At 69.8% G+C, this 57477-nt stretch carries 54 protein-coding genes and 4 pseudogenes (2 of these 58 running past the window's edge); 35 read left to right on the forward strand and 23 right to left on the reverse strand.

Going from position 1 to position 57477, the window contains the following annotated elements:
- The 18 genes from AQJ91_RS23125 to AQJ91_RS23210 form a co-directional block, all read left to right on the forward strand.
- Positions 1-115 carry the final stretch of a VOC family protein gene (locus tag AQJ91_RS23125; RefSeq protein ID WP_067025012.1) on the forward strand. Its footprint begins 311 nt before the window's first position, so 115 of the gene's 426 nt are visible here — the last part of the coding sequence; the start codon falls outside the window, past its left edge; the stop codon is at positions 113-115.
- The gene (locus AQJ91_RS23130) at positions 112-1170 is read left to right on the forward strand and encodes an FAD-dependent oxidoreductase (RefSeq protein ID WP_067025015.1); all 1059 of its coding nucleotides are present in this window, start codon (positions 112-114) and stop codon (positions 1168-1170) included. Before AQJ91_RS23125 ends, AQJ91_RS23130 begins: the two co-directional genes overlap by 4 nt.
- Positions 1171-1356: 186 nt before the next feature.
- Positions 1357-2622 carry a SidA/IucD/PvdA family monooxygenase gene (locus AQJ91_RS23135; RefSeq protein ID WP_324618021.1) on the forward strand — a complete coding sequence of 422 codons (1266 nt, stop codon included), beginning with the start codon at positions 1357-1359 and terminating at the stop codon, positions 2620-2622.
- Between the two features lie 66 nt (positions 2623-2688).
- Positions 2689-3084: a cupin domain-containing protein gene (locus AQJ91_RS23140; RefSeq protein ID WP_067025023.1), complete on the forward strand. Its 396-nt coding sequence runs from the start codon at positions 2689-2691 to the stop codon at positions 3082-3084.
- Positions 3081-4661, forward strand: a complete 1581-nt coding sequence (locus AQJ91_RS23145; RefSeq protein WP_067025026.1) for a class I tRNA ligase family protein — start codon at positions 3081-3083, stop codon at positions 4659-4661. Before AQJ91_RS23140 ends, AQJ91_RS23145 begins: the two co-directional genes overlap by 4 nt.
- Positions 4662-4729: 68 nt before the next feature.
- Complete coding sequence (locus AQJ91_RS23150; protein WP_067025353.1) at positions 4730-5977, forward strand: ATP-grasp domain-containing protein; 1248 nt, start codon at positions 4730-4732, stop codon at positions 5975-5977.
- On the forward strand, positions 5974-6372 hold the full coding sequence (locus tag AQJ91_RS23155; RefSeq protein ID WP_067025029.1) for an avidin-fold protein: 399 nt from the start codon (positions 5974-5976) through the stop codon (positions 6370-6372). Before AQJ91_RS23150 ends, AQJ91_RS23155 begins: the two co-directional genes overlap by 4 nt.
- Entirely contained in the window at positions 6372-8171 is a 1800-nt protein-coding gene (locus AQJ91_RS23160) for an ABC transporter substrate-binding protein (protein ID WP_067025032.1), read from the forward strand. The genes AQJ91_RS23155 and AQJ91_RS23160 overlap by 1 nt, the downstream gene beginning before the upstream one ends.
- Before the next feature lie 4 nt (positions 8172-8175).
- Complete coding sequence (locus AQJ91_RS23165; protein ID WP_067025035.1) at positions 8176-9528, forward strand: cation:proton antiporter; 1353 nt, start codon at positions 8176-8178, stop codon at positions 9526-9528.
- Positions 9525-10559 (forward strand): 3-oxoacyl-[acyl-carrier-protein] synthase III C-terminal domain-containing protein, encoded by a 1035-nt coding sequence (locus AQJ91_RS23170; protein ID WP_067025038.1) that lies wholly within the window; start codon positions 9525-9527, stop codon positions 10557-10559. Before AQJ91_RS23165 ends, AQJ91_RS23170 begins: the two co-directional genes overlap by 4 nt.
- Positions 10559-12424 carry an HAD-IIIC family phosphatase gene (locus tag AQJ91_RS23175; RefSeq protein ID WP_067025040.1) on the forward strand — a complete coding sequence of 622 codons (1866 nt, stop codon included), beginning with the start codon at positions 10559-10561 and terminating at the stop codon, positions 12422-12424. Before AQJ91_RS23170 ends, AQJ91_RS23175 begins: the two co-directional genes overlap by 1 nt.
- 1 nt (position 12425) lies before the next feature.
- The gene (locus AQJ91_RS23180; RefSeq protein WP_067025042.1) at positions 12426-12674 is read left to right on the forward strand and encodes an acyl carrier protein; all 249 of its coding nucleotides are present in this window, start codon (positions 12426-12428) and stop codon (positions 12672-12674) included.
- Between the two features lie 58 nt (positions 12675-12732).
- On the forward strand, positions 12733-13059 hold the full coding sequence (locus AQJ91_RS23185; protein ID WP_199848005.1) for an NIPSNAP family protein: 327 nt from the start codon (positions 12733-12735) through the stop codon (positions 13057-13059).
- 44 nt (positions 13060-13103) lie between these two features.
- The gene (ddaH, locus tag AQJ91_RS23190) at positions 13104-13967 is read left to right on the forward strand and encodes a dimethylargininase (protein WP_067025045.1); all 864 of its coding nucleotides are present in this window, start codon (positions 13104-13106) and stop codon (positions 13965-13967) included.
- A gap of 28 nt (positions 13968-13995) precedes the next feature.
- Positions 13996-14412 carry an MmcQ/YjbR family DNA-binding protein gene (locus tag AQJ91_RS23195; protein ID WP_067025049.1) on the forward strand — a complete coding sequence of 139 codons (417 nt, stop codon included), beginning with the start codon at positions 13996-13998 and terminating at the stop codon, positions 14410-14412.
- Positions 14405-14746, forward strand: coding sequence for a cupin domain-containing protein (locus AQJ91_RS23200; protein ID WP_067025052.1), 342 nt, complete (start codon positions 14405-14407; stop codon positions 14744-14746). The genes AQJ91_RS23195 and AQJ91_RS23200 overlap by 8 nt, the downstream gene beginning before the upstream one ends.
- 213 nt (positions 14747-14959) lie before the next feature.
- Positions 14960-15193, forward strand: coding sequence for a ferredoxin (locus AQJ91_RS23205; RefSeq protein ID WP_067025055.1), 234 nt, complete (start codon positions 14960-14962; stop codon positions 15191-15193).
- 12 nt (positions 15194-15205) lie between these two features.
- On the forward strand, positions 15206-16432 hold the full coding sequence (locus AQJ91_RS23210) for a cytochrome P450 family protein (protein WP_067025058.1): 1227 nt from the start codon (positions 15206-15208) through the stop codon (positions 16430-16432).
- A gap of 97 nt (positions 16433-16529) precedes the next feature.
- On the opposite strand, the gene AQJ91_RS23215 is transcribed toward AQJ91_RS23210, so the two are convergent.
- The 3 genes from AQJ91_RS23215 to AQJ91_RS23225 all read right to left on the reverse strand — a co-directional run bounded on the left by AQJ91_RS23215 (position 16530) and on the right by AQJ91_RS23225 (position 18800).
- On the reverse strand, positions 16530-17027 hold the full coding sequence (locus AQJ91_RS23215) for a hypothetical protein (protein WP_067025061.1): 498 nt from the start codon (positions 17025-17027) through the stop codon (positions 16530-16532).
- Entirely contained in the window at positions 17024-17650 is a 627-nt protein-coding gene (locus AQJ91_RS23220; RefSeq protein WP_159054629.1) for an HD domain-containing protein, read from the reverse strand. Before AQJ91_RS23220 ends, AQJ91_RS23215 begins: the two co-directional genes overlap by 4 nt.
- A gap of 142 nt (positions 17651-17792) precedes the next feature.
- Positions 17793-18800 carry a GlxA family transcriptional regulator gene (locus AQJ91_RS23225; RefSeq protein WP_067025066.1) on the reverse strand — a complete coding sequence of 336 codons (1008 nt, stop codon included), beginning with the start codon at positions 18798-18800 and terminating at the stop codon, positions 17793-17795.
- Between the two features lie 71 nt (positions 18801-18871).
- Here AQJ91_RS23225 and AQJ91_RS23230 point away from each other — a divergent pair, with 71 nt between their 5' ends.
- The 3 genes from AQJ91_RS23230 (at position 18872) to AQJ91_RS23240 (ending at position 21576) form a co-directional block, all read left to right on the forward strand.
- Positions 18872-20251 carry an APC family permease gene (locus AQJ91_RS23230; protein WP_067025360.1) on the forward strand — a complete coding sequence of 460 codons (1380 nt, stop codon included), beginning with the start codon at positions 18872-18874 and terminating at the stop codon, positions 20249-20251.
- Positions 20248-20928, forward strand: a complete 681-nt coding sequence (locus tag AQJ91_RS23235) for a hypothetical protein (protein WP_234382794.1) — start codon at positions 20248-20250, stop codon at positions 20926-20928. Before AQJ91_RS23230 ends, AQJ91_RS23235 begins: the two co-directional genes overlap by 4 nt.
- 111 nt (positions 20929-21039) lie before the next feature.
- The gene (locus AQJ91_RS23240) at positions 21040-21576 is read left to right on the forward strand and encodes a DinB family protein (RefSeq protein ID WP_199848014.1); all 537 of its coding nucleotides are present in this window, start codon (positions 21040-21042) and stop codon (positions 21574-21576) included.
- A 186-nt stretch (positions 21577-21762) separates the two neighbouring features.
- Here AQJ91_RS23240 and AQJ91_RS23245 read toward each other — a convergent pair whose 3' ends face one another.
- From AQJ91_RS23245 to AQJ91_RS55900, 12 genes are all read right to left on the reverse strand, one after another.
- Positions 21763-22224, reverse strand: coding sequence for a DUF7144 family membrane protein (locus AQJ91_RS23245; protein ID WP_067025069.1), 462 nt, complete (start codon positions 22222-22224; stop codon positions 21763-21765).
- A gap of 30 nt (positions 22225-22254) precedes the next feature.
- Positions 22255-22722, reverse strand: a complete 468-nt coding sequence (locus AQJ91_RS23250; RefSeq protein WP_067025072.1) for an SHOCT domain-containing protein — start codon at positions 22720-22722, stop codon at positions 22255-22257.
- A gap of 146 nt (positions 22723-22868) precedes the next feature.
- Entirely contained in the window at positions 22869-23732 is an 864-nt protein-coding gene (locus AQJ91_RS23255; RefSeq protein ID WP_067025075.1) for a YhjD/YihY/BrkB family envelope integrity protein, read from the reverse strand.
- Between the two features lie 476 nt (positions 23733-24208).
- A complete protein-coding gene (locus AQJ91_RS23260; protein WP_030039028.1) occupies positions 24209-24406 on the reverse strand; it encodes a hypothetical protein in 198 nt (65 codons plus the stop codon).
- Positions 24407-24543: 137 nt separating this feature from the next.
- Positions 24544-25071, reverse strand: a complete 528-nt coding sequence (locus AQJ91_RS23265; RefSeq protein WP_067025078.1) for a hypothetical protein — start codon at positions 25069-25071, stop codon at positions 24544-24546.
- Between the two features lie 30 nt (positions 25072-25101).
- Positions 25102-26718: an MFS transporter gene (locus AQJ91_RS23270; RefSeq protein ID WP_067025081.1), complete on the reverse strand. Its 1617-nt coding sequence runs from the start codon at positions 26716-26718 to the stop codon at positions 25102-25104.
- Between the two features lie 192 nt (positions 26719-26910).
- Positions 26911-29592 (reverse strand): winged helix-turn-helix domain-containing protein, encoded by a 2682-nt coding sequence (locus AQJ91_RS23275; RefSeq protein WP_067025370.1) that lies wholly within the window; start codon positions 29590-29592, stop codon positions 26911-26913.
- 267 nt (positions 29593-29859) lie between these two features.
- Positions 29860-31290, reverse strand: a complete 1431-nt coding sequence (locus AQJ91_RS23280) for a DUF2252 domain-containing protein (protein ID WP_067025084.1) — start codon at positions 31288-31290, stop codon at positions 29860-29862.
- Positions 31291-31544: 254 nt separating this feature from the next.
- Positions 31545-31961: an SHOCT domain-containing protein gene (locus AQJ91_RS23285; protein ID WP_067025087.1), complete on the reverse strand. Its 417-nt coding sequence runs from the start codon at positions 31959-31961 to the stop codon at positions 31545-31547.
- Between the two features lie 111 nt (positions 31962-32072).
- Positions 32073-32420 (reverse strand): carboxymuconolactone decarboxylase family protein, encoded by a 348-nt coding sequence (locus AQJ91_RS23290; protein WP_067025089.1) that lies wholly within the window; start codon positions 32418-32420, stop codon positions 32073-32075.
- A 75-nt stretch (positions 32421-32495) separates the two neighbouring features.
- Positions 32496-32744 (reverse strand): hypothetical protein, encoded by a 249-nt coding sequence (locus AQJ91_RS23295; RefSeq protein ID WP_067025092.1) that lies wholly within the window; start codon positions 32742-32744, stop codon positions 32496-32498.
- A 378-nt stretch (positions 32745-33122) separates the two neighbouring features.
- Positions 33123-33443 (reverse strand): hypothetical protein, encoded by a 321-nt coding sequence (locus AQJ91_RS55900; protein WP_234382797.1) that lies wholly within the window; start codon positions 33441-33443, stop codon positions 33123-33125.
- Between the two features lie 466 nt (positions 33444-33909).
- Between AQJ91_RS55900 and AQJ91_RS23305 the strand changes: the two genes are divergently transcribed.
- Both AQJ91_RS23305 and AQJ91_RS23310 read left to right on the forward strand, forming a co-directional pair.
- On the forward strand, positions 33910-36351 hold the full coding sequence (locus tag AQJ91_RS23305) for a SpoIIE family protein phosphatase (protein WP_234382807.1): 2442 nt from the start codon (positions 33910-33912) through the stop codon (positions 36349-36351).
- Positions 36352-37063: 712 nt separating this feature from the next.
- A pseudogene (locus AQJ91_RS23310) lies at positions 37064-37312 on the forward strand (oxidoreductase); the annotation flags it as partial.
- Positions 37313-37461: 149 nt separating this feature from the next.
- On the opposite strand, the gene AQJ91_RS23315 reads toward AQJ91_RS23310, so the two are convergent.
- The 4 genes from AQJ91_RS23315 to AQJ91_RS23330 are packed head-to-tail and all read right to left on the reverse strand — an operon-like array spanning position 37462 to position 41523.
- On the reverse strand, positions 37462-38076 hold the full coding sequence (locus AQJ91_RS23315) for a GTP-binding protein (protein ID WP_067025100.1): 615 nt from the start codon (positions 38074-38076) through the stop codon (positions 37462-37464).
- Positions 38024-38470 carry a DUF742 domain-containing protein gene (locus AQJ91_RS23320; protein WP_067025103.1) on the reverse strand — a complete coding sequence of 149 codons (447 nt, stop codon included), beginning with the start codon at positions 38468-38470 and terminating at the stop codon, positions 38024-38026. The genes AQJ91_RS23315 and AQJ91_RS23320 overlap by 53 nt, the downstream gene beginning before the upstream one ends.
- 49 nt (positions 38471-38519) lie before the next feature.
- Positions 38520-38996, reverse strand: a complete 477-nt coding sequence (locus AQJ91_RS23325; protein WP_067025105.1) for a roadblock/LC7 domain-containing protein — start codon at positions 38994-38996, stop codon at positions 38520-38522.
- Complete coding sequence (locus AQJ91_RS23330; protein ID WP_407696899.1) at positions 38977-41523, reverse strand: sensor histidine kinase; 2547 nt, start codon at positions 41521-41523, stop codon at positions 38977-38979. Before AQJ91_RS23330 ends, AQJ91_RS23325 begins: the two co-directional genes overlap by 20 nt.
- Positions 41524-42138: 615 nt before the next feature.
- Between AQJ91_RS23330 and AQJ91_RS23335 the strand changes: the two genes are divergently transcribed.
- Positions 42139-43284 carry a substrate-binding domain-containing protein gene (locus tag AQJ91_RS23335; RefSeq protein ID WP_067025108.1) on the forward strand — a complete coding sequence of 382 codons (1146 nt, stop codon included), beginning with the start codon at positions 42139-42141 and terminating at the stop codon, positions 43282-43284.
- Positions 43285-44017: 733 nt separating this feature from the next.
- Here AQJ91_RS23335 and AQJ91_RS23345 read toward each other — a convergent pair.
- Positions 44018-44584, reverse strand: a complete 567-nt coding sequence (locus AQJ91_RS23345; protein WP_067025114.1) for a Uma2 family endonuclease — start codon at positions 44582-44584, stop codon at positions 44018-44020.
- Positions 44585-44785: 201 nt separating this feature from the next.
- Here AQJ91_RS23345 and AQJ91_RS58335 point away from each other — a divergent pair.
- The 3 pseudogenes from AQJ91_RS58335 to AQJ91_RS55910 form a co-directional block, all read left to right on the forward strand.
- Positions 44786-44938: pseudogene (locus AQJ91_RS58335) on the forward strand (transposase); the annotation flags it as partial.
- A gap of 366 nt (positions 44939-45304) precedes the next feature.
- A pseudogene (locus tag AQJ91_RS55905) lies at positions 45305-45637 on the forward strand (IS3 family transposase); the annotation flags it as partial.
- Between the two features lie 3 nt (positions 45638-45640).
- Positions 45641-46003, forward strand: a pseudogene (locus AQJ91_RS55910) (DUF234 domain-containing protein); the annotation flags it as partial.
- 123 nt (positions 46004-46126) lie between these two features.
- Here the strand turns inward: AQJ91_RS55910 and AQJ91_RS23365 are convergent.
- Both AQJ91_RS23365 and AQJ91_RS23370 read right to left on the reverse strand, forming a co-directional pair.
- Positions 46127-46990: a lamin tail domain-containing protein gene (locus AQJ91_RS23365; protein ID WP_067025124.1), complete on the reverse strand. Its 864-nt coding sequence runs from the start codon at positions 46988-46990 to the stop codon at positions 46127-46129.
- Positions 46991-47010: 20 nt separating this feature from the next.
- A complete protein-coding gene (locus tag AQJ91_RS23370; RefSeq protein WP_067025127.1) occupies positions 47011-47625 on the reverse strand; it encodes a hypothetical protein in 615 nt (204 codons plus the stop codon).
- A 602-nt stretch (positions 47626-48227) separates the two neighbouring features.
- Between AQJ91_RS23370 and AQJ91_RS23375 the strand changes: the two genes are divergently transcribed.
- The 8 genes from AQJ91_RS23375 (at position 48228) to AQJ91_RS53715 (ending at position 56448) form a co-directional block, all read left to right on the forward strand.
- Positions 48228-49829: an NHL domain-containing protein gene (locus AQJ91_RS23375; RefSeq protein WP_234382812.1), complete on the forward strand. Its 1602-nt coding sequence runs from the start codon at positions 48228-48230 to the stop codon at positions 49827-49829.
- A 182-nt stretch (positions 49830-50011) separates the two neighbouring features.
- Positions 50012-51091, forward strand: a complete 1080-nt coding sequence (locus AQJ91_RS23380; RefSeq protein WP_107122513.1) for a hypothetical protein — start codon at positions 50012-50014, stop codon at positions 51089-51091.
- Complete coding sequence (locus AQJ91_RS23385; RefSeq protein ID WP_234382814.1) at positions 51084-52736, forward strand: polyprenyl synthetase family protein; 1653 nt, start codon at positions 51084-51086, stop codon at positions 52734-52736. Before AQJ91_RS23380 ends, AQJ91_RS23385 begins: the two co-directional genes overlap by 8 nt.
- The gene (locus AQJ91_RS23390) at positions 52733-53428 is read left to right on the forward strand and encodes a hypothetical protein (RefSeq protein ID WP_067025130.1); all 696 of its coding nucleotides are present in this window, start codon (positions 52733-52735) and stop codon (positions 53426-53428) included. The genes AQJ91_RS23385 and AQJ91_RS23390 overlap by 4 nt, the downstream gene beginning before the upstream one ends.
- Before the next feature lie 104 nt (positions 53429-53532).
- Positions 53533-54003: a hypothetical protein gene (locus tag AQJ91_RS23395; protein WP_067025133.1), complete on the forward strand. Its 471-nt coding sequence runs from the start codon at positions 53533-53535 to the stop codon at positions 54001-54003.
- Between the two features lie 203 nt (positions 54004-54206).
- A complete protein-coding gene (locus AQJ91_RS53710) occupies positions 54207-55379 on the forward strand; it encodes a thiopeptide-type bacteriocin biosynthesis protein (RefSeq protein WP_159054630.1) in 1173 nt (390 codons plus the stop codon).
- 44 nt (positions 55380-55423) lie between these two features.
- On the forward strand, positions 55424-55906 hold the full coding sequence (locus AQJ91_RS23405) for a helix-turn-helix domain-containing protein (protein WP_159054631.1): 483 nt from the start codon (positions 55424-55426) through the stop codon (positions 55904-55906).
- 182 nt (positions 55907-56088) lie between these two features.
- Complete coding sequence (locus AQJ91_RS53715; protein WP_159054632.1) at positions 56089-56448, forward strand: hypothetical protein; 360 nt, start codon at positions 56089-56091, stop codon at positions 56446-56448.
- A gap of 86 nt (positions 56449-56534) precedes the next feature.
- On the opposite strand, the gene AQJ91_RS49865 is transcribed toward AQJ91_RS53715, so the two are convergent.
- Positions 56535-57477 carry the 3' portion of a diadenylate cyclase gene (locus tag AQJ91_RS49865; protein ID WP_159054633.1) on the reverse strand. The gene runs 806 nt beyond the window's last position, so the window shows 943 of its 1749 coding nt (coding positions 807-1749); its start codon lies beyond the right edge, outside the window; its stop codon occupies positions 56535-56537.

Below are 57477 nucleotides of genomic sequence, written 5' to 3' on the forward strand. Positions count from 1 at the left end.
GGAACCCAGGGCAGGGGCCCGGTCGGGCATGCGCGTGGCCTTCCTGTACGCCCGGCGGCCCGCCGGGCTCCTGATCGAACTCGTTGAGTACCGGCGACCGGACGTTCCCTCATGAACGTGGCCATCGTCGGCGGCGGTCTCGCCGGCGCGGCCCTCGCGTGGCGGCTGTCCCGCCGCGGCGTGCGGGTGACGGTGTTCACGGGTGGGTCCAGCCGGTGGGCGGACGCCACGGGCGCCTCCGGTGGACTGGTCCGCGGGTTCGAGCCGGATCCGGCGGCGGCCGCGGCGGCCACCGAGAGCCTGGCCGAGTTCCGGCGTGATCCGGTTCTGCGCTCCTGGGCCGGGTACCAGGAGCTGACCTCCACCTACGTCCTGGCTCCGGACGACGACACGGACAGGACCGAAGCCGCGGTGCGTGTGGTGGACGGCCTCCTGCCCGGTTCGGCCCGCATCCGCCCGGCCGCCGGTCTGCCCTTCCGGGGACTCCCGGCCGGTGCCCTGGCGGTAGTGGAGCGGCACGCCGGATACATCTCGCCCGCGCGCCTGCGGAGTTCTCTGCTCACCGACGCGGTCGAGGCGGGATCCGAGCTGTGCCACGTGCCGGTGACCGGCGCCCGTCCCGACCCGGCCGTGGTGCTCGCGGGCGGTGAGGTGCGCCGCTGCGACGCACTGGTGCTGGCCGTGGGTCCGTGGACGCCCCGACTGCTGGACCAGTGGGGTCTGCCCGGGCAGCGGCTTCGCACCAAGCAGATCCAGTACACGCTGGGACGTGCCGCGCCGCCCGGGCTCGGTGCGTTCGTCGACGACACGTCGGGGCTGTACGGGCGCCCGGTGTCCGCCGGACTCTTCCTGCTTGGACTGCCGTCCGACCGCTGGCAGATCGACCCCGCGGACGTGGCGGCCGACCCGGCGCTGGCACGCCGGGTGACCATCCGTGCCGCGGAGCGGCTGGGCCTTGGCGCCTGGCCCGGTGCGGGGGCTCGGACGGTGGCGTCCCTGGACTGCTACCCCGCCGGCCGAGGCGGCCTCAGGCTGCGCGGTGCCATGCCCGGATGCCCCGTCTTCACCTTCACCGGGGGGAGCGGCGGCGCCGCGAAGACCGCGCTCTTCGCGGCCCGCCGGGCCGCGGCAGAACTCGTCGGGCAGAGCGCTGCCCGACGGGGCGCCTGAGACCTGGTGACGGTGCGGCCGCGTGCGACGGGAAATCCTGCCGTTCACGGAAAGCAGCACATTTGGCAGGCGGAACCTTCTGTTGCCGAAATCGAGCGCCGGGTAGCGTGAATTCCGTACTCGCTTCACCGATTCACTGCGGTGCTACCGCGATTGGGGATTGCATTGGTGCGAAACGAAGTAGAGGTGCTTGCCTTGGGGGCGGGCCCGGCAAATCTGGCCCTCGCTGTGGCAATGGAGGAGCTGGCCGCCGAGGAACTCGCCGCCGACACGTTCATCGCTGAGGCCCATGAAAACGTCGTCTGGCAGCGCGGAATGCTGCTTCCGTGGACGCAGAGTCAGGTCTCCTTCGTCAAGGACCTGGTGACGCTGCGAAACCCGCGCAGTAAATTCTCGTTCATCAATTTCCTGCACTCGGTGGGACGACTGGACGAGTTCGTGAACCTCGGCACCTTCACCCCGTACCGCCAGGAGATATCCAACTATCTCCAGTGGGTGGCGGACTCGATGAGCCGGGTGCGGATCGGCTATGGCAAGCGTGCGCTGTCCGTCGCCCCCATCTGGAACGCGGACGGGCAGGTCGATGGATGGCTGACCCGGTTCGCCGACGACACCGAGACACTCTCCCGGCACCTGGTGGTCGGCACAGGCCGCGACCCCCTCGTCCCGGAGCAGTTCGCCGGTCTGCCGGCCGACCGTGTCATCCACAGCAGCCAGTACGTCGAGCACATCGCCGACGTGGACGCCTCAGCCGTCCGCCGCATCGCGGTGATCGGCGGAGCGCAGAGCGCCGCCGAGCTGCTGTGGGCGGCTCATCAGGAGTTCCCCTCCGCCGAGACGACGATGGTGATGCGCTCGATCGGGCTGAAGAACTACGAGTCGAGCAAGTTCACCAACGAGATCTTCTACCCGTCCTTCATCGACGAGTTCCACGCTGCGGCCCCCGAGGCGCGGGATCAGCTGCTGCGGGAGATGCACCTGAGCAACTACGGCGGCCTGGCGCCGGGGATGCTCGAAACGCTGTACCGCCAGCGCTACCTCGAGCGGCTCAGCGGCGAGGAACGGCTCCGCGTGATCACCATGACCGACGTCGTCGGTACCCGCGTCGAGGATGACGAGGTTGTGCTGTCGCTGGTCGATCGCAGGACCGGACGGGCCGATGAGCTGCGCTGCGACCTGGTGCTGCTCGGCACGGGCTTCCGCGGCACGATGCCCGCTCTGGTGCGGGACCTCGCGGCCGAGTTGGGCATCGCCGAGATCACCGTGGACCGCGGTTACCGCCTGCAGCTTCCCGCCACCGACGGCGCCTCCTGCTACCTGCAGGGCGTCAACGAGGCCACCCACGGAATCGCGGACTCGCTGCTCAGCGTGCTGGCCAGCCGGTCCGGAGACATTGTCAAGGGCCTGCTGACCGGACGACGCACGGTGCCCGCACTCGCCGAGATCGGCTGACCGCCGGGATCGGCCGACCGCCGGCCGTCACCGCTCCGAACTTTCGAACGGAGGACCATCGTGCCCATGGATATCCGCCCGCTGCGGCGGCACGAGCTCCAGCTCGACAACCAACTGCGCGCGCAGCGTCTGATGCCGTGGCCGCTTCTCAACGCGCCTTTCGAAGGGTCCTGGTGCGTCGCCGCGCCCGGGGTGTCCTCGGGGGCGCACGGGCACCACGAGTACGAGATCTGGATCGCGCTGCGTGGAACCGCCGAGATCCTCACGGAGGGACGGCGCGTGCCGTTCACGGCGGGTGACGTCATCCACTTCACCCCACAGACGGTTCATCAGCTGGTGAACACCTCGGAGGAGGATTTCGAGATGTACGCCATCTGGTGGGACGCCGACCTCGTGGCGGGCTTCGCCGACCGGCACGCCACCGCCCACGCGGCCGTCGAGGCGGGGAGCGAGGGGACATGACCGCACACTCGCGCGGACCGCGCATCATCATCCCGGCAACCCCGACACCCAACGGCGACCTGCACGTCGGCCACATCGCCGGGCCGTACCTCGCCGCCGACATCTACGCACGGCGGCTGCGGGCCGAGGGCGAGCAGGTGACCCTCACCACCGTGACGGACGACAGCCAGAGCTACGTCGTCACCACAGCGGCCCGACAGGGCGTCAGCCCCGAGCGGCTGTGCGCGGAGTCGACCGGCGCGATCGAGCGGTCTCTCGCCGCACTCGGCATCGAGTTGACTTCACCCGATGACCGGGCGCTGCCGCCGGTCGACGACCACTATCGGGCCGCGGTCACCGACTTCGTGACGGCGCTGCGCGCATCGGGTCGACTGCGCCTGCGCACGGTCCGGCTGCCCTACGCCGAGGAGAGCGGGCTGTATCTGTACGACGGCCTGCTCAGTGGCCGCTGTCCCAGCTGCGAGGCCGCCAGCGCGGGCGGCGTATGCGAGGACTGTGGCCATCCGAACAACTTCGACCAGCTACTCGAACCGCGTTACGCGTTGCGGCCGCAGGAGCCGGTGTCCTTGCGCGAGCAGCGCATTCTCGTGCTGCCCCTGGAGGAGTACCGCGCCGAGTTGGAGGAGCGGTTCGAGGCCACGGCCGCACGCTGGCGGCCACACCCCCTGCGGCTCGTGCGTGAGCTGCTGGCCCGTCCGTTGCCGGAGATCCCGGTGACGTTCCCCGGCACCTGGGGGGTGCCCGCGCCGTTCGAGGACCTCGCCGGGCAGATCGTGTATCCGTGGGCCGAGGCCATGCCGGCCTCGATGTACGCGACATGGTGGGCCAACGGTTCCCCGGCGGACGTGCCGTACGACGTGTTCTGGCGGTCCGGGCACGGCACGGAGCTGGTGTACTTCCACGGCTTCGACAACGTGTATCACTGGGCTGTCATGGACCTGGCATTACTGTTGGCGCACGAAGACCGTTACGTGCGCCCGAGTGCCAGTGTCTGCAACGAGTTCTACGAGCTGGAGCACGCCAAGTTCTCCACCAGCCGCAACCATCTGATCAGGGCCGGTGACCTGGTCGCCGGCTGCTCCCGGGACGTCGCCCGCTTCCATCTGGCGCTGACCTGCCCGGAGCGGGAACGGACCAACTTCGACCCGGCCGAGCTGGCTGCGGGCCGGCTCACCGGCCCCTGGAACGCACTGGCCGGGGTGCTCGACACCGTCCTGGCCGGACGGGACCCGCAGGAGCCGGTGCCGGTCACGGAGGCGGGCCGCCGCGACAGCGAGGCGTTCGCCGACGGGATGCGCGAGTGCTTCGAGTTGGAGACCTTCAGTCTGGCCCGGGCCGCCGCGCTACTGCTGGCCCGCACCGAGCAACTGCGGGACGACACCACCGCTGTGGCCCGGCCCGGCGACTTCATGCTCGGTGTGCGCACCCTTCTGGCCTGGGCCGCGCCGATCATGGTGGACGCCGCCGCCCGGGCCGCCGCGGACGGGGTCGACCTCAGCCTGTCGGGGGCGAGGTTCGAGAAGATCACCCCCTTCCGCCTGCCAAGGCTCACCGAGGCGGTCCTGCCCGCCGTCTGACGTCCCGGCGCGGCCGGGGGCCGCGTCCGGCGACATTCACGTGTTCGACCACGAGGATGGAGAACTTCGTGAAGCTGCTGACCATCGAGACGGTCCAGTACCTCTCCTACTACATCTCGCGTTACCAGCAGGTCGAGGCCCATGGCGTCGACCTCTACGTCCTCAACGGCGAGGGCACTACCGATTTCTGGCCCGAAGACCGGTACCGGCTGGCCGGCAGCCGCGACATCGGCCGGATCCTCGAAGTGGCCCGTGACTGGCACAAGACGGAGCAGTTCGACGGTGTCATCACCTTCTCGGAGTCCGCGGTCATCACCGCCGCCGCGGTCGCCGAGGAACTGGGGCTGCCCGGCATCGGGGTGGAGGCCGCCAAGGCGAGCCGGAACAAGTACCTGATGCGGCTGGCTCACCAGCGTGCCGGGGCACCGCATCCTTCCTTCCGCTACGTGAAAACGCTGGAGCAGGCGCAGGCGGCCGGACAGGAGTTCGGCTACCCCGTGATCCTGAAACCGACCATGGGCGCCGGCAGCCACTATGTGTTCCGGATCGACGGCCCGGAGGAGATGGCGGAGCGCTTCGGCCAGGCTTCCGAGGGGATCCGCTCGCTGTTCTGGGCCCACTCCGAGGTCACCGGGCTCGACCTGGGCCCGCAGGGCCTGCTGGTGGAGTCCTTCCTGGACGGTGCCGAATATCTCATGGAGGCCCTGGCCTGGGACGACGAGGTCTACCTCGGCTCGGTGGTGGACCGGATCACAGAGGAGGGCGCGACCTTCGACGACGACATGCACCACGCTCCGACAGCGTTGAGCGAGGCCGACCTGAAAGCCGTGCACGACGTCGTGCGGGCGGGCATGTGGGCGCAGGGGCTGCGGCGCAGCGTCGCCCACGCCGAGGTCCGCTTCCACCAGGGCAAGCCGTACCTGCTGGAGATCGCGGCCCGGGTGGGCGGCGGCGGACTCGACGAGATCGCCCGGCTGACCGCCGACCACGATCCGATCCGGGCGGTCGCGGACATCGGCCTCGGCATCGAACCCAGGGTCCGGCACTACCGGCCCACCGGCCTGCACATCACCGCGATGTGCCTGATCTGCGACGCCGGCGTGGTCCGCCGGATCGACGTGCCGGAGGACGTCAGCGCCTCGGAACGGACCTTCCTGCTGAAGATCACCGCCCGACCGGGAGACCTGATCCGGCGTCCACCCGACGGCAACACCATCTTCGGCTTCCTCGGCACGACGGGCAGCTCGCTGACGGACGCCCGCCGGACGATGAACGACTACGCCGAGCGCATCACCGTCGAACTGGAGCCGAAATGATCGACTACGACGGCAGGAGGTTCCGGCCGGTCGGAGCGGATGACGGCGAGTCCGGCCGGGTGGCTGTCTACCACCAGAGCGGTGACCTGCTCTGGGGCGAGTTCTCCGGAGGGGACGCACGGCGAGGAACCCTGGCCGGCGTCCGCGCCGAGAGCGGCGAGATCGAGTTCGCGTACTGCGTCGTCCTCGTCGACGGCTCCGTGGTCTCCGGCCACTGCCGCTCGGTCCCGCAGGTGCTTGACGACGGCCGGATCCGGCTCGCCGAGACCTGGGAGCGCTTCGGCCGGCACGCGGCCCGCGGCACCGGGGCGCTGGAGGAGATCCCGGCCGCGCCGCACAACGCCGGCGGGCCCGGGCGAAACGGCACGAATCAGACCGAAGGCGGGGAAGGGTGATGACGCGGACGACCACCGAGTCCACCAGGCAGGATGGCCGTCGGCCCAAGCGCGGTGGCACAGTCACCTGGGCGTGTGCGCCCGGGTTCCCCCCGGCCGTCATCTTCCCGTTCACTCCGGCCGAACGCATGGGCACCCGGAACATCCTGGAGTTCCAGGCGCTCATGTACAGCACGCTGTACTACTTCGGCAGCAGCGGACAGCCCGAGGTGGACTACGCCCGCAGCATCGCCGAGCCGCCGGAGTGGAGCGAGGACGGCCTGACCGTCACCGTCCGCGTCAAGCCCTGGAAGTGGTCCAACGGCGAGACGATATGCGCGGACAACGTGCTGTTCTGGGTCAACCTGATGAAGGTCAAGGGTGATCGGTACGGCGAGTACGTCCCCGGATACTTCCCCGACAACCTCACCGACTACGGCAAGTTGTCGCAGGACACGGTCTACTTCACCTTCGACCGGGTGTACTCCCAGCGCTGGGTGCTGATGAACCAGCTCAGCACCATCACACCGCTGCCCAAGGCGTGGGACCGCACCGCCGAGGGCCCGGCCAACGCCTCCGGCGACCTGGCCGATGTCGAGGCCGTCTACGCGTACCTGATGGCGGAGCAGGGCGACATCCTCGACGAGAAGAACAGGGCGCGCACTCGCTGGCCCGACAGCCCCATCTGGTCGGTCGTCAGCGGGCCGTGGCGGCTGAAGAGTTACACGCTGGAAGGGGTCGTCACCTTCGTCCCCAACGAGCACCACTCGGGGCCGAACAAGCCCTACCTCGACGAGTTCCGCCAGGTGCCGACCTTCTCCGACGAAGAGCAGTACGAGATGCTCCAGCGGGGCCCGCGCGGCGAGGGCGCCATCCAGGTGGGCTACCTTCCGCTCAGTTTCGCCACGGAGCCGGCCGAGAGCCCGGACAAGGGCGGTCCCAACCCGCTGGACCACTACCGGCTCGTACCGCAGACCGCGTACTGCATCCGGTACATCTCGCTCAACTACAACAACCCCACGGTCCGGGGGAAGCTCTTCGCCCAGCCCTATGTCCGGCAGGCCGTCCAGATGTGCCTGGACCAGGACTCGGCGGTACGCGACATCTACCAGGGCTACGCCTACCGGCAGAACGGGCCCGTCCCCATGTTCCCCAAGACGGACCTGGTCTCCCCCGGGCAGCGTGCGGGCGCCTGGCCGCTGCCCTTCGACCCGGACCGCGCGCGGCGGCTTCTGGAGGACAACGGCTGGGACACCAGCGTCACCCCGGCCGTCTGTGTCCGCCCCGGCAGCGGTCCCGGCGAGGCGGGCGAAGGCATCCCGGCGGGCACCGCCCTCAGCTTCCTGCTCCGTTACGTCGAGGGACGGCCCGCGCTGACCCGGCTGATGCGGCAACTCCGCGCGGACGCCGCCAAGGCGGGTATCGACGTCCGGCTGGAGGAGGTCTACGGATCGGTGCTGGTGGCCGAGGACGCGCCCTGCGAGGCGGGCCCCGACTGCCTGTGGGAGGCGTGCTGCTGGAACGGCGGCTGGGTCTTCCACCAGCCCACCGGGGAGATCCTCTTCAGCACCGGCGCCGGCGGGAACTTCGGCCACTGGTCGGACCCGCGCGCCGACGAGCTCATCGACAAGACGGTGACCACTGACGACGTCAAGGTCCTGTACGAGTACCAGGACTACATCGCGGAGCAGGTTCCCGTGATCTTCACGCCCAACTTCCCGATCCGGCTCTTCGAGGTCTCCGAAGACCTGCACGGCTTCGACCCGATCAACCCCTTCGGCATGATCGCTCCCGAGAACTGGTACTACGTTGAGGACTGAGGTTGTGGCGGCGGTCACCCCCGTCCCACCCCTGGATCACACCGCGTTGCTGGTCCTGCTCGTGCAGCTCGGCGTTCTGCTGGCGCTGGCGCTGCTGCTCGGCCGGCTGGCGACGCGGCTGGGCTGGCCGGCCGTGGTGGGAGAGCTGTGCGCCGGACTGCTCCTCGGCCCGTCTGTACTCACCCCGCTGGCGCCCTCGCTGGCCGACTGGCTCTTTCCGCACCAGGCCGAGCAGACGCATCTGCTCGACGCGGTGGGGCAGTTCGGCGTGCTGCTGCTGGTCGGGATCAGCGGACTCCACCTCGACCTCAGGATGATCCGCAGGCAGGGGGCGGCAGCCGCCCGGATCAGTTTGTTCGGGCTCGTCGTACCGCTGGGTCTCGGCCTGGCCCTCGGCCTGGTGCTGCCCGGCTCGCTGCTGGCCCGGTCCGGTGACCGCATGGACTTCGCGTTCTTCCTGGGCGTGGCGATGTGTGTCAGCGCAATCCCGGTGATCGCCAAGACGCTCATGGACATGAACCTGCTGCATCGGAACATCGGGCAGTTGACGCTGGCGGCGGGCATGATCGACGACGCGGTGGGCTGGCTGCTGGTGTCCGTGGTGACGGCCATGGCGACGACCGGGGTGACCGCCGGGACCGTGCTCATGTCGGTTGCCGCGCTGGTGGGTGTCCTGCTGCTGGCGGCACTGTTCGCCCGCTGGCCGGTGCCCGCGCTCTACCGGCGCGTCGGGGAGGCGGACGGCGCGGGGCCGGCCATCACCCTCACGGTGGTACTGGTCCTGCTCTCCGCGGCGGGCACCCTGGCCCTCGGGCTGGAGCCGCTCTTCGGCGCCTTCCTCTGCGGCGTGGCCATATCGGCGGCGGGCGGGACCGGTGTGGTGCTGCTCGCGCCGCTGCGGGCAGTCGTGCTCGGGGTGCTCGCACCGATCTTCCTCGCGTCGGCGGGCCTGCGGATGGATCTGACCACTCTGGTCCGCCCCGAGGTGGCGGCACTCGGCGCCTCGGCACTGGCCGTGGCGATCCTGGGCAAGTTCGCCGGTGCCTATCTCGGCGCCCGCACCAGCAGGCTCGGCGGGTGGGAGGCGCTCGCCCTGGGGGCCGGCATGAACGCCCGCGGGGTGATCGAGGTGGTGCTCGCCATGGTCGGGCTCCGGCTGGGAGTGCTCACCACGGCCACCTACACCGTCGTCGTACTGGTTGCGGTGGTGACGTCGGTGATGGCCCCACCCGTCATCAAGTTCGCCATGAGCCGGATCGAACAAACCCCTGAAGAAGAACACAGACGGCGGTCGCATCTCGGCGATGGCCCACGGCGGGACGCAGTCGACCTGACGAGTGAAGGCAGGATTCAGTGAACAGCCAACCCACCGACTTCGGCATCGTGTCCTTCGGGTACGCCTTCGGAGACGACTGTGATGTCGTCGCCGAGACCGTCGAGGAGTTCGTCGACGACCCGGAGCGGATCTACCGCTGGGGTTACAAGCGCTTCCACCGCGCCCCGGAGGGTGTGACTGGCACCCAACTCGCGGCACGGGCCGCCCGGACCGCCCTCGACCGGGCGGGCCTGACCCCCGACGACGTGGACCAGGTGATCCTCGCGGTCTCCGATGTGCCCGACTACCTCAACTGGGACGCGAGCGCCGCGCTGGCGCGGGAGCTGATGATCCGTCTCAGGCCCACCCTGCTGCTCAGCGAGGGCTGCGTCAGCGGGGTGACCGGCTTCGGTAACGCGGCGGGCCTGTTCGCCATCCAGCCGGAGCTGACGAACGTCCTGTTCGTCGCGGTGAACCGGGTGAGCGAATACCACCGCAACCGTATGAAGGTGAACAACTCCATCCACAGCGACGGCGCCTCCGCCGTCGTCCTGCGCCGCGGCCACGGCGCAGGACGGTGGCTCGCCACCGAGCAGTTCACCGACCCGGAGGTGGCTGACTGGTTCCGCACCGACTACGGCGGCTCGGTGGCCCCCGTCGCGCCCGAGGGCTGGACGGTCCGCACCGACGCCAACGGCCTGGAACGGGTGCAGGACCACTTCCGGGACAACCCGGCGGGGCTGCGCGACTTCGTGCAGGCACTCAACCGCCGGCTCGTCGAGGTCGTCGACCGGGCATGTGCCCGGGCCGGGATGAAACGCGAAGACATCGCACGGGTGGTGCACCTCAACGACAACCAGGGCTCCTTCGAGGAGATCGCTGAGGAGTTCGGCATTTCCGTCGACCGCACCAACGCCACGATGGCCGCCTTGCACGGCCACATGGGGGCGGCCGACCACATCGCCACGATCGCGATGATGACCGAGACCGGCGAACTGGTCCCGGGCGACGTGGTGGCCATGATCGGCATCTCGATCGGTATGCGCTGGTACTGCACCCTGGTGAGGATCTGATGACCGAGCTGATCGACGCTCTGCGCACGGCCGTCTCCACCGGACACGCCCCCGCTGCCGACATACGCCTGGCACTGGCCGGGACCGACGACCCGGCCCTGCTGCGCAAGGCCGGACGGGCCCTGGCCCCTCTGACCGACCCGGCCGGAGAGTTGCGGCCGGTGCGCGTGTCCGTGGTGGCCGGCTGCACCGTCGGGCCGTACGAGGCGCTGCTTCGGGCCCGACTGGTGGGAGCCGGAGCGCTTCCGAAGATCACGGCCGCCCCGTACGGGGCCTTCGAGCTCACCCTGGCCACCGGCGGTTTCGACGCCGCGTCCGATCTGATCGCCTGCGTACTGGATGAGTCCTGGTTCCTGCCGCCCGAACTGGACTTCGCCGAACCGCAGTCGGCGGCCGACCACCTGGAGGACCGGCTGCGGCAGCTGCGGGAGCTGGTGACGGCGGCGCTGTCGACCACCAACGCCATGCTCGTGCTGCACACCGTGCCGCTGCCCGGGCACGTCCGGGACACCATGGTCAGCCTGCGGGCCCGCACCGCACTGACCCGGCTGTGGTACCGGCTCAACACCGGTCTGCTGGAACTGGCGGAGGAGTTCGACCAGGTCCAGGTGGTCGACCTGGTGGGCCTGTTGGGCGATGCGGGGGTGCGGGCCCGTGACGAGCGCCTGCACGCCTACGCCGACCTGCCCTACACCGACGGGGCGCTGCTCCTCCTCGCCGACGGGGTCCGCCGGGTGGCCCAGGCCCGGCTGGGACTCTCCCGCAAGGTGCTCGCCATCGACCTGGACAACACCCTGTGGGGTGGAGTCCTGGGCGAGGTCGGCGCGGAGGGGGTGGCCCTGGGCGGTCTGTATCCCGGCAAGAGCTACCAGCGGCTCCAGCGGACCGTCCGCGCCCTGCGGGACCAGGGCGTCATCCTCGTCCTCTCCAGCAAGAACGACCCCGAGCCGGTGGAACAGGCGCTGTCCGACCACCCCGAGGTGCTGCTGCGGCCGGAGGTGTTCTCGGCCAGCATGGTCAACTGGGACTCCAAGGCGGGCAATCTGCGACGGGCCGCCGACACGCTGGGGCTGAGCGCCCAGTCGATGGTCTTCATGGACGACTCGGCGTTCGAGCGGGGCGAGGTCGCGGCGCAGCTGCCCGAGGTCGCACTGGTCGACGCGAGCGGGGAGCCGGCGCAGCTGGTGACGTCGCTCGTGCGGGGCGGCTGGTTCGACGTCATGGAGCTGACAGGCACCGACCGCAGGCGTCCGGAGCTGTACCGGGCGCGAGGGCTGCGCAAGGACTTCTCGGGCGGCTTCGGCTCGACCGAGGAGTACCTGTCGGCGCTCGACCTGAAGGTCGTGATCGAGCTCGCCACCCCGTTCGGCGTCGCGCGAGCGGCCCAACTCGCCGCCCGCACGAACCAGTTCAACCTGACGGGGGTCCGGTTCGACGAAGTGTCCACGCGCGCCATGCTGGCCGACCCCACCCGCCTCGTCGCGGTTGTCTCGGTCGCCGACCGGTTCGGGGACGAGGGGATCGTCGGAGCGGCGTGGGTGGAACGGTCGGCAGACACGTGGCATGTGCTCAACCTGGTGCTCAGCTGCCGGGTCCTGGGCCGTGGCGTCGAATTCGCCGTCGCCGGCTGGCTGGCCAGGCAGGCCGAGCGGGCCGGTGCCACCAGGCTCACCGGCGCGTTCGTGCCGTCGCCGAAGAACAGCGTGGCGGCGGGTTTCTGGGAGAAGGCCGGTTTCGAGGCCCTCGGGGACGGGCTGTTCGCCTTCGCTCCGGGCCGGGACCCCGACCCCACGCCGTCGTGGATCCCCGCCGACGACGGCCCGGCAGACCAGGCAACCACCCACGAGCTGCCCGCAGGGGGCTGACATGAGCGAAATCGTCGAGGAGATCGGGCAGACCGTGTTGACGGTCATCGGGGACGTACTGGGGTGCAGTCCGCAGGACCTGAGGGAGCAGCCCGTCCTGGCCGCCCATGACTGGGACAGCATCACCTCGCTGGAAGCGCTGGCCCAACTGGAGAGCGGATTCGGGGTCAAGCTCCAGCTGCGTGACTTTCACGCGGCCCGGACAGCGGACGAGATGGCCGCGTTGATAGCCAAGGCCCTGAACCGCTGAGCCGGGCTTCGGGCCGGACACAGTCGGAGGGACGAGAACAGAAGTGGAGAGACGGAACGTGAGTCTGCTCGAGGTCCGGATGTTCACCGTACAACCCGGTCGGCGGGAGGAGTTCGACCGGATCAGCCGCGAGAGCACGATCCCGATGATGCGCCGCTGGGGCATCGACGTGCTCTCCTACGGCCCCGCGCTCAACGACGAGGACGGCTACGTCCTGCTGCGGGCGTTCGCCTCCGAGGAGGAGCGCGTCAGCGTGCAGGAGCGGTTCTACGCCAGCGAGGAGTGGACCGAGAACTACGAGAAGCCCGTCACGGAGCTGATCGCCGACTACCGCACGGCGGTGCTCCCGCTCGACGCGGCCCCGCGCGAACGCCTCAGCCGGTGACCCCGCACAACCGGTCGGACCCACCACGAGGAGGAAGCAGCCCCATGCCGACTGACACCAATCTGTCAGCCAGCTCCGCGAAGCCGACGACGATCCGGGCGGCGATCCCGCGCCGGCTCCTGATGTGCCCGCCCCGCTTCTTCGACGTCACGTACTCCATCAATCCGTGGATGAACCCCCGCAAGCCGTCCGACGGGGCCCTGGCCCTGCTCCAGTGGGAGCGGCTGCGCGACGTGTACCTCGCGCTGGGCCACGCGGTGGAACTGATCGAGCCGCTGTCCGGCCTGCCCGACATGGTGTTCGCGGCGAACGGGGCGACGGTGGTCGACGGCAAGGTGCTCGGCGCCCGCTTCCGCCACATGGAACGGACCGCCGAGGGGCCCGCCTACCTGGAGTGGTTCCTGCGCAACGGCTTCGACGAGGTGCTGTGGCCCGAGGCCGTCAACGAGGGCGAGGGCGACTTCCTGCTGGCGGGCCGCCGCATCCTGGCCGGGACGGGCTTCCGCTCCGACCCCCGGTCGCACGCCGAGGCGCAGGAGTTCTTCGGTCTGCCGGTGACCAGCCTGACCCTGGTGAACCCGAACTTCTACCACCTGGACACCGCCCTGGCCGTCCTGTCGCCGGACGAGATCATGTACTACCCTGACGCCTTCTCGCCCGGCAGCCTGGCGGTCTTGCGTGAGATGTTCCCGGGGGCCATCGAGGTGGCGAAGGCGGACGCGGACGTGTTCGGGCTGAACGCGTTCTCCGACGGCTACAACGTCGTGCTGCCACAGGCGGCGGTGGGTCTCGTCGAGACGCTGAAGGACCGGGGCTTCAACCCCGTCGGGGTGGACGTCGCCGAGCTGCTCAAGGCGGGCGGCAGCGTCAAGTGCTGCACGCTGGAGCTGCGTCAGGGGCGTGGCTGAACGGGAATGGGGCGAAAGGACGCAGACGATGGCGACGGCCCAGGACGTCCGCAGACTGGCGCTCTCCCTGCCTCGCACGGAGGAGGCGCTGGTACGGGACCGGGTCAAGTTCCGGGTCGGCCGGCTGGTCTACGTGGCGCTGTCCCCGGACGAGCGGTCCATGGGGTTCGCGTTCCCGCGGGAGGAACGGGCCGCGCTGATCGCCTCGGAGCCGGAGAAGTTCTCCATGCCGGTGCCCTCCGACGAGCGGTTCAACTGGGTGCGGGTACGGCTGGCACCGCTGGACGGGGACGAACTGACCGAACTCGTGGTCGGCGCCTGGGCGATGGTCGTACCCAAGCGCCTCTCGGCGGACCGCTTGGCCCAGTTGGAAGCGAAGGCGGCGCGGCGGTGCGGCGAGTCCGCCGCCAGGCCCGAGGAGAAGGATGGTGCGGGCGATGACTGACAGCGGTGCGGAAGTGCACGACCTGTCGGCTCTCGACGCCCGCCAGGCCGCCGAGGGACGCCGGTACCTGGAGTTCCTGCGGGTGCCCGCGATGAGCGCCGGGCTGTACGCGCTGTCCGCGGGGGCCGCCGATCCCCAGCGGCCACACGCGGAGGACGAGCTTTATCACGTCGTCGCCGGTCGCGCCGTGCTGCGGATCGGCGAGGAGGACCATCCCGTGGCAGCCGGCTCGGTCTGCTTCGTGCCGGCGCGGGTCCCGCACCGCTTCCACTCCATCACCGAGGATCTGCGCGTGCTCGTCGTCTTCGCGCCGAGCGAGACCCCCGAGCCGTGATGCGCGGCGACGGCCGGTGAACCGCGTTCAAGCGGCGACCGGCCGCGCTTGAACGCCTTCCTCACCCGTGAACATTGCCGAGGGACGGCACGGCTGATTCGCTGTCCCACGGCTTCCCCTTTTCGCTGACTCGCGACGTCTCCATTCTGCGGAAAACACGTCGTACCGATTTTCTCTGCTGCTGTCCGAAGACGAGAGCTGGGAGTGGTGTGAATGTCTGCTGAGAGCCGCTGGCGCATTTCCGTCGATCGCGGTGCATGCATCGGTTCCGGAGTGTGTATGGGCGACCGGCCCGACCGCTTCATGTTGCGGAACGGCCAGTCGGAACCGATCGACGCGGAAATCAACGCGGACGACGAAGTGCTGGCCGTCGCGGATTCCTGCCCGCGGGAGGCGATCCGCATCGTTGAGGTGTCCAGCGGCAACGTCCTGGCCCCCGTGGACTGAGAGGATTTTCAGATGCAGAATTCCCAGGCAGAGGTCATCGAAAAGATACCCGCCGATTTCGTGCAGGATTCCTACGCGCTCTACGCCCGGCTGCGGGAGGAGGGGCCGCCGCGCAAGGTCCTGATGCCGCACGGCGTCAAGGTCTGGATGGTGACGCGCTACGACGATGTCCGGACGCTGCTGGCCGACAGCCGGGTGAGCAAGGACGGCCGGCGCATCAACGAGATGTTCGCCCGGCATTCCGAGACGCCCACCGAGGCACCGGCCCCGGTGGACAACGACCTGGCCGCGCACATGCTCAACAGCGACCCTCCGAACCACGCCCGACTACGCCGACTGGTGGGCAAGGCGTTCACCGAGCGCCGGGCGAAGGCACTGCGCCCCAGGATCGAGGAGATCACCGACGCGCTGCTGGACCGGTTGGCCGAGAACCCGGAGGCCGATCTCATCGAGCAGTTCGCCGCACCGCTCACGATCACCGTGCTCGCGGAGCTGCTCGGCGTGCCGCCCGAGGACCGGGCCGTGTTCCGCTCCTGGACCAACACCCTGGTCGGTGCCAACCACACCGAGGAGGAGGTGGCTTCGGCTTCGGCCGCGGTCACCGAGTTCACCGAGGCACTGATCGACGTCAAGACCGCCAACCCGGGCGAGGACATGTTCAGCGCCCTCGTGCAGGCCAGCGAGGACGGCGACCGGCTCACCAAGTCCGAACTGGTCGCGATGGTCTTCCTCCTGGTGGTCGCGGGCCACGACACCACGCTGAGCATGATCGGCAACGCGGTCAACGTGCTGCTCCGCAACCCGGACCAGCTGGCTCTGCTGAAGTCCGACCCGTCGCTGCTGCCGAACGCGGTGGACGAACTGCTGCGCTACGAGGGGCCGGTGGGCCTGGCCACCTTCCGGTTCACCACGGACGACATCCCGCTGGACGGGGTGACGATACCGGGCGGTGAGATCGTGGTGGTCGCGTTGGGCTCGGCCAACCGGGACGCCGAGAAGTTCGAGAACCCCGACGCGCTGGACATCACCCGCAGGATCAGCGGAAACCTGGCCTTCGGCCACGGCATCCACTACTGCGCGGGCGCGCCCCTGGGACGGCTCCAGGTGGAGATCGGTGTGGGCCGGCTGCTGCGGCGCTTCCCGGACCTGAGGTTCGCCTCCGATCCCGACAGGTTCCGCTGGAAGGCCAGCACCATCATGCACGGCCTGGTCGAGCTGCCGGTCCACCTGGTCGCCTGAGGCCGGGGCCGGGGCCGGGGCCGGGGCCGGTAGCGGGGAGGGGGGTACCGGCAGATGGCACGCCGGTACCCCCCTGAAGGGCCGTCAGCCACGGCCGTCAGTGAGTACGCCTGAAGTCCATGATCCAGTTTGTCTCCCAGTCGCCGTCCCCCGTCACGGAGAACGCCTGCTCCCAACGCGCCGAGTCGGCGGTGATCCCGGACCAGATGAAACGGCACCGCACGGAGGAGCCCTTGTGGCTCTCCTCCCCGTGGAACTCGCCGACGCCGTCCGGCCCGAACCGGCCGACGACCGGCGGGGACATCCGGCCGGTGAGGCTGTTGACCCAGTTCAGCGACCACTCGTCACGTTCCGTGTCGTACAGGCGCAGCGTGAGGCCGGAGAAGTCCTTGGTGGGAAAGACGATTTCGTCGACGTTGGCACCGCCGTCGAACAGCGTGCCGTGGCAGGTGGCCGTCGCCGGGAACTCCTCCCAGTCACTGCCGCCGGACAGCGGCTCGCGCAGCCGACGGTTGGTCACCTCCCAGGTGCCGATCAGGAAGTCGAAGGCGCCCGGCCCGGTGGGGTGGGTGAAGGAGGCGGCGGAGTCCGTCACGCTTCTGTCCTTTCGTGCCGGGGGGCGGGGTGGGAGACGGCGGAGTCGAGGTGTGCGCGGAGGAGGCTGCCGGGCCATGAGTGGAGGGGGGCCTTCTCGGGCCGGCGCAGGGCCTGCGCGACCACGGCGCCGGTCAGCTCCCGTTCGATGGCCAGCCGGGGATGGAGCCGTTCCATCTCCTCCCGTACGGCGGGATCGTCGATCGCCCCCTCGCCGAAGTCCGTGAGGACGCCCAGCCGGGTCAACAGGGTGAGGGGGCCGCGCCTTTCGGCGATATGAGGTGAGGTGTGCAGGGCGATGGCCTCCCAGACCTCGTCGACCCGGTCGGCGCCGAGCCCCTCGGCGGTGAGCAGTTCGGCGGCCGCGTCGGCGCCCTCGACCTCGAACCGCCGGGGGCCGTCGTGCGCGTCCGAGGTGCCGAGGTCGTGCAGCGAGCAGGCGTAGAACAGCAGATCGTCGTCGTAGTCGCGACCGGCGGCCATGCCACGTCGTTCGCCCGCGAGCACGGCCCACATATAGGTGCGGATGCTGTGGTTCACGATAGCCGGGTGCACGAGCCGGGTCAGGACGTCCCGGGCCGTCGCCGCGCCTGGATGGATGGGTAGGGAAGGTAATTCGATCACGCGCCCACGATAGTGCTCGATTGAAATATCGCCAGGGGGGCGTGGTGAATCGCGGAATTAACGACAGCGTTCGCAGAATTCCAGGCACTTCGCCGAACGGATGGGCGGCGCGGGTACCTCAGGCGCGTCCTTTTCGTCCGGCTCATCCGGCGCGCGGCCCGGACGCCGACGCCCCGCGTCGCTGCTGCGCCGCGCGGTGGCGGAAGACATGGCGGTAGGTCTGCGGAGAGACACCGGTGAGCCGGCCGAAGTGGTACCGGAGGTTGGTGGCGCTGCCGAAGCCGGTGCGTTGCGCGACACTCTCCACCGGGTCGTCGGTCGTCTCCAGCAGCTCCTGGGCGAGCCGGACCCGTTCCTGCAGGATCCACTGCAACGGTGTCGTGCCGAGTGCCTCGCGGAACCGACGGGCGAAGGTGCGCTCGCTGAGCCCCGCCTCCCGGGCGAGCTGTGGCACCGTCAGCTGCTCGTGCAGCCGGCGACGGGCCCATTCCAGGACGGGCGCGAGCGTGTCGCTCGTCCTGCGTACCCGGACGGGCGGCCGCGCGTACTGGGCCTGTCCGCCCTCGCGGTGCGGCGGTACGACCATGCGTCGGGCCACCTCGTTGGCGACCGCGGAGCCGAAGTCCTGGCGGACCAGATGCAGGCAGAGGTCGATGGCGGACCCCGTGCCGGCCGAGGTGAGGATGGTGCCGTCCTCGATGTAGAGGGAGGTGGGGTCGAACTCGACGTCGGGGAAGCGATGGCTGAAGTCCATCGCGTTCATCCAGTGCGCCGTGGCCCGCCGGCCGTCGAGCAGCCCCGCGGCGGCCAGCACATAGGCGCCGGAGCATATGGAGACGATGCGTTGGCCCATCTCATAGGCCTTGCGCACGGCTTGGAGCAGTCCTGCGGGGGGATTGATCTGCACGTCCCGTGAGCATGCCGCCACCACCACCGTATCGGCGCCGGCCAGCTCGTCCAGGCTGTGCGAGGTGGGCACGATGAGCCCGGTCGCCGTGGTCAGCGGGCCGGGCTGTGCGGCGCACAGCCGCAGCTCGTACCAGGGATCGACGAGATCACTGCGGTCGATGCCGAACACCTCGCACGGAACGGCCAGTTCGAACGTGGGGGCGCCGTCGGTCACGGCCACGGCCACAACATGTCGCTGCATGGCAGGAATTTAGCGCACCCTGTCGTTTCCGCCGCTTGCGCATACTGATCATGCTTCGGAACCCTCTTTCCATGAGCTCCGAGTCGGGCGAAACGAAGAAGAGCCGGCCGTCAGGTCGGCTCACAGCGGTCCAGGGCACGGCGATGTATGTAGGTGCGGTCCTGGGCACCGGGGTCATCGCCCTGCCCGCACTCGCCGCCGACGCCGCCGGGCCCGCCTCCCTGCTCGCGTGGCTCGCGCTCGTGCTGCTGTCGGCTCCGCTGGCGGCGACCTTCGCGGCGCTGGGCGCACGTCATCCGGACGCGGGCGGGGTATCGACCTACGCGCGCCTGGCGTTCGGTGACCGTACGGCAGCGGTGGTCGGCTGGTGCTTCTACCTCGCGGTGCCACCGGGGGCGAGCGCCGCGGCCCTCTTCGGCGGCGCCTACGTGTCGTCGGCGCTCGGTGGCGGGCGGACCACCAGCACGGTGACGGCGGTCGCGCTGATGGCCGTCGTCACCGCCTCCAACGCGGTGGGTGTGCAGGTGACCGGGCGATTCCAGTTCGCCCTGGCCGGACTGCTCGTCGCCCTGCTGCTGGCGGCGGTGGCCCTGTCGCTGCCACACGCGAGCACCGAAAACCTGCGGCCCTTCGCCCCCCACGGCTGGACGGCGATCGCTCCGGCGGCGGCCCTGCTGGTGTGGAGCTTCGCCGGCTGGGAGGCGATCACCCACCTGGCGGGGGAGTTCCGGTCCCCGGCCCGCGACCTGCCGCGGGCGACGACAGCCGCCGTGGTCGTCGTCGGCGTGCTGTACCTGGCGGTGGCCTTTGCCGTCATCGCGGTACTGGGGCCGGGTGCCGCACGCTCCGAAGCACCACTCGGCGACCTGATGGCCGTGGGGCTGGGCGGCAACGCCCGGCTACTGGCCGCGATGGCAGCCCTGCTGCTTACGCTCGGAGCGATGAACGCCTACTTCGCGGGCGCCGCCAAACTCGGCGCCGCCCTCGGCCGGGACGGGGCGCTGCCGGCCTGGCTCACTCGAGGCAGCACGGCCGGCGAGGTGCCGCGCCGCAGCCTCGGCGTCGTCTCATCGCTCGCCTTGGTGTCGCTGGTCACCGTGGCCCTGACCGGCCTGGGAGCCCGCCCGCTGGTGCTGCTGACCACGGGGTCGTTCGTCACGGTGTACGCGGTCGGCGTGGCCGCCGCGTTGCGGCTGCTGCCGAAGCGGGGCAAGTCCCGTGCGGCGGCGCTCGTCGCGCTCGTCGCGGTGCTGATCATGCTGCTCATGTCGGGCCGGTACCTGCTGTGGCCGCTCGCGGTCACCGGCGCCGCCCTGGTCTACCTCAGGCTCGGCGGCCGACGAGCCGGCCGAGCAACATCCGTCGGGGCGGCACCGGATGGCGCGGCTTCGGCCGTGGCCGCCGCTCCACCAGTTGACGTGTCTTCGGACCCCACAGAGAGAAGCTCGTGACCGACAGACCTTTGATCAGCATGCCCGCCGGCCCGCAGGCCCCCGATCTGGAACAGCTCCGGGCCGCGGTGATCCGGTTCTCACAACTGCCGGGAGTCGACAAGGCGGCTGCGCCCGAGACCGCCGCGCCGGCACTGGACCTCGCGATCCGGGACCACCGCACGGCGCTGCTGCGCTGGCTCAACTCCTGGGGATGCCGCATCCGCTACCCCCGAGCCGGGGAGACCGATCTGTTCGACGCCGGAATTCGTGACTGGGCGGCCCGCTGGGCAGGCGCGATCGTCCCGGCGAAGGTGCCCCTCGCTCAGCTGACCGACGAGGACATCACACTGCTGGGCGAGTACTACGCGGATCTGGCGAACCTGACCGTCGGGACGCCCGGGCGCCCCCGGTCGCTGGGCCCCACGGCGGCGGCCAAGACGCTGTACCGGCTGCGTCCGCGCACCTTCATGCCCTGGGACGATGCCATCGCGAACAGCCTGCACGGTGCCCGGGACGCGGCGGCGTTCAAGGCCCACCAGAGCCTCGGACGGAGCTGGGCACGCCGATTGCTCGACGAGAGCGGGCTGGACGAGCGGGCTCTGGCCTCGGCCCTCGACAGCGAGGGCAGGTCACTGCCGAAGCTGCTGGACGACTACTGCTATATGCGATTCACCCGGGGAGACTTCGCCTCGTGACGCCGATGAAATCGAATTGATTTCTCGGTCATTTTCCTTGAATTCCAATGCGGAGCTACGGAGTTCACGCGCTGTTGCTGCGAGTGAATGGCGACTAGGATTCCGGTCATGATGGAATTGGACGAGCAGGGGCGCCCGATACCCCCGCTATCGGGCGATGAGGCCGTCACATTATTGGGATTCCTGGATCACCAGCGCGCGACACTGGCGTGGAAATGCTCGGGTCTGGACGCAGCCGGCCTACGGTCGACCGTGGGTGCCTCCACCATGACGCTGGGCGGGCTGCTGAAGCACCTGGCCTTCGCCGAGGACTGGTGGTTCTCCCGGCGGCTCCACGGGCATGCTCCGGCACCCCCGTGGAACGCGGTCGACTGGGGCGCCGACGTCGACTGGGACTGGAACTCGGCCGCCGGTGACACTCCGGAGCAGCTCCTGGCCCTCTGGCAGGATTCCGTGGCACGCTCCCGTTCCTTGACTGCGGAGGCGCTGGCGGACGGCGGTCTCGAGCACCCGGCCCGGCGCCCGCAGTCCGACGGGCAGGTCCCCAGTCTCCGGTGGATCCTGTGCCACGTCATCGAGGAGTACGCACGTCACAACGGCCACGCCGACCTCCTCCGGGAGTCGGTGGACGGGCTCACCGGCTCATGACGCCACCAGGGCGGGGCCCGAGGGTTGGTCCACCTCAGCGATGACCGCGTAGCGAGACTCCTCGCCCCGCCAGGGCAGTACATCGTCGGCCGCCGAGCGGGCCCGGCAGCCATCGCAGGTGTTGAGGCGCGTCGCCTCGCCCGCACAGCCTCCGCCGAGGCGGAGCCGGGCCCTTCTCTTTCCGCCTCACACCCTGTGAGGCGGGCGCTCCTCGGACAGCTCCCCGGACAGATCGGAGAGGTTGCCGCGCGGAACCACGCACAGGGCCCAGATGATGAAGCCCGAGAGCGCGATCATCACGACCGACCACACCGGGTAGTACGGCAGGGAGAGGAAGTTGGCGATGATGACGAGTCCGGCGATGGCCACGCCGGCGACGCGCGCCCACACCGCGGTCTGGAGCAGCCCGATGCTGACGATCACGGCGACCGCGCCCAGAGCGAGGTGGATCCAGCCCCAGCCGGTCAGGTCGAACTCGAACACGTAGTTGCGCGTCGTGACGAAGATGTCGTCCTCGGCGATGGCCATGATGCCCCGGAAGATGTCGAGCAGGCCGGCGAGGAAGAGCATCACTGCCGCGAAGGCCGTCAGGCCGGTTGCCCATTCCTGCTTCGCCGTGTGTGCCGGCCGGGTGTGTGTCGCGGTCATCTTGCGCCTCGATTCATGGTGTGCGGATGCTCAGCGACTGGGGGTGCGGGCGGTGGAACCGGCGTGCTCCGCCGAGCCGTGGCCGGTCAGGACCAGTTCCTTCGCCCTGCGGAACTCCTCGTCCGTGATGTCGCCGCGGGCGCGGATCTCGGACAGCTTGCTGAGTTCGTCGGCGCTGCTGGGTCGGCCCATGCCGCCTGCGGCTTCCCTGATGTGGGCGTTGAAGGCTTCCTGCTGTGCTCGGGCCTGCGCTATTTCCCGGCGGCCCATGTTCTTGCCGCGGGCGATCACGTAGACGAAGACGCCCAGGAAGGGCAGCAGGATGGTGAGCACCAGCCAGCCGGCTTTCGCCCACCCGCTCAGCACGTCATCGCGGAAGATGTCGACGACGACGCGGAAGAGCAGGACGAACCACATGATCCACAGGAAGAACAAGAGCATGCTCCAGAAGACACTCAGCAAGGGATAGTCGTACGCCAGGTACGTCTGCGCGCTCATGTCTCTTTCTCCGTCCCGGGCGCTCGCCCGGCCGCCGTTGCGTGCTGTCTTCAGCATGGGCACGGCCAGGGCCGGATGGCCTCACCCGACGCGGGTGAGCCTGCGGGCGGCCCGGCCCTCGATGGATGCGCTCCTGCGCGGCAGGATCAGGGTTCGGCCCGCGTACGGCGGGGGACGGCGGCTGTCCGGTACCAGTCGGAGGAGGCGACGTACTGGCCGAGGGCGAGGCCCGAGACGGCCACCAGGAACACGGCGATCAACCAGGAGAGGAACGTGAAGACGGGCCCCAGCGGACCGAACTCCTGCAGGCTTCGCTCCATGCCCGTGGGCACGAACAGACCGGCGGCCCAGCTCAGCACGACCGTGCCCGTGCCCGCCAGCAGCGCTCCCGGCAGCAGGTTCCGCCAGCCGATCCTGCCGCCCAGCAGCAGATGCTGGGACCACCACCACAGCAGCGTCGCCGACAGCACGGACAGCACCCATCCGATCACCGCGCCGCCGCCGAACCCGCTGCGCAGCGGTGCCTGGACCAGGAGGACGCCCAGCCAGACGAGCAGCCAGAGCAGCCAGCGCCAGACCGCGGCCCGCACCGGTGTCCGGGGCAGGTGCCAGCACCGCTCACAGACCGCCTGAAGCGCCCGGCTGAAGGCCGTGGCGGACACGAGAGTCACCAGCACGCCCACAGCTCCGGCGGCGTCCCGTGGTGTGCCGGTGGCGGTGAAGGCACGGCGTACCTCGTCGAGCGTGTCGCCGCGCACCCCCAGAACCGCACGGAGGGAGTCGGTCAGCAGGTCCTGCACCCCTCGGGGGGCGAACGCCGCGACGGTCATCAGCAGCGGGAGCGCGGTGATGAAGGCCTGCGCGGCCAGCCTCACGGAGCCCTCCACGACGTTGAGCGCCGACAGGCGGAGAAGCAGCCCGGCCACCGGACCGGACCGCAGGCTCGCCAGGACCCGCTCCACCGCCGCGCGCCTGCGGGACGCCGGGGCGGGGCCGGGTTTCCTTGCCATGGCTCACGGTGCCGCCCCGCCGGGCTCGTGTTCCTGTCCGGTGCGCGATGCCGAACCACGCGACGTGGTCATGGCTCCTCCTCGCGTGATCGAGCGCTCGTTTCCGGACCGCCGACGGGGTGGTGTGTGAGGGGCGGTGTGCGAGGACCTGACCGCTCCAGGGTCACGTCTGTCACCCGGTGCCGGGGTCACCCACCACGGGTGATCCGGCGACGCCGCCGTGGCGGTGAGGTGGGAATCTCCGGCCGCCTGCCCATCGGCTTTCCGGCCGGACGGAACGAGGAGACACGAGATGAGCGATCCGCGCACTGCCCGGACGGACCGCACCCGGTCGGGCCGTACGCGCACCGGCGCAGACGGCTCCGCCCCCGCCGGTGAGCGGTGGCCGTCCCCGTCGCCCGCGCCGTGCGAGCGGCGCTGAGGCTCCCGCCTGTCTCCACGCGAGGCCGCCCGGCACCGAACACCGCCCGGTCCCGTCACTCCGGCAGCTGCCGCATCTCCACGACACGCAGTCCCAGTGACTGGCAGCGTGCCAGCAGCCCGTACAGGTGTGCTTCGTCCACGACGGGGCCGAACAGGACGGTCTGGCCGGACATCACCACGTGGCCCAGCTCCGGGAAAGCTTTGGCCAGCGTTTCCGACAGGTGTCCCTCGACTCGGATCTCGTAGCGCACGAGCTGTCCTCCCGTGGACTGCCTGGGACAGGCGGACGGCACTCCTCCCTACGATCGTGCGCTTTCGCGCTCCTTCGGGCCTCACCCGGTACAGGTGACCCGTGGCCCGGCGACGGACCCCACGGACCAACGCCTTCTCAATGCTTCAGAACGATCTCGAAGGAAATGATCAGCAGGCCGAGCAGCAGATTGACCGACGCGGTGGCGGCCATCAGCCGCCGGGAAGCACCCGCGCGGCGTGCCGCGGCCACGGACCAGCCGACCTGCCCGGCCACGGCGACGGAGAGGGCCAGCCAGAGGGCACCCCGCACGTCCAGGCCCAGGAGCGGGCTGACGGCCACCGCGACGGCCGGCGGGACGGCGGCCTTGACGATCGGCCACTCATCGCGGCACACGCGCAGCACGACCCGGCGGTTCGGAGCCCGCTGCGCCAGACGCGCCCCGAACAGCTGGGCATGCACGTGCGCGATCCAGAACGCCACGCCGGTGAGCAACAGCAGCAGCACCAGCTCGGTGCGGGGGAACGAGCCCAAAGAGCCCGCGCCGATCACCACGGAGGCCGCGAGCATGGATCCGTAGACGCCGCCCGTGTAGTCCGCGCGGACCCGCCGCTCGGCACGGCACTCCCCGCGGGCCGTGGTCGGGCCGGTCCTGGTCCTGGACATCGGTGACTCCCTCCGGACTCAGCGCTTCGATCAGGTCACTCCGGCCGGAGCATCGGCGTCCGGCTGCCGCGGACGGCTGTCCCGGCCGGTCGGCAGATGTGGTGTGACCAGGAAACTGGCGAGGGCGATGCCGCCGGTGGCCAGGATCGCCGCCTTCAGGCCGTCCAGCTGCGCGGAGGCGTAGGAGTCCGCGACGGCGTCGACCTCGGACGGCGGCAACCCGGCACGCTCGGCCGCCGAGCGCACCTGATCGGTGGAGACGAAGGTGATCCCGGCCTCGAGAGCGACACCGACCTGCTCACGGGTCTGTTCGGACAGCTGCGGATTGTCGTCCACCTGCGTGGTGACGGCGTGGGCCAGCCCACCGATGAGGATCGACCCGATGAGCGCGGTGCCCAGCGCGGAGCCCAGATTCTGTGCCGTGAACTGGAGCCCTCCGGCCTCACTGCGTTCCTCCTCGCCGACGCCGGACTGGACGACGTTGCCCAGCTGCGAGGCGAGCAGGCCGACACCCACGCCCAGCAGGGCCATGGCTCCGGCGAACTGCGCGTCGTCGATGACCGGGTCGATGGTGGCCAGCAGCCACACGATGGCCGCCGCCAGGGTCACCAGGGCCAGCCGGACCACCCGGCGCGGCCCCATCACCCGACCCAGCAAGGACCCGCACAGGGAGGTCACGAGCATGCTGGCGGACACCGGGAGCAGGCGCAGCCCCGTCTCGAAGGCGTCGAACCCCTGAACCACCTGCAAGTACAGCGGGATGGTGAAGAACAGCCCCAGCAGAATGAGGTTCTGGCTCAGCAGCGTCATCAGGCCGGACCGCAGCACCGGCCTGCCCAGCAGGGACAGGTGTACCAGTGGGTCGGTCCCCCGGTGCTCCCGCCGCCGCTCCCACCACCGGAAGACGGCCAGGACGGCCACCCCCAGGCCGACGACGAACAGCGTCGGGGCGAAGCCGAAGACGGTGAAGGGAGGGTTGCGGGGCTGCACCCATCCCCAGGTGCTGCTCTGCAGCACCCCGAGCACGCCCAGTCCCAGTCCGGCCGCCGAGAGCACGGCACCGACGCCGTCCAGCCGGGGGCGCGGGCCGGTCCGGGGGGACTCCGCGATCACCCGGCGGCACAGCAGGACGGCCACGACGACCACGACCTCGCCGGCGAAGACCAGCCGCCAGGTGAGGTACGTCGTCACCCAGCCGCCCAGCAGCGGGCCGACCGCGATCCCGGCGCCGGCGAGCCCGCCGATGACCGCGTAGGCGATGGCCCGGTCCTTCCCGCGGTACGACTCCGCGACGAGGGCGGCCATGGCCGGCAGCACCATGGCGGCGCCCAGTCCCTCGATGACGGACCAGCCCAGCGTGAGGACCCCCAGCGTGGGTGCCGCGGCGGTCAGGGCCGACCCCACGCCGTAGACGACCAACCCCAGAAGGAACATACGGCGACGCCCCAGGATGTCCCCGAACCTGCCGCCGATGATCATGAACGCCGCCATGACCAGCGCGTACAGCGTGATGACGGCCTGGATGGCGGTGACCTCCGTGTCGAAGTCCTCGACCAGCTGACTGATGGACACGTTCATGACCGAGGTGTCCAGGACCATGAGGAACTGGGCCGTACCGAGGACGATCAGAGCCCGCCAGTGCTTCACGCTGTCCACCTCGCCGAGTCGGCCGGTACGCCGGCGGAGTCGGCCGGGCAGTGGCCTGCAACGCCCCGCCGCTCCTGCCCATCGCATCCGAAGTACGCGCCTCGTGCCTCACCCGCCACGGGGGATGGGCAGCACCCCTGCGATGTCCGGCCGGTGGGGAGAGCGGGCCCGAACCCTCTCACCGACGCGCGTTCACAGCAGCCGGAGGTCGCGCGCGCGGCGCACCGCGTCGCCTCGCCGGTTCACCGCCAGCTTCCGGTAGACGCTCTTGAGGTGGGTCTTCACCGTGTTCACCGACACGTAGAGGTCGGCGGCGACCTCCTCCGTCGACATCATCCGGGCCAGCCGCTCCAGGACGTCGCGCTCGCGTCCGCTCAGCTCCACCGCGACGAGCGGCGGGGACAGCGACGACTCCGGCCGAGGTTGCTCACCGTGTCGCGGCAGGCCGCGCGTGAGCCAGCCCGCTGCCAGCTCGTGGAGCGGAGGCGTGGCCAGGAGGGGCCGGATCCACGCTCCCGCATCGAGGAACGGACGTCGCAGCCGCTCCCGCCGAGCGTCGAGGAGCGCATGCGCCACGAGCCTGCGGGCGGCGGCGGTGTCTCCCGCCCCCTCCGCGGCCTGAGCCCTCACCAGCGCTGCCCTCACGGTCACCGCCGGCCCGGCCCGGCCCCCGGTGCGGATGCTGTCGAGCAGGTCGATGGCCGCCCCGGCACGGCCTGCGGCAACCTGGATCGCCGCGGCCTCCACGGCACACGTCGGCTGGTCGCCGGACACGCCCTGGAGCATCTCGGCGGCTTCGGCCGGCCGTCCTTCGGCCAGGTGGGCGGCGGCGGCGAAGAGCGCTTCATAGCCTGCCGCCCAGGGTGAGGCCATGGCGGCGGCGACGGCCGGGGCTGCCGCCTCGACGGCGGCTCGTGCCTTGCCCCTGACCGACAGGAGACGAGCTGTGGCGAGGGCTCGTCCCGCCGCCATCACCGGATCCCGCGTTCCCGATGGGAGCCGGGCCGTCTCGTCGAGGAGGGCTTGGGCCCGGCCCAGCTCATGGCGGTCGACGGCCACGGCGGCCAGGACCAGCTGCCCGATGCCGGAGCCGGACGGCTGGGGCAGGCCGACCCGCTCCACCTCGGGCACCGCCGCCAGGGCCTTGCGCTCCGCCCGGCCGAGCCAGCCGTTCAGATAGTCGAGCAGGGCCAGGTGCTCCGTCGAGTCCTCCCGGGGCAGCACGGTGGAGGCCCCGCCGGGAGCGCCGGCCGCCGCGGTCAGGGCGGCGCGCGCGTCCTCGAAACGCCCGGCCCACAGGCGGGCCGAGCCCAGATGGGTCAGCAGGAGAGCAGTGAGTTCGGGATGCTTGTCCAGGAGGTGTGCCGGGACCTCCTGCCGCAGTTCATCGGCCCTTTCGGCGGCCTTTTCGGCCTGTGGGGGACATCCGGTCAGCCGGGCGGCCAGTGCCTCGAGCAGCGCACAGCTCAGCTGGGCGGCCGCCGGCTCGGGCGCGTCGTCGGCCAGATGCTCCTCGGCGTGGCGCAGGCGGGTCAGCCCGCGGTCGAGGTCGTACCGGGACAGGTCGCGGGCCGCGCGCACGAGGTCCGCCGCGGCACTCCTGGCCTCGGGCCCCATGGGGGAGAAGAACTCGGTCAGGTCACCCGAGCGCAGGCCGGTGAAGAGCTGTCCGATCGCCAGGTCGTCGACGAGGGCGCCGGCGGCGAAATCCCAGTCGCCCGCGGCGGCGCCGTGGGCGAGTGTCTCCGGCAGGAATCCGGAACGACGCAGCCACCGCGCGGCCCGCCGGTGGAGTTCCGGCTCCAGGCCGGGCAGGCGCTCGCGCAGATGAGCCCGGAGTATCTCCCCGAACAGCGGGTGGAGCTGGTACCACGCGTGCCCGAGGTGCTCGACGAACGCGTTGTCGCGGTGCAGCCCGGCGAGAATGGGCTCGGCATCGGTCCGGAGGGTCAGCGCGTTGGCCAGATCGGGACAGAAACGCTCCAGGACGCTGACACGCAGCAGGAGGCCCTGTGTCTCCTCCGGCTGTCCCTTGAGGACCTCGGCCAGCAGGAAGTCAGCGACCGTACTGCGGTCCGCCTCGAACTCCTTCAGGTAGAGCTCCGGGTCGGCGCTCTCCAGAGCGGCCAGGGCGGACAGGCGCAAGCCGGCGGCCCAGCCCCGGGTACGGTCCACCAGGGCGCGCGCGGCAGAGACCGGAAGGCTCAGACCGTGCAGCTCCAGCAGTGCGACGGTCTCCTCGGGGGTGAACGCCAGCTCGGCGGCGCGGATCTCCGTCAACTCGCCGGCCGCCCGGTAACGGTGCAGCGGCAGCAGCGGTTCGGTGCGGGTGACGAGGACGAGGTGCAGGCCCCGCCCGGCGTGGTGCAGGACGAACTCCAGCTGGTCCGTGACCTCCAGATCGGTCACGCGGTCGTACTCGTCGAGCACGAGGATCACGGGCCGGTCGCGATCGTTCAGCTCGGCGGCGAGCGTTGCCAGCAGCCTTTGGTCCACCCCGGTCGCGTCCGCGGGGACCCCGACCGCGTCGGATGCCGGTGCACCGCAGGCGCGCAGTGCCTGAAGGACGTATGCCCAGAACACCCCGGGACGCCGGTCCCCGACTTCGACGGTGAGCCAGGCGACCGGTGGCGGCAGTCCGGCGGCCCAGTCGGCGGCGAGCAGGGTTTTGCCGGCCCCGGCCGCCCCGTTGACCAGTGTCAACGGCGTCCCGCGAAACTGGTCGAGGTGGTCGACGAGCCGCTGCCGCCGCAGGAACGTGGCAGGCCTCGCCGGGAGGGCGAACCGGGTGCGCAGGAACGGGTCTCCCTGGGGATCGGCGCACGGAACGGCCGGAACGGTCGGTCCTTGGGCGTTCTCGTAGGTCTCGGCCACGGCGTTCACCACCCCTGTCCGCCAGGGTCACGTCACGGGCGGCGCTCCCTCCCCCAGCATCCCAGTCTCCCCGCCCCGGCGCGCGGCACATCGGGCCACTGAGCCGTTCACCAGCCCTTATGCTCCTGCCGCCGGGGCCCACGGCGGTGTTCGTCACCCACAGCACCCCGTTGCTCTCCGGCACCTCGTTCCAGGCGCCGGGGAGGGCGCCCAGCGGTTCGGACACGACGAGGCGCGTTCGGGGCGAGCCGGGTGTCCTCTCCCGGGTCAGGCCGTCGGCAGCTCCTCCGCGGGCAGCCGGCCTGCGCGTACCGCGTCGACCAGGGCTTGGTGGTCACGCTCGTTCTGGTCGGCGTATGCCTCGGCGAAGGTGGCGAGTGCGCGGTCGAACGAGTCGCCGCTGCCCAGGTATGCGGCGATCGCGATGCGGTCGCCGGACCGCGCGTGCGCACGAGCCAGGGTGACCCCGCACACTTCGCCGAACGCCCGCATGTCGTTCGGCCGCATCCTCTCCGGCATGGCGATGCCCTTCCAGTCGCGCAGCTGGCGGACGTAGAAGTCGCGCTGCTTGCCGTCGATCCCGTCCACCCGTTCCCAGCCGAGGAAGATGTCGCTCGTCGCCTGCATCAACCGCTGGCCCGAGACCACCCGCTCGCCCTGGTTGGAGTAGCGGCTGGTGCCGACGCGTGCGGCGAGCACGGAGGCGTCGGCTTCCTTGGCCTGGAGGAAGAGCGGGTCCTGGCCGTCCCGGCCGAGAAGGAGAAAGATCCAGCACCGGGTGCCGACGCTGCCGACGCCGACCACCTTGCGGGCGACGTCGGCCAGTCGGTAGTCCGCCAGGAGCGTGCGCCGGTCGGAGGCGAGAGTGCGGCCGTACCGCTCGATCAGACCGCGGAACTGGCGCTCCAGCGCGCTGCGCTCGACGTCCGGCAGCAGGTCGCCGGCCGGGACGAGCAGGGGTGGATCCGCCGCGATCCTGGGCCGGCCGTCGACCGTCTCGGTGAGCTTGTCGAAAGCCTGGAGGCTGTCGCGGGTACGGGCCTTGGCCAGGGCGCGGGACAGGTTCTTCTGACCGCGCTTGTGGAGCCGGCCTGCGGCCAGGGACTCGAGGAGGTCCGCGTCGATCTTCGCGTACCAGACGTCGAGGTTACCCGTGCCCGCGAAGCGGATCATCGCCTGGCGGTACGAACGGACCGTGGAGCTCACGATGCGGGCGCGTTCGGCGTCGTCGAAGCCGTTTGCCCGCCCAGCGATGACGAGACTCGCCGAGAGCCGCTTGACGTCCCACTCCCAGGGGCCCGGCAGCGTCTCGTCGAAGTCGTTGATGTCGAACACCAACTGCCGCTCCGGCGAGGCGAGCAGACGGAAGTTCAGCAGGTGTGCGTCCCCGCACAGTTGGGCCGTGAGTCCCGAGCGGGGGCTGTCGGCCAGGTCGGACGCCATGATCGCGGCGGCGCCCCGGTAGAAGCGGAACGGGGACTCCATCATCCGGCCGTAGCGGATCGGGACGAGTTCGGGCACCCGCGCCGCGGACTGTGCCTCCAGGATCGCCACCGGGTCAGGCCGGTCAGGAGACGGCCTGTACACGGCGTGGCCCGACCGCGGGGTGCGGCGCCGCGCCGCCTTGCCGAGAGCCGTGCGTTCCTGGGGCGTGGTGTGGGGTACCGCGCGCATGGCCGTGGTCGCGTTCTGGGACATCGAAGACCCTCCTGCCTGGTCCGGCGGCCGTCGGGACACCCGGCACACGGCGCGGGGCACGTCGGGCAGAAGGGCAGCTCCGTGGCCTTCTGCCCGATGTAGGCCGCGCGGACTGCCGACGCCGGGTGGGCGCCTGTTCTCAGCTCCGGTTTTGCGAGCGGGGTCGATATGCGCCACGTAGGAGATGGGCGGGGCATCCGAGGCGGCGAGCGCCGGGATACGCGTGACGCCCGTCCCGTTGCGCGCTCATGGGGTCAGTGGAGGACCTTCTCCTTGGCCCGGCGGAACTCCTCGTCCGAGATGTCGCCCCGGGCCCGGACCTCCGAGAGCTTGGCGAGTTGATCCGCCTCGCTGACCGGGCCGGTGGCGCCGACGGTCTCGCGGATGTAGCGGTCCGTCTCCTCCAGTCGGGCCCTGGTGTGTTCCTGCTCGCGCCTGCCCATGCCCTTGCCACGGGCGATGACGTAGACGAAGACGCCCAGGAACGGGAGGACGATCGTGAAGACCAGCCATCCCGTCTTGGCCCAGCCGTTCATGGAGTCGTCGCGGAAGATGTCGACGATCACGCGGAAGAGCAGGAAGATCCACATGACCCACAGGAAGATCCACATGATCGTCCAGAAGGCGCCCAGGACCGGGTAGTCGTAGGCCAGGTTCAGATAGCTGTCCATTGCTTCTCCTGTTGGTGTCGTCCGTGTTCAGGTCGCAGTGCGTGCGAGGACGGGGCCGGGGCTCGTGCGGAGCCCGGCCGGGGCTCCGCACGAGCCCCGGCCGGGCGGTCGTCACTGCTCCTCTTCGCCGGGAAGTTCCAGCCCGAAGGCGTCGCCGATGGCGCGGGCGGCGGACACGACGCGGGCGCTGCCCACCACGGGGGCGATCGCCACGAGCGTTCCCTGGATCTTCTCCAGTGGCACGCCGAGTTCCGCGGCGGTGCCGATGTTGAGGAGGTACGAGGGGGCAGAGGCATCCATGGCCACCAGAGCCGCGATGCGTGCCAGCAGGTACGTCTCCTCATCCAGCCCGGAGCGCTCGTAGGTGTCGAGCGTCATCTGGACGATCGTCTCGAACACGGGCGCGTTCGCTTCGGCGAGGGCGGCGACGCCGCCCGCCCCTGTCTCTTCTGCAGCCATCTCGGGCTCCTTTCCTTGGGGGTTGGTGTGACGGACGTCTTCAGGACTTCAGGTTCCGGCGCGCGCCGGGCGGCGTCACCCTCGGACTACCGGCTGGTCGCCGCCGGCCGGGTGTTCGGCTGTGCCGGAGGCTGCGGCGAGAGTTCCGAGGAGAGCCAGCACGAGGACGACGATGCCGAGGACAAGCGCCACGGCCCCGGGGGTGGGGTAGTTCCACAGCACCAGGGCGAGCGCGCCGCCGGCGATGGCGATGCCGGTGATCCACTTTCTGTGTGCGCCCAGCCGGCGGCCGGTGGCGCCGGTGCGCAGACCGTGGCGCGCCACGGCCCGGCCGGTGGCCCCGGATCCGCCCGACGCCGCCCGCCTGACCCACCGGGCACCGCGACCGGGCCCGCTGCCGTACAGCGCAGACGCCGGTGATGAACGGAGGCCACCTTGCGCAGCCGTTCGTACTCGTCCCGTTCCGTGGCGCTCAACGGAGGTTCGGCGACCGGACGGTCGCGACCTTCCGAAGCGGATGACGAACCCCCGGAGGACTCCATAGGTCTCCCTTGGCACACGGTACTCAGCTGAATGCAGGGACAGGGCACAGTGGTATGGGCAGTGGCACGGGGCATCCGCCGACGTCGCTGCCTCGGGGGATACCCGGACGGTGCCGCTCCGCGTCGTCCGCGGCCGCGTGGGTGATGGAGTCGGTCGGTCTCAGGCTTCTTCCAGGGCCTCACCGAACTCGCGCAGCACCCGGCCGTGATGGCTGTGGGCGAGCTGGTGTCCGACCCCCAGGACCACCGCCACCGGCCATTCGAGGATCTCGAACGCGGCCAGTACGCCAACGCCCACGAGAAAAGCGAGCTGTTCGGGAGGTAGCAGTTCAACACGCGCGCCGAACACGTCGAGCGTCACGCTGTGGTGGGCAACAGCGCGTTCAGCTGCCCCACTTGGAGACTTCGCGTCCGCACCCGAGCCGCCCTGGGGGGAGCGGGCCTCCTGTGGGGTGACAGTTGCTGCGGTCATGGCTGCCATCCGTTCCATCGTCGACAACGGACCCGTCGGCGATGCGTTTTGGCATGTTTTGCCTACTTGTCAACCATAGCCAGGGTGAGCGGACGGCGCAGCGCGAAGTGGTGCCCACCTCGTGTGGCGCCTGCCCTCGCCGCACCGGGAGGCGGCCCGGATCAAGTTCCCGCTCGCTCATCCCTCGTTCGATCTCGACCCGGGCAGGGGGCATGGCAGGCAATGTACGGGCGTTTTCCGAGGTCAGCGGGTTCTCGGAGCTGATCGGAGTCATGCAGGGAACGGTCGGACATCCGTGGAGCGGGAAGCAGCGGCGTCCCCTTCGGTGCCGCCTGCCGACCTGCGCGTGCGCGCGAGGAGAGATACAAGTGGGAGAGGAGCCGACGCGACGGATACGAGGTTTCCGCCGCCCTGCGGTCTCTGCTGAGTCTCCCCAGCCCTCGAGAGTCGAGGGCAGGACGGGTGATGAGTGGACATGGAGAATGCCGACCCCCTCGGAAACGGCCTCGATCAGTTTCCGGATCAGGTCACCTCGGCTACAGCGGTCGTAGACGCGGGGGGGATCGTGACGGGGTGGAGTTCCGCCGCCCAGCGGTTGCTCGGGTATCCGTACGAGGACGTGGTAGGGCGTCCCGCGGCACGGCTGCTCGGCGGGAACGCCGACGCCGTGGTGCGTTTCTCCGCGGTTCTCGAGGGACGCGGCGGCCCGACCCCGCTGCGGCACCAGGACGGCCACCACATGGACGCCGAGTTGCGGGCGTACGCGTCACTCGACCGCGAGGGCAACGCGCAGTGGCTCATCGTGGCCACGTCGCCGCAGCAGCCGCGTCCGCATCGGGAGCCACGTCCACACGAGGACAAGGCGACGACAGAGGAAGCCTTCGCACAGTCCGACCTGCCTGTGATGATCTACGACGCCGAGTTGCGGGCCTTGCGCGGGAGCGCCGGCGCGACCCGCGCACTGGGTCTCACGGAGGAGCAGATACGCGGTCGGCGCGTCACCGACATCCTGCCTCCCCATATCTGCACCACGGTCGAAGAGGGCATGCGCCGGGTGTTCGAGACGGGAGAACCGGAGCGGTTCGACGTCCATGGCCGGCCGCGGCGCGGAGCCCACGACAGATACTGGGCCGTATCCGTGTCCCCCCTGAGGAACCCGGCAGGACAGGTGCGGCATGTGCAGCTCATCGCGCTCGACGTCACCCAACAGCACCAGGCCCGGGAGCGGCTCGTCCTGCTGAACGACGTCAGCGCACAGGTGGGCAGCACCCTCGACGTGATGCGCACGGCTCAGGAGATGGCCGACGTGGCGGTGGGGCGGCTCGCCGACTTCATCAGCATCGACCTGCTGGACGGGCTGTTCCGGGGCGTCGAGCCCAGGCCGTCCGCCACGGGCTCCGTCGCGCTGCGCCGCGCCGCGCAGCGGTCCGTCCTCCCCGGCACCCCCGAGGCGGTGATCCGGCCGGGCGAGGTGGACTACTACCCGGAATCCACGCCCCCTGCCCGTTGCCTGGACACGGGCCGGTCGTCGCTGCACCGCACCCTGGACGAAGCCATCGAGAGCTGGCAGGTCGCCGACCCCGCGCGCGCGGCGAAGGTCCGCGACTTCGGGATGCATTCGATCATGGTCATCCCGCTGCGCGCCCGCGGCATCACGCTCGGCGTGGCCGTACTCGTCCGCCACCGCCGCCGGGACTCCTTCGACGAGGACGATCTGCTCCTCGCCGAGGAGATCGCCGCACGCACTGCCGTGGCCGTGGACAACGCCCGGCGCTTCACTCGCGAGCGGACCACCGCCCTCGCCCTGCAACGAAGCCTGCTGCCGCAGCGGCTCGCCGCCCAGGAGGCCGCGGAGGTGGCCTACCGCTACCTCCCGGCCCGGTCCCGGGCAGGGCTGGGTGGCGACTGGTTCGATGTGATCCCGCTGTCGGGCGCCCGGGTCGCCCTGGTCGTCGGAGACGTGGTGGGCCATGGCCTGCGCGCTTCCGCCACCATGGGGCGGCTGCGTACCGCCGTACGCACGCTGGCGGACGTCGACCTGCCCCCCGAGGAGCTCCTCGTCCATCTCGACGACCTGATCACCCACCTCAGGGCGGAGGAGGAGGTGGCAACGGGCCCCGAGCTCGAGATCGTCACCGATCTCATCGCCACCTGTCTGTATCTGGTCTACGACCCGGTCTCGCGCCGCTGCGCCGCCGCCGGCGCGGGCCACCCCCCGCCCGCCGTGGTCACGCCCGACGGCAAGGCCGAGTTCATCGATCTTCCTGTCGGCCCGCCGCTGGGAGTGGGCGGGCTGCCTTTCGAGGCGGTCGAATGGGAAGTGCCCCGAGGCAGCCTCCTCGTGCTGTACACGGACGGCCTCGTCGAGGTCCCCGAACACGACGTGGGCAGGGGCATGGCGCTGCTGCGCCGGCGCCTGGAGCACCCCGCTCACTCGCTGGAGGCCACCTGCGACGACCTGGTCCAGAGCCTGCTCCCCGCACAGCCGTCGGATGATGTCGCCCTGCTCATCGCCCGAACCCGGGCCCTCGGCGCGGGCCAGGTGGCCACCTGGGATGTGCCTTCCGACCCCGCCGCCGTGGCCGACGCCCGCGACAAGGTCGCCCGTCGCCTCGCGGACTGGGGACTGCACGAGGTGGTCTTCACCACCGAGCTGGTGGTGAGTGAACTGGTCACCAACGCGATCCGGTACGGCACCCCTCCCGTTCAGCTGCGCCTGATCCGCGACACCGCGCTCATCTGCGAGGTTTCCGACGGCAGCAGCACCGCCCCGCACATGAGGCGAGCACGGATGTTCGACGAAGGCGGGCGCGGCCTGCTGCTCGTCGCTCAGTTCGCCGAACGTTGGGGCACACGCCACCGGACCGGAGGGAAGTCGATCTGGGCGGAGATCGGCCTTCAGGACGAGTGGTCATGACGGTGCCCGGCCGCCTGCGGCCGCCGCCGTCCATCCCTCCGAGCCACCCCGCCCGCAGCGGTCCTGGCAGCCCGGCCGGACACCTGCTCGCCGCGCACCGCGTGCGCGCGCCACCCGCGAGAACGCCGCGCCCGAGCCCGACGAGGCCCAAGGGTCTGGCGCGGAGCCTGTGGTGCCGCTGCAATCCGGAGAAGCGCCGGGGCCGGGGCGACCTGTGCCTCATCACGCAAACGGATCCGGACGAGGAGGTCCGAGGCCGACCAGAGACGAGTCGACTCACGGTCGGCGAGTGGCTGGACATGTGGCTGGCGGGCAAGAAGGGGCGGCAGAGCGCCATCAGCCGCGACGAGAGCAATGTCCGGGTGCACCTCAGCCGCATCCACCGTCACACCCGCAGACGAAGCCGAGGTCGTGGTCCCGGCAGTGACCAGCGCCGCCCTTGCCGCCCTGCAGGCCGGCCCGGCGAGTCCCAGCGCAACGGCCGAGAGGACGCCGCCAGAGCAGCGGTGTTGCAACGACCCCAGGACGCACCGAACGCCGAACGCCGAACGGCGATTGGAATCAACGGTTCTGGCGTGAACGGATCGGGCCCGTGCTCCGTATGCTTATCCGATCGTGGTGCGTATCCGGACGAATTGCTCGATCTTCATGGAGTTAGTGCACATGGGCCGCGAGTGCAGCGGCCACGGGGGGATGTGAGGAAAGCATGGCGATGGCGAGTAGCGCGGTGCGCAGAGGCACCGTGCTGCCGGTGGACGCGGCGCGCTGGGCGATGTGGACTTTCGTCGTCGTCAACGCGGTGATCGTCGAGACGCTGTTCCTCAGCGCCGGTTCAGGCAAGAACGGGGTGCTCACGGTCGCCAAGTTCTTCGGACTGCACGCAGCCCTGCTGATGCTGTTCCAACTGCTGCTGGTGGCCCGGCTGCCCTGGCTGGACCGCCGCATCGGGATGGACCATGTTCCACCGTCCGCTCACGCATCGCTCACGCACACTGGGTGGTTGACCAGCTGGCTGACCGACGGGTTGTGCGCGGATACCGGCGGAAGACGGTGACCGGGTGGGTTGTCGGCGTACCCGTCACCCGTCATTGGCTGGGGAACACGGGAGAGTCAGGTCGCCGTGGCCTCTTCGGCGTTGGACAGGGCGACTTCGAGCACGACCAGCAGTGCGTCCCGGACCGAGCCCGTCTTCCGTGCGTCGAAGACGATCAGCGGTACGTGCTGGGCGATGTCCAGCGCCCACCGCACCTCGTCCAGGTCGTGCTCGACCTGGCCGTCGAACGCGTTGACGGCGACCGCGAACGGGATGCCCTTGTGCTCGAAGTAGTCCACCGCCGCGTAACAGTCGTCCAGCCGGCGGGTGTCCACGATCACCAGGCCGCCGAGGGCGCCCTCGACCAGGTCGTCCCACATGAAACCGAACCGGTCCTGGCCCGGCGTGCCGAACAGGTACAGCTTCAGCGTCGGGTCGATGGTGATGCAGCCGAAGTCCATGGCGACCGTGGTGGTGGTCTTGCCGGGAGTGAGCGTGAGGTCGTCCACGCCCGCCGCGACCTCGGTGATCGCGGCTTCCGTGGTGAGCGGTCGTATTTGTGAGATCGAGCCCACAGCCGTGGTCTTGCCGACCCCGAAGCCGCCGGCGATGACCATCTTGACCGGCAGCGGTGGCTGTTCAACTGGTGTCGCGGAGTGAGCCCCGTGAGTCGGGGACGGCACGGAGACCATCGATAACCCTTCGCAGTACGGAGAGGTCCTGGGCCGTCCTGGCGTTCGGCCTGTAGACCGCCAGATGCCCGGCGGCACACAGATCCTCGGCCAGCACGCGGACCACGTTGAGATGCAGTCGCAGCCGGGCGGCCAGTTCCGCCACGGACTGCGGCCGTCGGCAGGCGGCGACGATGTCGTGGTGCTCGAAGGTGAGCGAGCGGAGGACGGAGAGCCCGTCGGAGGTCGACACGACCTGGGTCTCGACCGGCATCGGGGGCCCGGAGCCGCCCCCCGACACCCGGCCGGCGGTCAGCAGGAACGGCCGGATCGCGGGGGCACGGCCGGCCGGCTCCGGCGAGTCCCCGGCGTCCCCCGCTGCCTCGTGTGGTACTGGTCCACCGGCGGCCATCATGATCCCTTCCTGAAGTCCCTGTACGCGTCGACCCCGGCCGTGGGACGGGTCAGTCGGCCGACGCGGCGCCGACGCTGTTCTTCAGCTCCAGCACCAGTTGGGGAGTGAGCGCGGCCCCGGCACGGTTGGCGAACAGGGCCATCTCGTACGCGATGTTGCCGAGCTTCGCCTCCTTCGAGGCCACCACGCCGAGTACGGCGCCGCCGCCGATGACCGAGACCAGCACATGGCCCCCTTCCAGGTCGATGATGACCTTGTTGAGGGCACCCAGGCCGTAGTTGCCGGAGGCGCCCGCGGCGAGGCTCGTCATGCCGGACACGATCGCGGCGAGCCGCTCGGAGTCGGCCTGGTCGCGCAGCTGGGAGACCGCGATCAGCAGGCCGTCGGACGACACCGCGATCGCGTCGACGACACCGGCGGTCTCCGTGGCGAACCGGTCGAGCAGCCAGGTGAAATCGGCCGCGGCGGCTCGCAGGTCGGAGGGCGCACCCCACTCGGAACTGCTGTCACCTGTCGACGTGTTCACTGCCCGGCTCCTTCTCGGTTTCCTGGTGTTGCGCTGGTGCTGGTTCCGTCCGGGGCAGGGCGCTGTCCTGCTCCGCCCTGCGTACGGCGGCCTCGAACTCGTCGAGTTCCGATCGGACCTCCTCGGCATCGACGGGATGCCGTGCGGCCGATGTTCCCCCGTCTGCCGGTGGGGTGGTCATGGTGAGCGTCGCGCCCCGTACCCGCCGCCGTAGCGGCCGTGGGCCGTCCGTTGAGGGCGGCCCTTCGGGGCCGGTGGTCTGCTTCGCCCCGGCGCGGGCCGGGAGGCGTCGGGGGAGGCCGTCCCGCGGGGAGGACGGGGTCGCCGACCGCGGTTCAGGGGCAGGGTCGGGCGCAGAGGAGAGGGCGGCGGGGGTCGGCGGCGCGGGCGCGAGGGCTTTCTGCTCGGGCCGCGTCGGGAATGCCGCCACCGCTCCCGTCGGGTCCATGGCCGCGAGTGCCGCGGAAGTCACGGAGGCTACGGGGTTCACATCCAGCAGGAGCGCGGAGGGAATCCAGACGGTGCCGGTGACCCCGCCGCCCGGCGTGCGGCTCAGGGTCACCCGTACGCCCCAGCGCCGGGCGAGGCTGCCGACCACGAAGAGACCGAGCACTCTGGTCGGTACCAGGTCGAGCCGTTCCCGGCGGATCAGCCGGGCGTTCTCCTCGGCGAGGCGTTCCGTGCTCATGCCGAGGCCGTGGTCGATGACCTCGATCAGGGCCCCGCCGTCCGCGGTGACGTCGGTACCGGGCCGGACGACCACCTCGACGGGCGTGTGGGACGGGGAGAAGGAGACCGCGTTCTCCAGCAGTTCCGCGAGCATCAGCGTCAGGTCGGCGATGACGTCGGGCTGGGCGGTCATGTCTGCCTCGGACCGCAGGGACACCCGCTGGTACCCCTCGATCTGGCCCAACCCTGCCCGGATGACGTTGGCCAGGGTGGTCGGCCGGGCCTCGGCGCCGGTCTCCCGGATTCCGGCGAGCAGCATCAGGCTGTCGGCGTTGCGCTGGAGGCGTACGGCGATGTGGTCGATGCGGTAGAGCCGCTCAAGGACGTCGGGGTCGGTTTCCTCGCGTTCGACACCATCGATCAGCGCAAGTTGACGCGTGGTCAGATTGCTGACGCGGTGCCCGACGTTGCCGAACATCTCGGCCACGTTGCGGCGGCTCAGCACCTGTCGCTCCAGCAGCTGGGCGGCGGTGACCTGCACCCGGTTGAACGCCTCGGCCAGCTCGCCGATCTCGTCGCGGACCGGGACCGGGATCGAGTGCGGCCGCAGCGGAGTGCTGTCGTCGGATTCATCGTCCGCGACTCGGGCGAGTTCCTGGCCCGCCACGTCGACGACCTGCTGGGCGGCGCCGGTCAGGGCCGCCAGGGGGCGTACGACCGAGCGCCGGACCCAGAACGAGAAGGTCAGCCAGGCGGCGAAGCCGAGAAGGGCCAGACCGAGCAGGGCCAGCGCGTTGTGCAGGGCGCTCTTGGAGACGGTGTCGGCCCGGGCGGCGATCTGCTCGATCAGGGACCGGGTGATGCCGAGGCGACTTTCGCCCTGGCGTGCCCCGGCCTCGATCGCCTTGCGAAGCTCGCGTGGCGACCGGGCCTGCAGGGAACTCGGATCGATGTTGAGCTCCTCGAACCGGGCTTCGAGGCCGTGCTGCTCGGCGGCGCGTTCGATGCCATCCAGGCTCAGGACCTGCTCCGGCGTGGCGATCCGGCTGAAACGTTCCGACTGGTACTCGTAGAGCTCGTGGGCGCCGACCGCGCGGGTGTACTCGGTGAGGGCGTTGGCGTCACGGGTCTGGGCGGAGAACACGCTGGTCTCGAAGGCCGCATGGGCGGCGTCGGCGCGCAGCACCGTGTCGAGCAGATGGGTGACCGAGGACGAGGAGGTGCCGGAGAAGGCGTCGAGACCGATGCCGTCGATCAGGTAGTCGACCGCGAACGCGTACGCGGGGTCGATATTGGCAACAGAGACGTATCCCCGCTCAAGTTTCTCGCGCAGGACGGCAAGGCCGCCAAGGTACTCGAGCGCCTGCTCCCCCTCGTCCGGCAGGCTCGACCCGAACGCGGTACGTACGGCCTCGGCCCGAGCGTCGGTGTCCCGCTGCGCCTGGCGGTAGGCGCTGGTCGACGGCAGGGTGGCTCCGGGGCGGGTCGACTCGTACTGCACGGACAGCAGGAGCGCCTGCCGGTGTTCGACCTGTACGTCGTTGATCAGCGTCGTGACCTGTTCGCTGTCGCGTACTAGCTCCGCCATCCGGTCGGCGGCTCGGGCCTGCTCCACCTGGCCGTTGACGCCGGCCCCGAGCAGCGCGCCGACAGCCACGATGGGCACGATCACCAGGACGTTGAGTTTCCGCCGGAACGGCCACCGGTCGAGGACGGCTCCCGCTCTGCGGCGGAACCGCGGCTCATGGTCGCCACGTTCGGACGGGTCGGCGTGCCCGGACGGGCCGCGCGCGGGGTGGGGGTCCCCCTGCTCGAGCGTAGCCGAGAGTGGGGGAGGGCCCACTGTCTTCGCAGACACCCTGGCCTCCTTCGTTGTGCTCGTGAGCGGTGACCGAGGGTGTCATTGCGCCGGACCGCCGACAGCCGGGGAACGGGAGTGACGCTTTCGAAGCGCCCTGCGCTGGAACAGCGAAGGGGATCGCGCGCCAATGATCACCGGCTGTGCGGACACTACCGTTTATATGATTATTTACAACACGTGTGCCATCAACAGTTGACTACGAATCTTTCGTCGACTTTGTCGATCACGGTGTCCCGTCCGCCGCAGCAGTTCGTCGGCGTACGCGATGCAGTCCGGTGATCCCTTGCCTGGCAGCGGAGTTGACGCCGACCGACTGGTTCGGCGCGGCCCTCGGCCCCGGTAGCGCGAGCTGCTCGCGTCCACCGGTCGGCTCATGCGCTCGCGCCGGTACCGGGGCTCGTGCCGTACGGGCGTTCGCCGGCGTCCTGCTACATTCCCACCGCGACAAGCCCCCGGGCCACCGCCCAGGGCGCCGTCGTGGCCGCCTCATCGCCGTCGGCCTTGCGGGCTGCTCTTCCGGCGGGGCTACGCGTCGGATCCGTCGCCACTCGTAGCCCATCTCCTCCCCCCACCTACTCCCGTACCACCTCTTTTGTCCTGTGAGGAGACCCCGTGCACCCCACCCGCAACACGACCGTGTCAGCCGCCGTGCTCCTGGCCGTGGCCGGCACCGCCGTCGTCGGCTGCGAGGGCGGCTCAACCACCGCCGCATCCACCGTCCGGTCCTCCCAGCCCGGCTGCCCCACCGCCCTCACCAAGGCCAAGCAGGCCGTCAAGAAGGCCGAGGCCGTCAACGCCCCCTGGACCGGTCCCACCACCGGGCCGGAGGCCGTCCCGGACAAGACCATCGTCTACATCGCCCAGACCATGACCAACCCCGGCGTCGCCGGCGTCGCCAAGGGAGTCCAGGAAGCCTCCAAGGTCGTCGGCTGGAACGTTCACACGATCAACGGCCAGGGCACGCCCTCCGGTATCAAGGCCGCCTTCAAAGAGGCCCTCGCCCTCAACCCCTCCGGTATCGTCATCGGCGGCTTCGACCCCGAATCCGCCGCCCAGCAGGTCCAGGAGGCAGACGCCGCGGGCATCCCGCTGATCGGCTGGCACGCCGTGGGCGCCCCCGGCCCCAGCGAGGATCCCAAGCTCTTCAGCAACATCACCACCAAGGTCGAGGATGTCGCGAAGATCAGCGCCGACTGGATCATCGCCCGCTCCAACGGCAGTGCGGGCGTCGTCCTGTTCACCGACGCCTCGATACCCTTCGCCAAACGCAAGTCCGAGCTCATCAAGAAGGAACTCGCCACCTGCTCCGGCGTCGAGCTGCTGAGTTACGAGAACATCCCCATCCCCGAAGCGGGCAGCCGCACCATCGACAGAGCCTCCTCCCTGCTCTCCCGCTTCGGCGGCAAGTGGACCTACTCCGCCGCCATCAACGACCTGTACTTCGACCACGCGGCCTCCGCCCTGCGCGCCGGCGGTGTACAAGGCGGCGGCGCGCCGTTCAACATCGGCGCCGGCGACGGTGACCCCGGGGCCTTCCAGCGCATCAACGGCAGGGAGTTCCAGGCCGCCACCGTGCCCGAGCCGCTGTCCGAGCAGGGCTGGCAGATCATCGACGAGTTCAACCGCGCCTTCGCCGGCAAGCAGGCCAGCGGATACGTCGCTCCCGTCCACATCGCCACCGCCGCCAACAGTGGCGGCGCGTTGTCCTGGGACTCCGAGGGCTACCGCCAGGCGTACCGCGAGATCTGGGGCAAGTAGCGGCCTGTTCCTGTGCCCGGCGTGGCGAGCATGCGTCCGGATGCGGACCGGAACTCATCTGGACGCGGCGCTCATCACCGTTACCGAGCAGCTTGTGGCCGACGGCTGGGAGACAGGTATGACTGAGAGGCGCGTGAGGATGCCCCCACGGCCGATGCCGATGCACGCACGATCGCGCCGGACTCCTACACGGTCCAGGTCCTGCGGCGGCACCGCGCGTGGCAGGACAACGAGCGCGAGGAGCAAGGGAGCGTAGAGGAACAAGGGAGTGTACGGGCGAAAGACCGGGCGTGTCTGCACACGAGAGAACAACGAGCTGCTCCGCTCCGCCAACGTCATCCGCCGTTTCAACGAGCTGTACGAGGAGGTCGGCCTCCCACTGATCCGGGAGATGCTCGGCCACTCCTCCACTGCGGCACCCGCGACTGGTGACACATCCGCTCACGCAAAACGGCCCCGGACAAGAAGTCCGAGGCCGAACAGAGCGCCTCCCTGGGACAGAAACCCCAGGCCAGCGGCTTAATGTGTTGTGCCCCCGGCAGGATTCGAACCTGCGACACCCGCTTTAGGAGTGGACTGATCCTTGCCGGGGGGTGCCTGGCGCTGCCGAGCGGTGCTGTTTCCCCTGGCCAGAAGTGCGCGGCGAGCCACTTGATCCGGCTCATGCCGCCCCGTATCGGGCCGTCCGCTCACGCATCGCTCACGCGCTGCCGGCTGCTGAGCGGCGCGTGGGTCAGATCTGGCCGAGGTCGATCTCCACCGGGAAGGGGGCCGCTACTTTGAGGACGCCGGTGAACACGTCTCCGTCCCGGTAGGTCTTCGTCGCGGGGTCGAGAACGTAGGTGTACACGAGAGGAACGCCTGTCGCGGCCTGCTCGATCCGCCAGTAGAAGCCGATGCCTGCCTTGGCGTACTGGTCGACCTTCACGATCCGGTCGGTGGTCTCCGAGCCTGGCGACACCACCTCCGCGACCAGCAGCACGTGCTCGGGGCGGGTTGGGGTGATGTCGATGGTGTCTGCGCGGTACACGACGACGTCGGGGCGGCGATTGGTGAGTGGGACGTCCTGAAGCCGGACGTCGAAGTCCGTGTCGGCGTTCCACTCCGGGCCCGCGGCGGCGTCCAGGGCGTTCGCCGGAATCCGGGCCAGACGGTTGTGCCGCTTGGACGCACTCGGACTCACGACGACCATCCCGTCCACGATCTCGATACCGGCGCACTGTTCCTCGGACCAGGACTCGTACTCCTCCGCCGTGATCTGCTCATGCATCCACGCCGGGGCTACCATCTCGGCCGTCATGAAGCACCTCCCGGACACTGTGCTGCGGGCCCGATCCCGACGGATTCAGCGTACTGTCTGCCGTCCGTCCGGCACGCTGATCTCGCTCAACCCCAGCGCGCCTTTTGTCGAGGCAAGGTACGGGGGGCCTCCCCCTGAGTGGTGGACACGCTGATACCGGATCTGCTTGATCCGGAGGAAGCGAGAAGACCGCCGATGGCGATGAAGGACTACTCGGACGAGTTCAAGGCCGATGCCGTGGCCCTGTACGAGTCCACACCCGGGTCGATCTACAAGAGCATCGCCGCTGACCTGGGCGTCAACCGGGCGCCCCTGCGTGAGTGGGTGCTACGGGACCGCGAACGCCGTGGCATCACCGCCGCGGCTGCGAAGCCGGGCGCCCGGCCTCGGGAGGCGGTGCCGTCCGCTGATCCGCACGAGCGGGGGCGGTTCAGTCGGAGGCCCGGGTGGCCGAGCTCGAGGCAAGTGAGCGCAAGCTCGCCACCGAGCGGGACATCCTCCGCAAGGCGGCCAAGTATTTCGCCGCAGAGACGAACTGGTGAGGAGCCGCTTCCAGTTCGTTGACGACCACCGGGACACCTACGAGGTGAAGCGGCTCTGCCACGTCCTGGACGTGAACCGGTCCAGCTACTGCAAGTGGCTCGCCGGCGCCGAGGCCGGGCCGCCCGGCAGCACCAGGACCGGATCCCGGTCGAAGAGATCCGCTAGGTCCACAGCGAGTCCGGCGGCGCCTACGGCTCCCCGCGAGTGACGGCCGAGCTCCGCGAGAAAGGGCAGCGGGTCAACGAGAAGAGGATCGCCCGGATCATGCGGACGTTCTCCATCACCGGCATCCGCCTGCGCAGACGCGTGCGCACCACCGTCCCGGACCCGGCAGCCTCACCGGTCCCGGACCTGTTCCAGCGGGACTTCACCGCTACCGAGCCGGGGCGCAAATACATGGGTGACATCACGTGTCTCCCGCTCTCAGGCGGGGAGTTCCTCTATCTCGCGACCGTGCTGGACTGCTTCAGCCGCAAGGTCGTCGGCTGGTCCATCGCCGACCACATGCGCACCAGGTTGGTCGGCTGGCGTGGCAGAGCCGTTGAACCTCTGGTGCGCGAGGCACTGGCACGGCTGCTGCCCGACGCGAACCTCCCCGCCGCCCCCGCCATCGGCGGTTACTGGACCCGTACCAACGATGTGGAGATCGACGTCGTGGGAGCGGACCGCTCGCCGATCGCCAAGGAGCTGTTGTTCGTCGGCTCGGTGAAGTGGCTGGAGAACTCCCCGTTCGACCGGCACGATCTCGCGGCGCTGCACCGACACCGCGCCGCGCTCACGCCTACTCCCGTGCCTGTGATCGCTGTCTCGCGCAGCGGGACCGACTGCGCGGGGCTCGACGCCGCGTACGGCCCGGCGGAACTCCTCGCGGCGTAATCCTCCTGAGCACGCCGGAATACGTGTGGGTGCCAGGTGTCTATGGCCTGTCGCGCGGGCTGTCCTACCGGCACTGGCGGGGCCGAAGCCGGCCTCACCAGTGCCGGTAGGGCGATGCTCCCGCTACGGCGTGGCGGTCTTGTTGAAGCCCCTGTCGAGGTAGGGGTGCTGGTCCACGACGAAGCCATCGTGGACCAGGCGGCCGATGCCGCCCTCGTCACGCCAGACCTCCTCGGAGGAACCGAAGGAGAATCCTCCGGACTCCTGGCGGACCTCGTTGGTGTAGACCCGGTAGCGCTGGCCGGGCTGGATGACCGTCCCCGGGGGGAAGGCGTAGGCGTGCCCGGTGGGCTTGCTCTCCACGACCCAGCCGGTCAGGTCCTGGGGCGCGCCGCCCTTGTTGAAGATCTCGATGTATTCGTCGGGCTGGCCCGTGCCGTTGCCCAGGTAGTGCAGGTCGGAGATGATCACGTCCGGCTCGTCGAAGGTGAACATGCAGACGACCTCGGCGAAGTTGACTCCGCCCTCGGGGCTGCGGAACTGCCGGACGATCCGGCCGCCCCGCTTGAACCCGCTCAGGACCGCCTTGTACTGCTTCCCGTCGATCGTGACCGGCTGAGGGTGGATGAACTCCTGCAGATCGACCAGATCGTCATCCACGGGACTGCTGCCGGTGCTGTTGGGTGTCTCGTTGTGATGGAAGGCGAAGTTCAGATCGGTCGTGCTGCCGTCCTCGAACATGACGTTGACGGCGAGCATGACGTTGAACTGGCTCGGGCTGACGTTGGTGGGGAGATTGCGGTGCACGAAGGTACCGACGACGAACTCGGTGCCGTCGAGTTGGACGTCCGCGGCCGAACCGCGGAACTGGTACCCGCTCTGGGAGCCGCTGCTGCCCCACCTGACGTCGGCGGTGCCGAGCCCGTCGACAGGGGAGATGGCCGGGGTGGTGGTCGGGAAGACGCCGGAGGTGACGACGGTGGTCATGGTGTCTGACTCCTGCTCTCTCAGTCCTCGTCCTCGATGACTTCGGCCTTGAGCGTGGCCGGAGGCGCGGTGCCGATCTGGGCGACGCCATCGGTGAAGCGGCCGAGCCCGGCGCCGTCGACGGCTTCGAGACCGCAGGTGTAGACGATGCAGTCCTTGTCCTGGTCGGTCGTGTTCAAGTGCACGTGGTAGGTGAAGGTCAGCGTGCGCCCGTCCGCGCTCACCTTGGCCTGGACGGGCGGCAGGCCGCCGCCTGTGGTCTGGTTCATGCGCTTGTACTGGGCGCCCACCATGCCGTTCCAGCGGAATCCGGTGGGGGCGGTGAAGACGTGCTCCCGTTCACCGGCGTCGACGGTTTCGCTCCAGTTCGGCGTACGGACGCAGATGTTGATGGTGGTGCCGAGGCCACCAGGGGCGTCCTCGACCCCGCCTTCCTGCCACACCACGAGGTCCAGCTTCTGCGCACGGCCCTGTTCGTAGCCCCAGTCGTAGCCGTTCGCGTAGTGGTCCTTCTCCCCGCGGGTGCCGTCGCGGGGCGGGTCGGCGTGCGGGCGTCCGGCGAGCGCGTCGGCCCGCCCCTGTTCCTCTCCCTGTCTGTAGGCTTCCTTCTTCGCGGACTGCACGTCAGTGGCCATCTCCGAGACCTCCTGGGGCTGTGATCGAAGCGTGCGGTGAGAGGGACGTCCTGGCGCGGATCACCCCGGCCCGCAGGCGACGGGCAGGGCCTGCCACCGCATGCCGCGCGGTTCACGGAGCACAGGACGCCTTGAGAGCGGTGTCCGGGAGACGAACGCCCGGCCCCCGCCGACGGTTTCGGCCGGGCGTTGTGCAGGCGAACGGCATGCACCGGGCCGTCATCCGTGTCCATGGTTAGCCCGGGCCCGCGGGCGGTATGCCGCCGTTCCGCCGTTTGGAACGCGGGATCGATTCCGCGTCACTTGTTCGAGTGGAGCTGAGGCACGTGGGGCGCACGGATACGGAGCGCGGCAGCCCCCGCGCCCGGTGAAGTCGTCGGCGCCCACGGCCGTCCCTCTCGGCCGGACCCCTTCGCCCGTCCCCAGCGGCTCCTCCCACGTGCGGGTCAATCGCGCGGTGCGCTGCTTCTGTGGGTGTGGCCCGGCCGGTATGCAGGGTGTCAGCGATGGCTCGGAGAGGAGACGGACGTGCGGGTGACGAAGCCGTGGAAGGTGAGAGAGGCTGCCCAGGCGCCACTGCGACGGTGCCGGGCGGTGACGGCGTGACGGCGAAGACCGAGGCCCGGACGTGGGAGCCGGTCTCCCCGGACGGGTACGACCCCCTGGCCACCGTGGCGGGAAACGGCACCGCCGGATTCTTCGGGGACGGGCGGCCGGCGTCGGAAGCGCAGTTGGCCTTCCCCGCGGATGTGGTCGTGGGACAAGGGGCTGTCTTCATCGCCGACCATGCCAACCACCGGGTTCGCCGGATCGACGGTGCCGGTGTGCTGACGACGATCGCCGGGGACGGACTGCGGGGCTTCGCCGGGGACGGCGCGGACGCGGTGCGGGCCCGTCTGGGCTTCCCGGCCGCCCTCGCGGTCGACGTGGACGGGGGTGTGTTCATCGCCGACGAGATGAACCACCGGATCCGCCGGATCGACCCTTCGGGCGTCATCGCCACCGTAGCGGGAGAGGGCTCCCGCGGCGGCGGCGACGACGGCGGCGGCGACGGCGACGGTGGCCCAGCCGACCGCGCCCGGCTGGACGCCCCCTGCGCCCTGGTCTTGGACGGTGCCGGATCGCTGTACGTCGGCGAAGCGGGCACTCCCCGGGTGCGCAGGGTCGACAGGGACGGTGTCATCAGCACGGTCGTCGAGGCATCCGGAGGGTCCGGACGCTCCGGTACGGCCGACGCGGGCGAGGCGTTCCTGCCCGCGGGTCTGGCGGCCGACGCGTCGGGGCAGCTGTATATCGCCGACCCGGTGGGCCGTCGGGTGCTGCTGCTGGGCACGGACGGGACTCTTCGGGTGCTGGCGGGACCGCCGTACGGGACCGCTGACGCCATGGCGGTCGACTGGAGGGCCCCGTGCGCCGTGGCGGTCGACGACCGGGGGGCCGTCTACGTCGCCGACATGAACGGACACCGCGTATGGCGGCTGGCCGACGGGGTGGCCCGCGTCGTCGCGGGGCGGAACCCGGCGGCAGGTGCGGCGCCGGAAGCTGATGAGGCGTCAGAGCCCGCCGCCGGCGTCACCCTGGCCTATCCGTGTGCCCTTGCCGTGGATCCGGCCGGGAGACTGCTCATGGCGGACAACTTCCACCACCGGATCGCGGCCCTGCCGCTCACCACTGCCGCCTCCCAGACCATCCGGCCGGAGCCGGACGGGAATCCGGAGCCGGACGGCGAAGCCGAAAGCGCTGAGGACGTGGACCGGGCCGCCGACGCGGCGACGGCCGCGCGGCTGCTGGTACGCCAGGAAGTCGGGGTGGAAATCCCGCGCGGCGGGAGTGAGTTGATCCACGTACGGGTCTCGTCCACTGCTTCCTGGGCGCCCGGGCACGTGGAGCACCGCTTCACCGCTCCTACGGGTCTCGTCTTCGACGGCCGGGCGACGTGCGCGTACTACCGGGTCGACGGTTCCGTGGCCGCCGCTCCGGAGCCCTCGGCAGCGGTGCGCGAGGGTGGCAAGTCGCTGTCCGTGACCGACGAACCCCGTTTGAACACTCCCGGCAATCCGGCGGCGGCCCTCGTGTACACCCTCGGCGTCCGGGCCGGGACGGATGCCGAGCCGGGCCGGTACACCGACGGACGAGCGCTGATCGCGGGCCAGCCGGAAGTACGCCTGAAAGCGAGCATTCTCGGGGACGACGAGGACCAGTGAGAAGTCCAGGAGGCCGGCGCGAGCACTTGAGCCGTCCGTGGCGGAGTGTCTGCCATAAGTGGCTCTTTGCGATGTCAAACCTCGAATACGCAAATGAACGTTTCTGTGCCCCTGGATCACCCGGCTGATCATCGCGGAATGTGCCAGTCAGGAAACGGTGCGTTACCTTTCGAAATGTGTCCATGCCGCCCCGCACGAGGCTCGGGCCCCCGGGCCCCTTCCCGTATGCCCCGCTCACCCATCCACTCGACCGCAAATGGCTGCACTACGCGTTCCTGTCCCGGTGCGGTCGGCAGGCACTGATCGCCAACCTGTCCGTCCTGGGGTCCTCCAGCGGCGCTGTCTTCGCCGATCCGGGCGCTCCGACCGCCGGGCACCGCAGCGGCACCGGCACGGCGGACGAGGGGCAGCACATGGCGATCCTTCTGGTCTACGAGGAGGGGCACGGCTGGAGTTCGACGCAGTTCAACGCCGAGCAGCCCGAACTGCCCTGGTCCACGTTCCGGTTACCGCATCCACGTGGTGAGTCCGGCGCGTTCCGGATGGCGGCCCGGTCGGCGGCGCCGACGGCCGATGTGCGGCTGACTCGGACCAGCAGGCCCTGCACCTCGCAGTGCGCGCCCTTCGGAGAGGACGAGCACCTGCGGTGGCAGTCGGAGCCCGGCGTCCTGGGCGAGGGCATTCTGCGGCACGGCGACGGCACGCTCACGGCGACGGACCTGCTGGGCTACCACGAACGGGTACGCGGCCGGTGGTCCTGGCCCACGCTGGGGGGCTGGGTGTTCGGGTTCGTCAACGATCCCTCCGGCCCCGCCGGTGCCGCCCCGCCCTCGGCGGTGGTCTTCACCCTGATCCAGCCCGCGCGTCCGGCGGACGCGGCCAATGGATCGGTGATGCTGTGGCGCGACGGGCGCATGGTGCGTCACTTTCCACGCCGCAACCTGCGGGTCGCGGTCAGCGGCAGCTTGGACCGCGACCGGGTGGCGATGGTGCCACCGCTGGCGGACGTGCTGGGCACACCGCCGATGGCGGCGGTGCCCGGCCGGCTGCTGATCACCGCCCGGCTCGGCGACGACCGTCTCGTCCTCGACTTCCGCTCGCACACGGCGGGACGCATCGCCAACCCGTCCGAAACGAGCCTGCATCCGTTCAGCGTGCACGAGACCCTCGGCCCGTGCACGGTGGAAGGACGGATCGGCGGACGCCGTATCGCCTTTCGCACCGGGGGCATCGTGGAGTTCGCCGGTGGTGCCCATGACTGAGACCATGGCCGCGTTCACGGGCGCCCGGCTGTTGGACGAGACCGTCGCCGCCTTGTCCGACCGGGCGCCGGCCGTCCTCGCCGCCGCCGCCGACCAACTGCGCGGGATTCGGCTCGGCCTGCAATTCAACGACGGCAGCCATGCCACGCTCACCGCGCGACACAGCCGTCTCGTCGTACACCAGGACAGCTGTCCGGCGCCCGACGTCGAGGTCGTCTTCGACAACCGGGCCATGAACCTGCTCTTCGACCTCCAGCGCCCACCCGTCGACCAGGTCCTGCCCGACAGCTTCGACGTACGCGGCTCCCAGGAGGACACCCTCGCCGTCTGGCGCGCCTTCACGCTGCTGTCCCAGCGCGCGGCGGGCCTGCGCAGCATGCAGGAACTCTGGGGCGCCTACCGTGAACAGGCCCCCCAGCTGTGGGGCGGCGCGGCACCCGCCGAACAGAAGCAGGCCGGCGCGCCGGTCGACTGGACCGCGCTGGACTTCCTCACCCGGCGCTCCCCCGAGGACGCGCCGGCACCACCCGCGCTGATCGGCGACACCACCCTCACGGCCCCGCGCCTGCTGTGGGACGGACGCTCCAGCACGAGCTGGTCGCTGGAGGACACCGTCCGCGACGCGGACCTGATGGAGACCATGCGCCGGTGCCGGTCCCGCACCAACGAGGAGATCGAACGGCTGCTGCCGGACCGTGAGCCGCGCGCGGAGCTGTACGACCTCATGCGCTCCTACCCCTCGCGGCAGGGCAAGGGCCTGCGGCCCACCCTGACCATCGCGGCCTGCGCCGCCTTCGGCGGACGTCCCGACGACGCCGTACGCGCCGCCGCCGCGCTGGAGCTGTTCCACAACGGTTTTCTCGTTCACGACGACATCGCCGACGAGTCCACCCATCGGCGCGGTCTGCCGACCATGCACGAGGAACACGGTCTGGGCCTGGCGGTCAACGTCGGTGACGGGCTGAATCTGCTGGCCGTCGACGCCGTCCTGTCCAACCTCGAATCACTCGGCCTGGCCCGTACCCTCGGCCTCATCCACGAGACGCTGCACATGTGCCGGGAGTCCATCGAGGGCCAGGCCATGGAACTGGGTTGGATCCGCCACGAGGTCGTCCCGGAGGCCGACGACGCCTACTTCACGATGAGCACCAAGAAGACGGGCTGGTACACCTGCATCAGCCCGTGTCGCATCGGGGCCGTCTGCGCCGGCGTCACCGACCCGGCCGTACTGGGCCGGTTCGACGAGGCGTTTCGCCTGATCGGCATCGCCTTCCAGATCCAGGACGACATCCTGAACCTGGTCGGCGAGGAGGCCCTCTACGGCAAGGAGCCCCTGGGGGACCTGCTCGAAGGCAAGCGCACCGTCATGCTGATCCACCTCTTCCGCACCGCGTACACCCACGAGCGCCCCCGCCTCTTCGACGTCCTGCGCCAACGCCGCGTCGACAAGACCCAGCAGCACGCCGAGGAACTCCTCGCCGCCATGCGGCGGCACGGCTCCATCGAGTACGCCACCGACCTCGCCGACCGGCTCGCCGCCGAAGGTATCGCGCGCTTCGAAGAAGACCTGCGCGTCATCCCCGAGAACGAAGGCAAAGCCGTCCTGCGGCAGATCGCCCACTACGTCACCTCAAGGCCACTGTGACCACCACCACGACCCCACCCCCGCCGGCCGACCCCACCGCCACCGGCCCGCTGACCTCGACCGACCACCGGGCTTTCGCCTTCCTCGGCCAGGTCAACAGCTGTCTGCGCCAGAGCCTGTGCACCCTGGCCCGGTACGGCGTGGCCCTGCGCCGGCGCGAGCCCGCACGCGCCCGCGTCCTGCTCGACACGGTCCGGCCCTGGCCCCTCTACAAGGGTGGCCAGTTCCTCTTCGACCTCATGGAGTGGGAGGACCTCATGGTCGACGGCGACCCCCCGCCTCTGATGCCCGCCGAGCGGCTCATCTCCGCCTGCTCCCTGCCCGTGCAGTGGCTCGCCGCCACTACCGCGGAGGCCCCCACCGCGATGAAACTGATCTCCGGCCAGCGCACCGCCGCCACCCTCGACCTCCCCCTGCGCCTGCTGGCCACCACTGCTCGCGCCGCCTTCCAGGGCGCCGCGCAGGACCTCACGGACCTGCTCGGCACGCCCGCTCCCCAGGACGAGACCGACGACGACACCGGACACGCCACCGGCCCGGACGCGGACGCGGACACCGACGGCGCCGATGACGAACTGCCGCTCCTGGAAGCGGGGTTCTACCTCTACGAGGACATCGTTGTCGGCGCCCTCGTCGTCCTCGGCCCGCTCCTGGCGGACCACGCGCCCACCGCCACCGCGCCCCCGGCCTAGCTCAAGGCGTGCGTCTTCGTCCCCGACGGCGCATGAGCGAGCCCCCCAGCCCGCCACCGGCGGATCCGCTCACGCGGACACCCCCCACCCACGGAAGGAAAACCATGGCAACGCAGACCCAGGCACCCGTTGCGCCAGGAGCCGAGAACAAGCTGTACATCCTCCAACAGGGCATCGTCGAGGATGCGCCCGGAGGGGTGCCGGCCCACCTCAGCTTCGGCATCCTCAGCACCGTCCCGGACCAGGTGAACCCCGGCGACATCACCTTCACCCTCAAGGCACCCACGGGCTTCGTGTTCACCGGCTGGCTCTCCTGGGCCTACCACGACGTCAACACGCTCCAGGCGAAGGGCAACCTCAAGACCACCCAGGGCACCCTCGCCGACGGGGGCCGCACGCTGACCTTCACCCACAACCCGTACCTGTCCACCAACCAGGAGTGCCTCGGCTACGGAGCCCAGGTCACCGCTATCGACGGCGCGACGCCGGGTCGCTATACCGACGGCGAGCTCCGGGTGGGCGCCGCCAACCCCGTCAAGCTCAAGGGACGCGTCCTCGACCCCAACGAGGACTGATCCACCACTGACCGACCAGCCCACGGGTGGCCCCGGCGCTCAGCCGGAGCCACCCCGGTTCTTTCCCCGGCCTGGCGGGCGTTCTTCGAGCGAAGAGGACGGGGCCGCCAGGACACTGCCTGCACCCTGCCCTCGGCAGGGCCCGATGGCCGTCGCGAGGACGCAGGATGACCGGCCGCTGCTTGAACTGATCTTCCAGGGCCTTGGCGTACGGGCACGCCAACACCGGTATGGCGCACGGCATCGGCGGCGTGCTCGCGCTCCTGGCCCTCGCCGCTTGGAACGGGTCCGTCATAGACGGGCACCATGCAGCACTGCGCACCATCCTGACCTGGCTGGACCGCTGGAAGGAGAAGGCCGACGGCGGACCGGTCTGGCCGTACTGGGTCACTCAGGGCGAGCTGCGCAGGGGGCGTCTCGGCTCGTCAGCACCCAGGCGGCCCTCCTGGTGCTACGGCACCGCCGGCCTCGCCCGCGCCCAGCAGCTTGCCGCGCTCGCCCTCGGCGATACCAGCCGCCAGATCGACGCGGAGAACGCGCTCGTGGCAGCCCTCACCGATCCCGAGCAGCTGAAGGCCACGACGGACAACGGCCTCTGCCACGGCTTCGCCGGCCTCGCCCACGCTGCCGCGCGTACGGCAGACGACGCTCACCCCTCGACCGCGGGGAAACTCCGAGCCGCGATCCCGGCCCTCCTGGCTGCGGTCACCCCACCGGACACCGACCCCGAACTCACGGCCACGGTGCTCATCCAGGACGAGCAAGGCGGCCCCGGCCTACTCGACGGCGTGGCCATGTCGTGCCTGCCCTGCGTCTACGAGCCCGAGACCGACACGTTTGGCGGACCCGAGGCCATGGATGCAGCCCACGAACTGTTCCACAGCGACTCCCGCCACCTGCTCACCTACCAGCCGAGCTCTGCGCACTTGGGACGCCGGGAGACCGCCGTCCTGCTGGCGAGCGTCATGATGCGCGGTGCTGGACTCGACTGTCCCGCCCTCTGTATCGCCCCTCTGCGCTGGCACCGGATGCGGCAGGCAGCTGCTCGTGCCAAGGCGGGGGAGCAGTGGCAGAAGTCCGGCTACGTCCTCACCACCCGCACCGGCCGCCAGGTCGAGCCGCGGAACGTCTACCGGTCCTTCACCCGCGTCGCCGAGTCCGCCGGCCTCCGCGTCATCCGGCTGCACGACGCCCGGCACGGCACCGCGACGCTCCTCACTGCGGCCGGAGTCGCGCCCCGCGTCGTGATGGAGATCCTCGGGCACTCCCAGATCAGCATCACCATGGACGTGTACACCCACGTCGTGCAGGACACGCAGCGCGAGGCCATGAGCCCCATGGACCGCCTGCTCAGGAGGCGCCCCGGTCGTCAGTGACCGCGCTCGTTGATGTCAGAAGTGGATGTCAAAGGCCCCGGACCATGATCGGGCGTGATCGGTCCGGGGCCTTTTCGCTGGTGCGCCTGGCCGACTCCCTTTCGAACCCGAGCGCACCCCTGCTGCGCCTGATCAAGACGCTGGAGAGGCACGGCGAGACGGTATGTGCGCAGGTAGAGCCCGTCGTTGTACATCCCGCCGTGGCGACGGACATCAAGGAGAACCGCAAGCTGTCGCCGGACGAGGTGGCGGAGCTGGTGGCCGCGTACCAGCAAGGCTCAACGGTGAGTGCGCTGTCTGAGCGCTACGGCGCGCACTGGCAGACGGTCGACCGGCACTTGGCACGGGCAGGAGTGGCCAAGCGGTCCCAGGTCAAGATGACACCGGAACGAACAGCCAAGGCCAAGAAACTCTACGCGAAAGGTTGGAGCGCAAGGCGGATCGGCCAGGAACTTCATGTCTGTGCCAGTACGGTCAACAAGACACTCAAGCGGGCCGGGGTAAAGATGCGGCCACCAGTAGCGTGAGGAATTACCGCTGGCCTTTGCCCAATGTTACGCACGGGCGAGGCTGACCACGAACCACACCAGGAATGCCCCGCTCGCCCATAACCGGCAAGTGGGGCATCCTTTTCCTCTGGCATGGAGCAAACCTTACGACGAGTTCCGTATAACTAACAGAACCAACCACTAAACGGAAGGAGCTTCAAATGAGCGAACAACACCCAGATACACAACCGCAGGTCTCACCAGAAGAAGAACGCAAGGTCGTGGTCTTCGCCGTACGCATTGACCCCACCCTGCGCGAGCAGATCGAAGGCCTACGCGGTATAACCGGGCACAGCGTGAACGATGTTGGTGTCGAAGCACTCACCGATTGGGTTGCAAAGACCCTCACGGATGAGGACGTCCAGCAGAAAGCCATGGCCGAGTTAGACGCCGAAGAAAAACGACTCCAAGAGCGACGCAACGCCATTGCGGGCATCCTGGGGCAGACAGCCACCCCAGTCGAAGTATCGACCGGTGGCAGCACGGCAAGCAGGCGCAGCAAACCACGATCAGAGTCCTAGCTCTCTACCCGAGGCAGAAGGTGCACACGAAAGCCCGACCTTATTGGTCGGGCTTTCACTTGATGCCCAGATCAGGCGATGAAAAGCTAGTCAGCTTCCGGAAGCCAGTAACTGTCGTCCATCTTGGCGTTAGGACGCAGCAGCTCTTCTCCAATCTTCATCCTCATATTCTCCAAGCGCCATTCTTCAATGGACTCACGGGCATCATTAAGAGCATTACACTGCTCAGCCGACAGGTAGAACCGGAAAGCCTTAACGGCGTCCCAGAGCCTATTAACCCGCTCCAACTCGGGAGGACGCTGTACCGCCAGATCGAGGTACGCGGCCACAGCCCCATGGACTTGACTCTTCAAAACACGAGGATGAAGAAATGGCAACACGTCAATCCCGCCATCAGCGCTGTACACCACCACAATGGTTGCTGGTCGGCCGCTGCCAAGATAGCGCACTGCGTTGTTAAGGCGACTTCCCCGAGCAGGATCACCTTCACCCTTAGCTACACCGTCAAGGATCACCCCGATCGCATGGCAATTTCCCTGCGTATCAAGCAACACAGCGCCATCCATGTCAGTGAGCTGCGTAAGCAAGCTCGTTGAAAGCGGAGACGGCTCAACGGCCCACGACTGCGGAGACAGTCGTTTTGCCTCCCCTGCTGCATCGGCAGAGATAACAAGCATCGCTCCATGGCGGTGTTTACCAACGGCACGAGCCGCCTGCACCAACACGTCGTCATCCGATTCAGGGAAGAGCCGATCACATAGGTCAAGGAGATACTCCACGTCGAGTACATGCTGTGGCAAACTGGGAATGCCATCACGAACAGCAAGCAAGACTGTGTCAGCGTGCGACAACTCCCAGTAGCCCCGCCTCAAAAACCTCACGCTGAAGACCGACTCAGTGGAAGGATCATAGTCAGAGCGCACTGTTCCAAGCCCGTAGATTTTCTCACCATCCGAAAGGACGTCAGCGGTTGCCCCACTCCCTTCGAGCAATTTACGGATAGCCAGTGTGTTGCCGCTCTTAACTGGG

Source organism: Streptomyces dysideae, assembly GCF_001514305.1.
GTDB classification, from domain to species: domain Bacteria; phylum Actinomycetota; class Actinomycetes; order Streptomycetales; family Streptomycetaceae; genus Streptomyces; species Streptomyces dysideae.

Coding starts and splice junctions, on each gene's coding strand:
- AQJ91_RS23320 (WP_067025103.1), bottom strand. CDS start 38,470: ATGATGGCCGCCGGTGGACCAGTACCACACGAGGCAGCGGGGGACGCC.
- AQJ91_RS23240 (WP_199848014.1), top strand. CDS start 21,040: ATGGAATTGGACGAGCAGGGGCGCCCGATACCCCCGCTATCGGGCGAT.
- AQJ91_RS23345 (WP_067025114.1), bottom strand. CDS start 44,584: ATGACGGCCGAGATGGTAGCCCCGGCGTGGATGCATGAGCAGATCACG.
- AQJ91_RS23195 (WP_067025049.1), top strand. CDS start 13,996: ATGGCGACGGCCCAGGACGTCCGCAGACTGGCGCTCTCCCTGCCTCGC.
- AQJ91_RS23305 (WP_234382807.1), top strand. CDS start 33,910: ATGGAGAATGCCGACCCCCTCGGAAACGGCCTCGATCAGTTTCCGGAT.
- AQJ91_RS23140 (WP_067025023.1), top strand. CDS start 2,689: ATGGATATCCGCCCGCTGCGGCGGCACGAGCTCCAGCTCGACAACCAA.
- AQJ91_RS23155 (WP_067025029.1), top strand. CDS start 5,974: ATGATCGACTACGACGGCAGGAGGTTCCGGCCGGTCGGAGCGGATGAC.
- AQJ91_RS23175 (WP_067025040.1), top strand. CDS start 10,559: ATGACCGAGCTGATCGACGCTCTGCGCACGGCCGTCTCCACCGGACAC.
- AQJ91_RS23290 (WP_067025089.1), bottom strand. CDS start 32,420: ATGGCTGCAGAAGAGACAGGGGCGGGCGGCGTCGCCGCCCTCGCCGAA.
- AQJ91_RS23395 (WP_067025133.1), top strand. CDS start 53,533: ATGGCAACGCAGACCCAGGCACCCGTTGCGCCAGGAGCCGAGAACAAG.
- AQJ91_RS23145 (WP_067025026.1), top strand. CDS start 3,081: ATGACCGCACACTCGCGCGGACCGCGCATCATCATCCCGGCAACCCCG.
- AQJ91_RS23365 (WP_067025124.1), bottom strand. CDS start 46,990: ATGACCACCGTCGTCACCTCCGGCGTCTTCCCGACCACCACCCCGGCC.
- AQJ91_RS23130 (WP_067025015.1), top strand. CDS start 112: ATGAACGTGGCCATCGTCGGCGGCGGTCTCGCCGGCGCGGCCCTCGCG.
- AQJ91_RS23205 (WP_067025055.1), top strand. CDS start 14,960: ATGTCTGCTGAGAGCCGCTGGCGCATTTCCGTCGATCGCGGTGCATGC.
- AQJ91_RS23180 (WP_067025042.1), top strand. CDS start 12,426: ATGAGCGAAATCGTCGAGGAGATCGGGCAGACCGTGTTGACGGTCATC.
- AQJ91_RS23210 (WP_067025058.1), top strand. CDS start 15,206: ATGCAGAATTCCCAGGCAGAGGTCATCGAAAAGATACCCGCCGATTTC.
- AQJ91_RS23225 (WP_067025066.1), bottom strand. CDS start 18,800: ATGCAGCGACATGTTGTGGCCGTGGCCGTGACCGACGGCGCCCCCACG.
- AQJ91_RS23285 (WP_067025087.1), bottom strand. CDS start 31,961: ATGGACAGCTATCTGAACCTGGCCTACGACTACCCGGTCCTGGGCGCC.
- AQJ91_RS23255 (WP_067025075.1), bottom strand. CDS start 23,732: ATGGCAAGGAAACCCGGCCCCGCCCCGGCGTCCCGCAGGCGCGCGGCG.
- AQJ91_RS23200 (WP_067025052.1), top strand. CDS start 14,405: ATGACTGACAGCGGTGCGGAAGTGCACGACCTGTCGGCTCTCGACGCC.
- AQJ91_RS23250 (WP_067025072.1), bottom strand. CDS start 22,722: ATGAGCGCGCAGACGTACCTGGCGTACGACTATCCCTTGCTGAGTGTC.
- AQJ91_RS23380 (WP_107122513.1), top strand. CDS start 50,012: ATGCCGCCCCGCACGAGGCTCGGGCCCCCGGGCCCCTTCCCGTATGCC.
- AQJ91_RS23265 (WP_067025078.1), bottom strand. CDS start 25,071: ATGTCCAGGACCAGGACCGGCCCGACCACGGCCCGCGGGGAGTGCCGT.
- AQJ91_RS23280 (WP_067025084.1), bottom strand. CDS start 31,290: ATGTCCCAGAACGCGACCACGGCCATGCGCGCGGTACCCCACACCACG.
- AQJ91_RS23245 (WP_067025069.1), bottom strand. CDS start 22,224: ATGACCGCGACACACACCCGGCCGGCACACACGGCGAAGCAGGAATGG.
- AQJ91_RS23385 (WP_234382814.1), top strand. CDS start 51,084: ATGACTGAGACCATGGCCGCGTTCACGGGCGCCCGGCTGTTGGACGAG.
- AQJ91_RS23230 (WP_067025360.1), top strand. CDS start 18,872: ATGAGCTCCGAGTCGGGCGAAACGAAGAAGAGCCGGCCGTCAGGTCGG.
- ddaH (WP_067025045.1), top strand. CDS start 13,104: ATGCCGACTGACACCAATCTGTCAGCCAGCTCCGCGAAGCCGACGACG.
- AQJ91_RS23405 (WP_159054631.1), top strand. CDS start 55,424: ATGATCGGGCGTGATCGGTCCGGGGCCTTTTCGCTGGTGCGCCTGGCC.
- AQJ91_RS55900 (WP_234382797.1), bottom strand. CDS start 33,443: ATGGCAGCCATGACCGCAGCAACTGTCACCCCACAGGAGGCCCGCTCC.
- AQJ91_RS53715 (WP_159054632.1), top strand. CDS start 56,089: ATGAGCGAACAACACCCAGATACACAACCGCAGGTCTCACCAGAAGAA.
- AQJ91_RS23315 (WP_067025100.1), bottom strand. CDS start 38,076: ATGGTCTCCGTGCCGTCCCCGACTCACGGGGCTCACTCCGCGACACCA.
- AQJ91_RS23370 (WP_067025127.1), bottom strand. CDS start 47,625: ATGGCCACTGACGTGCAGTCCGCGAAGAAGGAAGCCTACAGACAGGGA.
- AQJ91_RS23160 (WP_067025032.1), top strand. CDS start 6,372: ATGACGCGGACGACCACCGAGTCCACCAGGCAGGATGGCCGTCGGCCC.